At 57.0% G+C, this 57671-nt stretch carries 46 protein-coding genes and 1 tRNA gene (1 of these 47 running past the window's edge); 25 read left to right on the plus strand and 22 right to left on the minus strand.

Going from position 1 to position 57671, the window contains the following annotated elements; genetic code table 11:
• The first annotated feature begins 937 nt into the window (after positions 1-937).
• The 3 genes from RISK_RS14770 to RISK_RS33385 all read left to right on the plus strand — a co-directional run bounded on the left by RISK_RS14770 (position 938) and on the right by RISK_RS33385 (position 4460).
• Positions 938-2875: an autotransporter family protein gene (locus RISK_RS14770; protein WP_047815093.1), complete on the plus strand. Its 1938-nt coding sequence runs from the start codon at positions 938-940 to the stop codon at positions 2873-2875.
• A 609-nt stretch (positions 2876-3484) separates the two neighbouring features.
• Positions 3485-3832 (plus strand): four helix bundle protein, encoded by a 348-nt coding sequence (locus RISK_RS14775; protein WP_047815094.1) that lies wholly within the window; start codon positions 3485-3487, stop codon positions 3830-3832.
• 493 nt (positions 3833-4325) lie between these two features.
• Positions 4326-4460, plus strand: coding sequence for a hypothetical protein (locus RISK_RS33385; RefSeq protein WP_261340223.1), 135 nt, complete (start codon positions 4326-4328; stop codon positions 4458-4460).
• Between the two features lie 526 nt (positions 4461-4986).
• Here the strand turns inward: RISK_RS33385 and RISK_RS14780 are convergent.
• The 5 genes from RISK_RS14780 to RISK_RS14800 form a co-directional block, all read right to left on the minus strand.
• The gene (locus RISK_RS14780) at positions 4987-8328 is read right to left on the minus strand and encodes a DUF6797 domain-containing protein (protein WP_236696327.1); all 3342 of its coding nucleotides are present in this window, start codon (positions 8326-8328) and stop codon (positions 4987-4989) included.
• Positions 8329-8422: 94 nt separating this feature from the next.
• Complete coding sequence (locus RISK_RS14785; RefSeq protein ID WP_236696328.1) at positions 8423-9235, minus strand: TlpA family protein disulfide reductase; 813 nt, start codon at positions 9233-9235, stop codon at positions 8423-8425.
• Positions 9236-9306: 71 nt separating this feature from the next.
• Positions 9307-11799: an ATP-dependent helicase HrpB gene (gene hrpB / locus RISK_RS14790; RefSeq protein WP_047815096.1), complete on the minus strand. Its 2493-nt coding sequence runs from the start codon at positions 11797-11799 to the stop codon at positions 9307-9309.
• Entirely contained in the window at positions 11796-13166 is a 1371-nt protein-coding gene (locus tag RISK_RS14795) for a glucuronyl esterase domain-containing protein (protein WP_236696329.1), read from the minus strand. The genes hrpB and RISK_RS14795 overlap by 4 nt, the downstream gene beginning before the upstream one ends.
• Before the next feature lie 54 nt (positions 13167-13220).
• Complete coding sequence (locus tag RISK_RS14800) at positions 13221-13886, minus strand: family 16 glycoside hydrolase (RefSeq protein WP_047815243.1); 666 nt, start codon at positions 13884-13886, stop codon at positions 13221-13223.
• 425 nt (positions 13887-14311) lie between these two features.
• Here RISK_RS14800 and RISK_RS14805 point away from each other — a divergent pair, with 425 nt between their 5' ends.
• The 4 genes from RISK_RS14805 (at position 14312) to RISK_RS33390 (ending at position 16874) form a co-directional block, all read left to right on the plus strand.
• Complete coding sequence (locus RISK_RS14805; protein ID WP_102017600.1) at positions 14312-15751, plus strand: sulfatase family protein; 1440 nt, start codon at positions 14312-14314, stop codon at positions 15749-15751.
• Positions 15752-16258: 507 nt separating this feature from the next.
• Positions 16259-16453: a hypothetical protein gene (locus RISK_RS14810; RefSeq protein ID WP_236696331.1), complete on the plus strand. Its 195-nt coding sequence runs from the start codon at positions 16259-16261 to the stop codon at positions 16451-16453.
• Positions 16443-16739, plus strand: coding sequence for a type II toxin-antitoxin system RelE/ParE family toxin (locus RISK_RS14815; protein ID WP_047815098.1), 297 nt, complete (start codon positions 16443-16445; stop codon positions 16737-16739). The genes RISK_RS14810 and RISK_RS14815 overlap by 11 nt, the downstream gene beginning before the upstream one ends.
• Positions 16740-16751: 12 nt before the next feature.
• Positions 16752-16874, plus strand: a complete 123-nt coding sequence (locus tag RISK_RS33390; RefSeq protein ID WP_261340224.1) for a hypothetical protein — start codon at positions 16752-16754, stop codon at positions 16872-16874.
• 42 nt (positions 16875-16916) lie between these two features.
• On the opposite strand, the gene RISK_RS14820 is transcribed toward RISK_RS33390, so the two are convergent.
• The 3 genes from RISK_RS14820 to RISK_RS14830 all read right to left on the minus strand — a co-directional run bounded on the left by RISK_RS14820 (position 16917) and on the right by RISK_RS14830 (position 23344).
• On the minus strand, positions 16917-18584 hold the full coding sequence (locus tag RISK_RS14820) for a serine/threonine-protein kinase (protein ID WP_047815245.1): 1668 nt from the start codon (positions 18582-18584) through the stop codon (positions 16917-16919).
• A 145-nt stretch (positions 18585-18729) separates the two neighbouring features.
• Positions 18730-20166, minus strand: coding sequence for a DUF1501 domain-containing protein (locus RISK_RS14825; protein WP_047815099.1), 1437 nt, complete (start codon positions 20164-20166; stop codon positions 18730-18732).
• Positions 20167-20299: 133 nt separating this feature from the next.
• A complete protein-coding gene (locus tag RISK_RS14830; RefSeq protein WP_390173940.1) occupies positions 20300-23344 on the minus strand; it encodes a hypothetical protein in 3045 nt (1014 codons plus the stop codon).
• Positions 23345-23586: 242 nt separating this feature from the next.
• On the opposite strand from RISK_RS14830, the gene RISK_RS14835 reads away from it, so the two are divergent.
• Positions 23587-24573, plus strand: coding sequence for a sugar phosphate isomerase/epimerase family protein (locus RISK_RS14835; protein ID WP_047815100.1), 987 nt, complete (start codon positions 23587-23589; stop codon positions 24571-24573).
• Between the two features lie 272 nt (positions 24574-24845).
• Here RISK_RS14835 and RISK_RS14840 read toward each other — a convergent pair whose 3' ends face one another.
• Positions 24846-26135 (minus strand): GlmU family protein, encoded by a 1290-nt coding sequence (locus tag RISK_RS14840; protein ID WP_047815101.1) that lies wholly within the window; start codon positions 26133-26135, stop codon positions 24846-24848.
• Between the two features lie 228 nt (positions 26136-26363).
• Between RISK_RS14840 and RISK_RS14845 the strand changes: the two genes are divergently transcribed.
• Positions 26364-27617, plus strand: a complete 1254-nt coding sequence (locus RISK_RS14845) for a hypothetical protein (protein WP_236696333.1) — start codon at positions 26364-26366, stop codon at positions 27615-27617.
• 102 nt (positions 27618-27719) lie between these two features.
• On the opposite strand, the gene RISK_RS14850 is transcribed toward RISK_RS14845, so the two are convergent.
• From RISK_RS14850 to RISK_RS14870, 4 genes are all read right to left on the minus strand, one after another.
• Positions 27720-28262 (minus strand): hypothetical protein, encoded by a 543-nt coding sequence (locus RISK_RS14850; protein WP_047815102.1) that lies wholly within the window; start codon positions 28260-28262, stop codon positions 27720-27722.
• Between the two features lie 74 nt (positions 28263-28336).
• Positions 28337-29644, minus strand: coding sequence for a vWA domain-containing protein (locus tag RISK_RS14855; RefSeq protein ID WP_236696334.1), 1308 nt, complete (start codon positions 29642-29644; stop codon positions 28337-28339).
• 72 nt (positions 29645-29716) lie between these two features.
• A complete protein-coding gene (locus tag RISK_RS14860; RefSeq protein ID WP_173442677.1) occupies positions 29717-30229 on the minus strand; it encodes a TadE/TadG family type IV pilus assembly protein in 513 nt (170 codons plus the stop codon).
• Between the two features lie 11 nt (positions 30230-30240).
• Complete coding sequence (locus RISK_RS14870; protein WP_047815105.1) at positions 30241-30726, minus strand: TadE/TadG family type IV pilus assembly protein; 486 nt, start codon at positions 30724-30726, stop codon at positions 30241-30243.
• A 283-nt stretch (positions 30727-31009) separates the two neighbouring features.
• On the opposite strand from RISK_RS14870, the gene RISK_RS14875 reads away from it, so the two are divergent.
• The gene (locus tag RISK_RS14875; protein ID WP_236696335.1) at positions 31010-32443 is read left to right on the plus strand and encodes a prepilin peptidase; all 1434 of its coding nucleotides are present in this window, start codon (positions 31010-31012) and stop codon (positions 32441-32443) included.
• 253 nt (positions 32444-32696) lie between these two features.
• On the opposite strand, the gene RISK_RS14880 is transcribed toward RISK_RS14875, so the two are convergent.
• Positions 32697-32942 carry a hypothetical protein gene (locus tag RISK_RS14880; RefSeq protein WP_047815107.1) on the minus strand — a complete coding sequence of 82 codons (246 nt, stop codon included), beginning with the start codon at positions 32940-32942 and terminating at the stop codon, positions 32697-32699.
• 113 nt (positions 32943-33055) lie between these two features.
• Between RISK_RS14880 and moaA the strand changes: the two genes are divergently transcribed.
• From moaA to RISK_RS29765, 13 genes are all read left to right on the plus strand, one after another.
• Positions 33056-34066, plus strand: coding sequence for a GTP 3',8-cyclase MoaA (gene moaA, locus RISK_RS14885; RefSeq protein ID WP_083434986.1), 1011 nt, complete (start codon positions 33056-33058; stop codon positions 34064-34066).
• 287 nt (positions 34067-34353) lie between these two features.
• Entirely contained in the window at positions 34354-35457 is a 1104-nt protein-coding gene (locus RISK_RS14890; protein WP_047815109.1) for a stage II sporulation protein M, read from the plus strand.
• The gene (locus RISK_RS14895; RefSeq protein WP_047815249.1) at positions 35447-36523 is read left to right on the plus strand and encodes a hypothetical protein; all 1077 of its coding nucleotides are present in this window, start codon (positions 35447-35449) and stop codon (positions 36521-36523) included. Before RISK_RS14890 ends, RISK_RS14895 begins: the two co-directional genes overlap by 11 nt.
• Positions 36520-37404 carry a DUF4129 domain-containing protein gene (locus tag RISK_RS14900; protein WP_083434987.1) on the plus strand — a complete coding sequence of 295 codons (885 nt, stop codon included), beginning with the start codon at positions 36520-36522 and terminating at the stop codon, positions 37402-37404. Before RISK_RS14895 ends, RISK_RS14900 begins: the two co-directional genes overlap by 4 nt.
• The gene (locus RISK_RS14905; RefSeq protein WP_047815111.1) at positions 37401-39083 is read left to right on the plus strand and encodes a hypothetical protein; all 1683 of its coding nucleotides are present in this window, start codon (positions 37401-37403) and stop codon (positions 39081-39083) included. Before RISK_RS14900 ends, RISK_RS14905 begins: the two co-directional genes overlap by 4 nt.
• Positions 39080-40168, plus strand: coding sequence for an AAA family ATPase (locus RISK_RS14910; protein WP_083434988.1), 1089 nt, complete (start codon positions 39080-39082; stop codon positions 40166-40168). Before RISK_RS14905 ends, RISK_RS14910 begins: the two co-directional genes overlap by 4 nt.
• Positions 40169-40265: 97 nt before the next feature.
• A tRNA-Arg gene (locus RISK_RS14915) sits at positions 40266-40339 on the plus strand.
• A gap of 666 nt (positions 40340-41005) precedes the next feature.
• The gene (locus tag RISK_RS14920) at positions 41006-42097 is read left to right on the plus strand and encodes a type I restriction endonuclease (protein ID WP_047815112.1); all 1092 of its coding nucleotides are present in this window, start codon (positions 41006-41008) and stop codon (positions 42095-42097) included.
• Positions 42098-42304, plus strand: coding sequence for a hypothetical protein (locus tag RISK_RS14925; RefSeq protein WP_047815113.1), 207 nt, complete (start codon positions 42098-42100; stop codon positions 42302-42304).
• 554 nt (positions 42305-42858) lie between these two features.
• Positions 42859-43161, plus strand: coding sequence for a hypothetical protein (locus RISK_RS14930; protein ID WP_150122590.1), 303 nt, complete (start codon positions 42859-42861; stop codon positions 43159-43161).
• A 104-nt stretch (positions 43162-43265) separates the two neighbouring features.
• Positions 43266-43523 (plus strand): type II toxin-antitoxin system ParD family antitoxin, encoded by a 258-nt coding sequence (locus tag RISK_RS14935; RefSeq protein ID WP_047815251.1) that lies wholly within the window; start codon positions 43266-43268, stop codon positions 43521-43523.
• Positions 43524-43532: 9 nt separating this feature from the next.
• Positions 43533-43859 (plus strand): type II toxin-antitoxin system RelE/ParE family toxin, encoded by a 327-nt coding sequence (locus RISK_RS14940; RefSeq protein ID WP_047815115.1) that lies wholly within the window; start codon positions 43533-43535, stop codon positions 43857-43859.
• A gap of 256 nt (positions 43860-44115) precedes the next feature.
• Positions 44116-44313, plus strand: coding sequence for a ParA family protein (locus RISK_RS29765; RefSeq protein ID WP_083434990.1), 198 nt, complete (start codon positions 44116-44118; stop codon positions 44311-44313).
• Positions 44314-44654: 341 nt separating this feature from the next.
• Here RISK_RS29765 and pdeM read toward each other — a convergent pair whose 3' ends face one another.
• Together pdeM and RISK_RS14955 are read right to left on the minus strand one after the other, a co-directional pair.
• Positions 44655-45317: a ligase-associated DNA damage response endonuclease PdeM gene (gene pdeM / locus RISK_RS14950; protein ID WP_047815117.1), complete on the minus strand. Its 663-nt coding sequence runs from the start codon at positions 45315-45317 to the stop codon at positions 44655-44657.
• On the minus strand, positions 45314-47917 hold the full coding sequence (locus RISK_RS14955; RefSeq protein ID WP_083434991.1) for a ligase-associated DNA damage response DEXH box helicase: 2604 nt from the start codon (positions 47915-47917) through the stop codon (positions 45314-45316). The genes pdeM and RISK_RS14955 overlap by 4 nt, the downstream gene beginning before the upstream one ends.
• 149 nt (positions 47918-48066) lie before the next feature.
• On the opposite strand from RISK_RS14955, the gene RISK_RS33080 reads away from it, so the two are divergent.
• Positions 48067-48609 (plus strand): transposase, encoded by a 543-nt coding sequence (locus RISK_RS33080; RefSeq protein ID WP_236696336.1) that lies wholly within the window; start codon positions 48067-48069, stop codon positions 48607-48609.
• A 708-nt stretch (positions 48610-49317) separates the two neighbouring features.
• Here the strand turns inward: RISK_RS33080 and RISK_RS14965 are convergent.
• Genes RISK_RS14965 through RISK_RS14980 form a run of 4 tightly spaced genes read right to left on the minus strand, consistent with a single transcriptional unit; the run spans position 49318 to position 54757 of the window.
• Positions 49318-51039, minus strand: a complete 1722-nt coding sequence (locus RISK_RS14965) for an ATP-dependent DNA ligase (protein WP_047815118.1) — start codon at positions 51037-51039, stop codon at positions 49318-49320.
• Complete coding sequence (locus tag RISK_RS14970; RefSeq protein ID WP_047815119.1) at positions 51036-52070, minus strand: ligase-associated DNA damage response exonuclease; 1035 nt, start codon at positions 52068-52070, stop codon at positions 51036-51038. Before RISK_RS14970 ends, RISK_RS14965 begins: the two co-directional genes overlap by 4 nt.
• Entirely contained in the window at positions 52067-53497 is a 1431-nt protein-coding gene (locus tag RISK_RS14975) for a UdgX family uracil-DNA binding protein (RefSeq protein WP_047815120.1), read from the minus strand. Before RISK_RS14975 ends, RISK_RS14970 begins: the two co-directional genes overlap by 4 nt.
• Positions 53498-53503: 6 nt before the next feature.
• Entirely contained in the window at positions 53504-54757 is a 1254-nt protein-coding gene (locus RISK_RS14980; protein WP_047815121.1) for a putative DNA modification/repair radical SAM protein, read from the minus strand.
• A gap of 592 nt (positions 54758-55349) precedes the next feature.
• Here RISK_RS14980 and RISK_RS14995 point away from each other — a divergent pair.
• The gene (locus RISK_RS14995) at positions 55350-56033 is read left to right on the plus strand and encodes an endonuclease III domain-containing protein (protein ID WP_201778952.1); all 684 of its coding nucleotides are present in this window, start codon (positions 55350-55352) and stop codon (positions 56031-56033) included.
• Between the two features lie 70 nt (positions 56034-56103).
• Here the strand turns inward: RISK_RS14995 and RISK_RS15000 are convergent, their stop codons facing one another.
• Entirely contained in the window at positions 56104-57150 is a 1047-nt protein-coding gene (locus RISK_RS15000) for a molybdopterin-dependent oxidoreductase (RefSeq protein ID WP_236696338.1), read from the minus strand.
• Between the two features lie 59 nt (positions 57151-57209).
• On the minus strand, positions 57210-57671 hold the end of the coding sequence (locus RISK_RS15005) for a M56 family metallopeptidase (protein ID WP_047815125.1). 2922 nt of this gene lie beyond the right edge of the window; the window shows 462 of its 3384 coding nt (coding positions 2923-3384); its start codon lies beyond the right edge, outside the window — the gene reads right to left on this strand; it ends in the stop codon at positions 57210-57212.

Here is a 57671-nt window from a genome sequence, read left to right on the forward strand (position 1 = left end):
GGAGCGGAGCATCGCGGAGAATGGGGGGAAGAGGGTGCTGAGCTGGTGGTGATTGAGATGGAATCAAATGAAGTTGACTGATGTGGTCATTGGTGCAGCGATCGAAGTTCATCGCCGGCTTGGTCTCATTTGGGTTTGATGAAATTGGATGTTGGCATGTTCATCAATTTTCACGAAGCAAAGTTGATCGACGGCTTGCATCGCATCGTCAACCGCTACAGCGGACCCAAACCAGATTGATCGGTGCCCTCTCTCCGCGAGGCTCCGCTCCTCCGCCTCTCCGCGTTTAGAATGGCCCGCTGATTTGGAAGGTGGTCATTGCGTGATCGTTAACGGATGACGATTCGGCCCAGTCGCCCCGATGCAAACATTGCCGTCTTTCCAAAGGGTGGGTTGGGATCTTTGACGGCCGATCCATGGGAACGTGGTGTGATTGATTGATGCGAAGATTGAAACGCGGAGTGGCGGAGGAGCGGAGCATCGCGGAGAATGGGGGGAAGAGGGTGCTGAGCTGGTGGTGATTGAGATGGAATCAAATGAAGTTGACTGATGTGGTCATTGGTGCAGCGATCGAAGTTCATCGCCGGCTTGGTCTCATTTGGGTTTGATGAAATTGGATGTTGGCATGTTCATCAATTTTCGCAAAGCCAAAATGATTGACGGCCAGCATCGTCAAACGCCACGGCGGATCCAAACCAGGTTGATCGCTGACCTCTCTCCGCGAAGCTCCGCTCCTCCGCCTCTCCGCGTTTAATATGTTTCACAAGGTCTGGTGCAGAGGCGGCGTCGTAGCTGTGTGGATGAGGTTGAGTTTGCGGGTTGTTTGGGAGGGACTGCCACCACTCTTGAGGCATGTTCAGGTTGAGCGGGTCTTGTTGTCGTCGAAATCAAACTGATGCCGATGAAGCGTGTGACCCCTACGAAAGGAACCACCGGAATGTGCAAAATGACCCGCTCAACCCCTGTCTGTTTGTCAACCTGTTCACGTCGCTTGCGACGAAGCATCCTGCGGGGGTTGGTCGTGGGATGCTTGACGTTCGCGGCGCCGGTGGCGATTCAGGCGGAGGACATTGAGGTCGTGAATCTGAATAACACCGGGACCGGTTCACTTCGCGAAGCGATTTCCAATGCGACCGCTGGCGACCGGATTGTGTTCAACATCCCCGGTGGCGGAACGATCGCGTTGGGAAGCGATCTGCCCGAGATCACGGACAACGTCTCGTTCACCAATCAGAATGTGGCCGCAGTGATCATCGATCGCGCTGGCAACGGGCCCATTTCAGTGACGGGCGGCACCATTGATTTTGGCGAGCTGCAAATTGCCGCGGGCGGATTGTCGCCTGACATCGAGATGTCCGCCGCGGCCACCTTGATCGGAAACGCAGATCAAATCACTGCCAACATCCAAGCGGCAGGGACGATCGCGCCGGGCGACAGCAGTGCCGCGGGCAGCGTCGGGGAGTTGATCATCAATGGGGACTTGGACGCGACGGATGCAACGCTCCAGGTCGATGTGAATGGTGCCGGATCGCCAAACGATTTGGTGCGAGTCATTGGGAACGGGACCGTGACCGATGCGACGTTGACGCCCAACTTTGTTGGTTCCAACTATTCCATCGGAGACACCTTCACAGTGTTCAGTGCGACGGGTGGTTTGGCTGGAGCGTTGACCAATCCAGCGGAGGTGTTTCAGTTGTCTTCGAATCCATTCCTGGAAGCGATCATCAACTCGAACCCAAATGATCTGACGTTGTTGATTCAGGACAATGGGGAATCCTTCACCTCGGTGCTGGACGGCTGCGGGCAGCTGGGGGCCGTGACGGAGATCGATCGCCTGAGGACGGCAGGAACCGTGACTCAGATGTCTGCGATTGGCAACCTGCGCAGCAGTTCCTCGCTGGGAGTCAGTCAAGCGGTGGGGCAATTGGCGGGGGCGATCTACCCGTCATTGGTGGATGCAGAGATCAACGAAGTTCACAACAGCTTGAGCGGGATTCGTGACCGAGTGCTGTTGCAACAAACGGACCTCGATTCGAGCGGTCATTGGTCGCCGTGGGTTCGTGGCTATGGGATGACGCTGGACACCAGCGTCGAGGGTTGCATGGCGGAAGGCTATCGCCGAAAGGTGGGCGGGATTGAGCTGGGGACGGGGTATCTGGCCGCGTCGGGTTTGGGAGCGCATGGCTTTGCACAACTGGGGGCTGCCGACACGGACATGAATACGCTCGGCCAAGGCGCGGACACGGATTCGTATCGCTTTGGTGGAACGGTGCAGTACGTCGGCGAATGGTTGTATGGCTATGGTGCTGGCGGGTATGGGTTCCAAGACCATTCGATCCATCGTGGGATGTCGTCTCTGGAACCCGGGACTTCCGCCGACGGCGAATCGGACGGAACGGCTCAGTTCGGGGCGGTTGAGATTGGAACGGTTCACCGTGGCCAAAATTGGTTGTGGTTGTCGTTTGTTTCGCTGCAGGGTGTGCAAGCGGACGCGGACGGCGAAACGGAAACGGGGGACTCTGAGTTCGTTCTGACATCCAGCGATGTGGATGGTGAATCGCTGCGGAGCATGGTGGGAGTTTCGTTGGCGGGAACCAACCAAACCGGGCTTGGCCCAGCCACCACGCAGCTTCGTTTCGGGTGGTTGCACGAGTTCTTGGATGACCAGCAATCGGGGATCCATGAGGTGCAAGCCGTCGCGCCCACCGAATTCTTGGTGCAAAGTGCCAACACGGGACGCGATTGGTTGTCGATCGGCACGCAACTGGATTGGGGCTTTGTGCTCGGCGGTCAGTTCACGCTGGCTTACCAAGGCAACCTGAACAGTGACTCCACGTTCCAAAGCGGCATGGTTGGAACACGCTGGATTTGGTGAGGTGGCTGGCTGACGCGTCGGGTTTTCATTCGACGGTCTTGGAAGACCATCGTACGGAATTGCGAGCCGGGGATCTCGCGGCGATGGGCGGCAAACAACTGTCGTCGCTCCGCGACTTGGGGACTTGTGCCGTTGGCTGATGACCTTGGGTTGAAAACCCAAGGCTTCCGGCTTCCGTCGCTCCGCGACTTTGTGTGTGTTCGGGTGTCACGCCCCTTGCTCAACCAGCCGCGGAGCGGCGACAGGTGGGGAGGGATGCGATGGGGGATCGATTGAAAAAGTGAAATTGACAATTGTCAATTTCAAAATCTGGGCGGGGGAGGTGTTGGCGGGCCCGGCGTCGGGCATGCCGAATCGGCCTCGCTGACGCGTCGGGTTTACATTCGACGGGCTTGAAAGCTTGGCGTTCTTTGCCCCGGACGGGGCCGTCGTTGGGGGACTAGTGGTCTGTCAGGACTTGTTTTTAGGGTAGTGGACGAGGCCACGAGTCCTGAACCGGCGTCAAATCCAAGGACTCGTGGCCTCGTCCACTACGATCAACCCTAACTTTTAACTTTGACGGACCACTAGGTTGCTCGGTCTTTTGAGACATCACAATCGCTTCGCGGTTTGCACCGTCATGCTCGCGACCAATGGCTGCGTGCCGCCCAATCGATTCCGCTAAACATCGCTGAGGGCAACGGCAAACGAAGCCTGAAGGATCGTGCCCGGTTTCTCGACATCGCACGCGGGTCCGCCTTGGAGTGCGCCGCCATCCAAGACATGCTGCTGAGGACCAACGGAATCAAAGTTCAAGACGATGTCGCGATGAAAGGGATGTTCTATGGGATCGTCGCGATCCTGACCCGAACGGCGATGAAATTCGATGGTGTCGCGGAGTCCGGCGTGGAGTACCATGCTGATATCGATTACGAGCACCGCTTCGCTGAGCACGAGTACGACGGGACCTCGGGTTGAAACCCGAGGCTGACAATTGTCACCGCTCCGCAGTTGTTGGCTCCCACCCCAAAACACACACCCAGTCGCGAAGCGACGACAGTTGTTTGCCGCTCCGTCGCCGGGCAATCCCCCGTTTCCGATCCCCGTGCGATGGTTTTCAAAGCCGATCAACCACACCCGTTTTATCATGACGGCACTCCCATCGGTCCACCCCCAAGCCCCGGCGGGTCGACAGAGCGAGATCGTCTCTGTCACCCCTTCGGGGTTTTGTATTTGTGTGGACATTCTGGTCCGGGGCCTGACGGCCCCGGCAACGGCTGTGTCGACCCTTCGGGCCTTGTTGAGTGGAACCCAAGGTGAGTGCCGCCATGCAGAGTCAGTGGCTCCGTTGCGATCCGGCCTACGAAGCATCGGACGTACGGTGCCGGACGTACGGTGCCATCCACTCAAGGTCCGCGTCGAACTCATTTGGGCCCGGGCGGGCCTTGGATTGGGACGGGCACTGAAAAAGATGGCTGACACCAACAGCGAAGATTGTGTTGCTCCTTCGGGACTGGAGCCGCCAGCCAGTCGTGGGTGCAATGACCGACTGGAAGCCTATCCCACAGACAGCTCACGCGTCTTGCTTCAAATCAATGAGGTATAGCAAGGAATGACAAATCCCTTGAAGAGAGTGATACAAGGTAGCCCCCCGATGCGTCGAGCTGTGCTTGTGTCCATGCTGCTTTCAATGTCTGCCGTCGGAATCCTATTCAGCGAGGACATTTACGCTGCGTATGCCTTCATTCGGTTCTTCCTGGTTCCACCGGTTCCCGTTGCTCCGTAGCGGACTGGTCGAAACATTTCCCAAACCCGGTAAGCGGGTCGGCAGGAATGATCGGGTAGAACCTCACGTAGGCGAGTCTCTCTAAGACTCGCAAATGACAGCGTCTCGGAGAGACTCTGCTACGTGATCAAGCCCAATGACTCCCGCTCACGTGCTTATCGCCCAAACGGCTCACGTGGTGATGCTCGATCATTGCTGCCAACCTGTTTAGCGAGTTGCGAGGTTGGTCCCACATCGGACCCACGAATTGCCGAGTTTCCGAAACCAGGATGAGCAGTGGGATCAGCTTTTAGCTTGTCGTGGATCCAATGACAGGCTGGAAGCCTATCCCACAGAGACAAGGGGGTCATTGCGAATCGCCGGAGGGCACGACGTGGATGGTCCAATACACTTCTTCTTCAAACGCTTCGCCATCTTCGGCCTGGATCCGCAATTGCAGTTGCAATTGATCGACCGGTGTCAGCGTTGCCAGATTCAATCGCAGGCGTGAGGAGCCTGATTCTCCAGGAACGCCGTTCACCTGCACCGATTCGGGTATCAACGTTTCCGTGCCTATCTGCGGGGCTTCCGTTTCCGCCGTGCCGGGGAGGTATTGATCCGATCCGTAAGCCTTGCTCCACAAATAGTCCCACTGGACGATTGAAACGCAGTCTTCTTCCAAAACGGATTCCGCGTCCACCGGGAAGTTCAAATCAAGCTCCAACCCGCCGGCCACCACACGAGCGTCGGTGATCATCTTCGGTGGCGTGCCGGTGTAGCGAAGTCGCTGGACCCCACCGTCCTCCAACCCGAACCGACCGCCCCCGTTCCAGCCTTGCAAACCAGTCGCGTAGACCTGGCCGTCGTGCGGGTTGACGCGACCACGCATGATTCCCGTCGAGAAATCAAACGGCAGCTTCACGATCGCGGCTTGCGAAATTTCACCCACTTCCTGAATCATCATCATCGACATCCAACCTTTGCCGAAACTGGTATGAAGCAGATGGTTCGACAGCGGGCCAAAACGCTCATCGTCCACCCAAATCTCGCCTCCGGAGGAATTGTCAAACGCTTGTGGCATCCACACCAAAGGCTGCTCAAACGTTTCCGGAGCGACCACCTTTTGGATGTCGATCTTGCCACCATCGGGTTCCCATTTGTTCGGTATTGAATAAGTCGGGACCCAACCATGAAAGGTGCCTGGTTTGGCGATGGAAACCTTCGACGCGGGAGTCCACTGGCCTTGGTTGTCGCTGACGGTGATCCGTCCGTCTGGCAACGTGCCCAAACCATTGGGGGTTCGAAAACCGGTGCAAACGACTTCACGCTCTTTGCCATCCTTGGACACTCGCCACACCGCACCGGGCAAAGCAAAGTCGGCGCCGTGCCCGCTTTTGGCGTAGTAGAAGTTTCCCTCAGGATCCGTTTGCAGATCAAAGTTGAAGGCGTGGAAGTTGGTGGAGACATCCGAGTCGGCACTGAAACTCTCGTAGAAATCCGCTTCGGCATTCCCGTCGGAATCGTGCAGACGCACCAAGCGATCTTTGCAGGTCACGAACACGTCGCCATCGACAACCTTCACACCAAACGGTTCATACAGCCCAGCCGCATAGCGTTTCCATCGAAGTTCGTCGAGAGTTTCATCGATGCCCGAAACAATCCAAATGTCGCCACCGTGCATCGCGATCGCCATCCGACCATCCTCGAAGAAGTCGAGGGCCGTGGTGCGGAACCAAGTGTTCCAGGGAGTCGAATCGGGGCGAGTCAGCGTGTCGAGCGCGTACCCCTCTTGTTCCAAACCCAAAGTGCCGACGGTCGTGATTTCCCCCGGCCATTGCTGGGGAGCTGGTCCCGACGACGGACGCTGAATCAGCGACGACAAATCGGCAACAGGTTGATTCCGAGCCTCCTCAGACAAAGTTTGAAATGCCACGAGTTCGCCATCCGTTTCCCCGACTCCAACGGTGACACGCACGCTCCGCGCGGACTGATCCGCCGGGATGGTTAGCTTCAGGCGTTGCTCAGTGGCACGCTCCCACGACACATCACTGTTCTTCCCGGAAACACTGGTCTGCCCGGAAACACTGGCTGCGATGAACGCTTGGTTCGTTGATTCGGAGTTCTGGAGCGAGGCGATGCCAGTCGCCTGGTCCACTTTCCAATCGTTCGCGTCGGCCGGTCCCTTCCCGACCGACAACACAAGTGAGTCCCCCGGCCCGATCCATAGTTCACGCGCAAGCGTTCGCGAATCGATCACCACCGCTCGCTCCAAGATATCTCGCCCATCAATTTGATAGCTCAGCACCACCTCATCGCCGAGCAGGTGATACCCCCGATAGTCCATCCACGTTTGCGGCAACGGACCACGAGGCAAGCAATCTTCGCGAGAATAGTCCAGTTCCCCGTCATGCCCCCACTTCCATCCCGCCAACCCGGCAACCGGATCCCCATCTGGATTCGCAGTTCCTTCGCCGCGGGGACGTTGGTGCTGCGTTTCACTGAGATCCAAAAAGCCGCCCGTCCAAACGTCTGCCAGATCCATGGTGTGCAGGTTGTAAGACACGGTCAGGTCGCCCAGCGGCAAAGTCAGAACGCTGGGGTAATCTCGACGCAGTTGTGAACCAAGTGCCAACCCAAAGTCTCGTTGCTGGATCTCAAAACGCTTGCCATCCTCGGTCCCTTTCGGCAGCGTTTGCAAGTAAGTGTCGCTGATCGGCTCGTAACCCGGGTTTTGATCCTTCATCAACGTTTCGCGGATGTAGTGAACGACCTGATAGCGTTGGTGCGGGGTCAAGTAGGGCATCGGTCCCATCAGACCGTTGCCCTTGGTCAACGTCATGAACATTTTGTAGGGGTCAGCACCAAACTTCAGCTCTTGCGCACTGAAGGCTCGTGCGGTTGGCAGCGCCGCTTGCTGGCCATTGGTTCCATGGCAATTTGCACAATCGCCTTCATACAACAGGCGTCCTTCGTCGATGTCTCGCGACCGCAGCGAACGAAGGATGCCAGCGTGGTCCAGGTTCACGGAGTCATCCTTGACGAGCAACTGCTCAGGCGATGGCCGCAACATCTTTTCCGCCACCTCACCACCGCTCGCGACGGTCATCACGTACTGAAGCAAATCCAAGAAGTCACGCTGTGATTTGATCGACTTCATCAACCCAGCCGGCATCATGGATTGTTCGTCCTTCTTCATCACTTCGATCTCGTCGCGAGCCAAAGTGAAATCCTTCTCCGGTGTTTGCCCCAACCGCATCGTGATCGAATCGTCATCCTGGCCCACCAACATTCCTTTGAACACTTCCCCGTCCATGGTCAGCACCGTGTAGGTCTCGTACCCTTTTCGAATGCGTTTGGAAGGTCGCAGCAACGCATCCACCAGATCGACGCTGGTGAGCTCGATTCCAATACTCGCCAGAGGCGGACCGAGAAGCGAATCGCTGGTCCCGTCGCCATGACAACTCACACAATTGGCGGCGGACTTGAAATACACCAATGCACCCCGCTTGGCGTCGCCACGACGGCGTGCTTGCAGCGCCAAATCAAGCGGATCAGCCTCCTGGAGTTGCGTTTCCAGTGGAACCGCTTGACGCAGCGTCGTTGTCGGTGGTGCAGAGAGTCCCGTCGAAATGCTCAACAAGACACAGAGGATGCCAACGCATCCACGAAACGGGAAACGTTGGCAAGCGACGACGACGGACAGATCCATGAGGTTACCCAACGGTGATTCACCGTTTCAACACGAGTGATTGCAAGTCAACTGGGACGAGAACGATTGCACCGAAGGATAGTCGGAGACGAAATCAGTTCAGCAGTTTCTCAACCAGCGGCACAATGTCGGCTTCATAGGTGAAGCCGGCTGTTTCGCCAACATCGGAGAACTGCTTGGCCAATTTCCCTTCCGCGTCAAACACCAACACAGCGGGAATCGATCCGATGCCGATGGCCTCAAACACTTCGTCGCTGGGTGTTTGGACGATGAAGTTGTCGAATTTCGCCTCGACACTCGTTAGGAACTCCGTGACCTTTGGCTCATAGGATTCTGGCGGCCGACTCTTGCGTCCGTCGAAGTCCACATTGGCACCGATGGCAACCACCTTGTCGCCAAACCGTTTTTGCATGGCCACCAAGTTGGGAAACTCTTTCAAGCAAGGCCCACAGGCCAGCGACCAGACATCCAACACAGTCACCTTGCCGCTTTTTGCTGCCGTTTCGCGAACCTTGTCCCAAGCCGCGTATTCAATCGCGACCTTTTTCGAAGAAGCCACCAAGTTGGTGGAGGTATCGCCGGTTGGCTCGCTGACGCTGGATGATTCAGCGGACGAACCGAGATCCAAATCATCCGGCAAACTCATGCCACCTTCGCCAGGATTGTTTCGCTTGACGGGCGCTTCCGGCAAATCCCCCTCGGGCAACGCAAAACCACCCGGTGTTTTCAAATTGGGTCGAGCCGATTCCCGGGGGGACGCTTCCTCCACCACTTCGACCTCCGTTGTTTCCGTTGAAACCTCTGGGGCTTCAGGAGTCGGCGAAGATGAAGAACCACAACCACCCACCATCATCACGGCAGGCAACAAGGCATAGCGGATAGAACGCGAAAACGACAATCGATCCATCGTTGAACTCGGCAAAGGGAAACGAACGAACAACCAACCTCTACGGTAACAAATTGTCGAAAGCTTGGCACTCAGCGACGTTTCATTCCGTTGAAACTGGCCGTTGCTGACAAGGGGTCCTCTGGCCAATCGTGCTTGGGGTAGCGACGTCGAAGCTCTTTGCGAATTTCGCCATAAGTCGTGGCCCAAAAACTAGCTAGGTCGTTGGTGATCTGTTGCGGACGCCCGTTTGGCCCCAGCAAGTGCAACTGCAACGGCACACGGCCACGCAAAATCCGTGGTGTCTCCGGCCACCCAAAACACAACTGAATTTTGACTTCGATCCACGGCGGTTTGCCTTCCACGTAGTGAACAGGGACCTTCCGTCCGCCCGGCAACTGGACTTCCTCCGGCGTTTCCGCTTGCACCATTTGCCAAGCCGGGTAGCCAATCTTCCCAAGGACGTGATCAGCCCAAGGAGCGGTCTTCAACTCCTTCAAACTTGATCGACTGACGCACAGCTCACGCAACAATTCCAACTGCATCTTCTCGCTGACCGCCGGAACTTGCTCATCGACTTCCGCGACCATCCCAATCCGGTGCAGCAACTTCTGAAATTTCTCGCCAGCAATGGGCAACCGCGTCTTCAGATTCTCAAACAGAATCGACGCGGTTTCCGCATCGCAAGGAACCTTGGCAGGAGTCTCCCGAAGCACCAAGTCCCCGTACCGAACCTGCCGGCGACATTGAACGGCCGATCGGCCTTCGTCCCAGGATTGAACCTCCACCGTTTCCACCTGCTCAGCATCCAACCAGTCTTCTCGAATCGCCACGGCGGCGCGCACGCGAGATTCAGTGCCTCCTCCATCCACGTCGTAACAAAGCACCAATTCTTCGCTGGATATTTCTCCCAGCATTCGCTTCAGACCGACCACGCCGCGACCACCCACCATCCTGCCACGATCCGGTGCGTCCGTACGGCGCAAAACGACTCGATCGGGATAGGCCGCCAGCAACGCACAAGCGACCGCCGTCTCGCGATCACATTCCATCGCGTCGGCACGCGTTTCCGGCGCACCACTTGGCAAGTTCTTCTTGATCGTCTCCGCAATCAAACGAATGGATTTGATCGTGGATGACGGAATCGATCGCGGCACTCGGTTGTTTTCAATCGCATCAACCTTTTCGGCCAACGTCATTGCTGCGATGCCTTCCATCGGATCCCGTTCGCTCATCAACGCGGCCAACACGGCCACGGAAGCCTTCGGCAACACGCCCACTGCCTCCGTTGCCAGCCGAGCGATCCGAGGATGCAGCGGCAAACCCGCCATGACTTTCCCACGCTCAGTGATCCGTCCGCCGCGTCCGATCGCGCCCAGCATCCGCAACAACGCTTGAGCGGAGTCCACCGCGTGCTCTGGAGGCGGGGTCAGACAACGCATTGCAAACAAATCCGTTTCCCCGTGGCTGGCCAACATCAAGACCATGTCACTGAGATCGGCTCTCAAAATTTCAGGCACGTCGTATTCGTCTCGTGATCGTTGGGCAGCTTGGCTCCACAACCGATAGGCATCCCCAGGGGCAGTCCGACCGGCACGTCCCGAACGTTGATCGGCGGATGCCAGCGAGATCGACGTGGTCTCCAACCGAGTCAATCCTCGGCGAGAATCGAAACGGGGGACCTTGGCCAACCCAGAATCCACCACCGCCGTCACGCCATCCACCGTGACAGACGTCTCAGCAATGTTGGTCGACAACACGATCTTTCGAAACTTCGATGGCCGAATCGCTTCGTCTTGTTGTTTAGGCGAAAGCGATCCGTGCAGCACGACAACGCGAGCATCACCGGCTAGGTTCGCTCGTTCCAATTCTGTCTGAACCCGCCGAATTTCACCCACCCCCGGCAAGAACACCAGCACGTGGCCGTCGCTGCTTTGAACCGCGTCCCGTATGGGCTCAACGATCCGTCGTTCGATTCGTTCCCCCGGTTGATCTTTGCCGTGATGAATTGCAACTGGGTAGGCGCGTCCCTCGCAGCGAAGCGACACCGCGTTTTCTGAGTTCTCTTGATTCAGAAAGGCAACGATTGGTTCCGTTTCCATGGTCGCTGACATGACCACCAAACCCAAGTCATCTCGCAACTCAGACCGCAATCGATGCGACATCGCGAGCGCCAGATCCAATTCCAACGTCCGCTCGTGGAATTCATCCAGCACGACGCAGGCAACGTTCTCAAGCAGCGGATCGGATTGCATCCGCCTCAAAAACATCCCCGTGGTCATGAACACGACTCGCGTCGCTGCTGATTCGCGGCGGTCCAAGCGAACGTGATAACCAATCGTTTCCCCTACCGACTCGTTGCGCGAGCGCGCAACCCAGTCCGCAACGGAACGCGCCGCCAATCGTCTGGGCTGGATCACCCAAATTTGACCGGAGATTCCATTGTCTTCCAGGCTCTGCAAAACGGCGGGAGGTACCCCGGTTGTTTTGCCTGCCCCCGGTGGCGCCTTCAGCACCACCGCTTTGCCGCCGCCGACCGCCTGTCGCAGCGACGTGAGTACCTCTTCGATCGGAAGTCGCGTCATGGAGACTTGGATTGCAACGCCCGATCCCCCAAATCCAAGTAACATTCCCAATCGTAATCGGCCAAGTCGTGCTTGCCCTCACGAAGGTGATACTGCATTGGCCCGGCGTTCAGGACGGATTGCTCAGTCAGCATCGACGCGTCCCGAACCACTTTGGCGTCTTCCGCCGGCATCCCTAACAACTCGTACACCGGCGCGGCGGCTTGCCACGCCAGGAACTCGCCTTTGGGGTCCGCCCACTCGTCTTCCGTCGCACTGCCCACTGCGATTGCGCGTGGTGCTGACAAGGCGATCAATTGATGTTGGTCCACTGGCGATGCAGATTCGTTCTCGTTGTACTGAAGGTACGCGTCGCAGAACCAATGGGGAAAAGATGTGTTGATGCGTCCCACGGTTTCCCCGATGGCACGTCGGGAAATCGCCGCCCCGCCACAGCCCGAATCATTGCTGATCACCATCCCAAAACGGGGATCTGTCGCCCCCGCCCACAAGGAAGTCTTGCCGAGCCGGGAATGCCCGAGCACTCCCACTTGAGCGGCGTCGACATTCAGCGATTCAGTCTGTTCAATCGCATCCAAAACGCACGACAGCCCGTACGCCCAACCCGCGATGCTGCCGGGGCGATGCTCTTCCGGCAGCGAAGCGATGAATGCCGGCATCAAGCCGTGCACGCCATTTTTGAAACCATCGTCGAAATCAGGATCAATGTCCCCGTAATAGACCGTGATCATCGCGTAGCCTCGATCCGTGATCATGCTCGATGGCCAACGACTCGACGCCACACCGCGTCCCTTTTCAATCGCCTTGTTCCCATCGGTTGAGCCATCGCGTCGATCGCGAACCCAACTCGTCGGGATGCGGAGCTTCGGATCCTCATCGACGGTGTGGTTGCCTTGGAAATTCAAACCCAAAATCGCCGGCACGGGAGTGGCTGACTGGGGCACATCGGCCAGCACCTGAACCACCAACGGTGCGATTTCGCTGGAGGCTTCCAAGGGAAGAATCGAAACATCCAACTCGTGCCGCGTCACCCCTGGTCGGAAGTCCTTGTCGCTTCGAACCAGCTTCACTTGAATTCGGCGATGGTCCGGCATGATGCCAAACACGTGTTCCTCAAACAAACGCAACGTTTCAGCGCGTCGCTTCCCCCACTCCTCCGCCGTCGTCACGGAATCGCCGTTTTGAAATGCCAGCGCTGGCGGCAACTCGTAGGATGGAATCTTGGACTCATCGTAGTTCGGAACAAACTTCTTGGTTTGAGCCTGTGAGTCACCGGCCGCAGCAATCGTCATCAGGAACAACGTCCCCGCCAAAAAGAAAACGCGTTGAATTCGAGCGTGCATCTTCGCCTCGTCTAAATAGGTCATGAAAGTGATTCACGCTGCTTGTCAGGCCAGCAGCGTTTGCGGCAAAACTCGGATTCAATCCAAGGAATAAATCTGCAGATCATCCACCACCACATTGCGTTTGATCGCCAACCGCAACAAACGCTTGGTAGGATGAGCGATCCCTTCACTGGCGAACGAAGCCACTTCTTCACCGTCAATGGAAACCGTCATCGTGTCGCCCTTCACTTCAGCCGCGATCTGATACCACTTGCCGGTTTCCAGTTGATGAGGAACACGCTTCGTTTTCGTTTTCAGTTTGGCTTGTAGATCACGAGAGGCCTTGCCCGCCTTCCGAATCTCCCTGGTTTCCAAATCCATCACGCCGGTTTTCAGATCGGTAATTTCAACGGACTTGACGCCAACGGTCACACGAAACAAGTGCCCTGCCCAGACCTCTTTGTACTGCAGATCGGCAAAGTTGAGGCCCAAGGAGTCCTTCTCGTTTTCGAGCATGAATTTCATCTCGACTCGGCCATCGCGAAAGTCCATGGGCTGGGTCACGGAGACACCGTGGTCGGCGGTCTCGTGAATGAAGATGCGCATCGCGCCTTCCTTCAAATCCACTTGCTTGTGACCGTTTGCTCTGGATTTGCTGTTCGTCTTCCATCCGTTTCCAACTTCGTCGGTTTGTTCCTGCGACTCGCTGCGTTCAAAGCGGTCCTCGAAAATCAGCTTGCCCGTTTTGGCGTCTTCCGCCAATGCAGAATTGCCGGTGACAACCAACGCCAAGGACGCCCAGCAAATACTCTTCACCGAAGATTCGCGAAGGCGACGGGCCCTGCAACGCGGGATCGATGGCGTCGCAAACGGGGAGTGGAACATAAAACGCTCGTTCAAACGGGTGGGGATAGTGGTGGGCTGGCGTTTGGCACGCGGTGGCGAGTGGGGCATCGGAAACCGTTTCCTCGTTCCTACGCGTTCACCAAAATGCTTCGACGGAGTATAGCTGAGTGATTCGCCGGCTGTGCAATCCACCGTCATGGTTCCAAACCAGCTATCTTTGGCAGGAACCGTCTTTCAAAAGACTTTTGCGGCCTGCCTCCCCACCTGAATCCCCACCACCCCATTTCATGCAACGCATCCCCAAAATTCACTCCGTTTGCCTCACGCTGATCGCCATTTGCATGCTCGGTCGTCCAGCCATCGCCGACGATCGACCGAACGTTGTCTGGATCATTCCCGATGACATGTCGGCCCACTTTTCTTGCTACGGCGAGACCGCCATCGAGACGCCCCACGTCGATTCGTTGGCTCGGACTGGCGTGCAGTTCAACCATGCGTACGTGACCGCACCGGTCTGCTCAACGTGTCGTTCCGCCTTCATCACCGGAATGTACCAAACCTCCATCGGTGCTCATCACCATCGCAGCGGACGCGGTACCGAGAAGATCCATCTTCCGGACGACGTGACGATGGTTCCAAAGCTGTTTCAAGACGCGGGGTACCACACCTCGATCACCGGTTGGCCGCTCAACGGACGCCTCGGCAAGACGGACTACAACTTTGAATGGAACAAATCCATCTACGACTCCGCTGACTGGACGGACCGCAAACCCGACCAACCATTCTTCGCTCAAATCCAAACGCAAGGCGGAAAACTTCGTGGGAAAGACACCAAGGGGTGGAACAAAGTGGCGGCCTCTGCTCGCCAATTGTTCGGTGAGTCGACGCCCATCGAATCAGTGGTGCTGCCGCCGTATTACCCCGATCATCCCGACATCGTTCGTGACTGGGCGGCCTACCTCGATTCCGTTCGCATGACCGATGCGATGGTCGGCGAAGTGGTTGCGAGACTGGAAGAACAGGGCGTTCGCGAAAACACCTTGATCCTGTTCATGACCGACCATGGAATCAGCCACGGCCGAGGCAAGCAGTTTTTGTACGACGAAGGCTTGCACGTGCCGCTGATCCTGAACGGCCCCGGCATCGAACCTGGCACCACGCGAGACGATTTGGTCGAACACATTGACATCGCAGCACTGTCGCTGGCCGCAGCGGGGATCGAGATTCCCGAATCCATGCAAGCTCGCAACATTCTCGGGGCGGACTACCAACCGCGGGATTCTGTCTTCGCCGCTCGTGATCGATGCGACGAAACAGTGGATCACATCCGGTCGGTTCGAACCGATCGATTCAAGTACATCCGCAACTTCTTGCCCAATCGCCCGTATCTGCAACCGTGTGCGTACAAGGACGCCAAGGCGATTTTAATCGCGCTTCGTGAATGCCATGCCGCCGACACGTTGGACGACAATCAATCTCTCATCTTTCGCGACATCCGCCCGGAAGAGGAATTGTACGACCTGTCCAGCGACCCGCACGAACTGCACAACTTGGCCGCCGATCCGAAACACCAAACAACGTTGGTTGCCTTGCGAGAAAAGCTGAACGACTGGATGGCGGAGACAAACGATCAAGGCCGAACGCCGGAGTCAAAGACGCAATACGAAAGCGATATGAAGGTCTACCTCGACACGCTTCGCATTCGCTCAACCCCCGAGCATCTGAACACCGTCCAGCGAAACATCCAGTGGATGAAGACCATGGCCGCCGAAGGCAAATGATTCCACCAGCAACAACGAATGGAAACCCGAAGCGTCAGCGGGGCACCGCACAGCATCCCCACGCCGGCCCCATCCGGGGCGACCTTGTTTGTTCCCGCCACCGGTCTCGGGGCTTCCGCCCCGAGCTAACGACGGCGGCCCCTCCGGGGCGATGCCAGGAATCCCGACGCGTCGCGGCTTGTTGAGTTGGTCGTCAACGACGTTGAAACGCATGTAGAATGGGCACTCTTGCCCGTCCGAGTTGCGGATGTCGGCCAAGAGTGGCCAACCCACGGTAAAACCGAATGGAAACCCGACGCGTCAGCGAGGCTGGCACTGAATCCGACGTGTCGGCGACGACCGCGGGGCATCATCACCGGCACCTCCCAAACCAAACGAACCGGGAGTGCGCATCTTTCCCCATGTGAAATTTGCGCACTTTTTAGGGGAAACCCCCATTTTGAGACTGCACAATGTGACGACAACCGCTAACCTGGGGGGACAAAGGAGACTCCAATGAACGAAACAATGAACACCTCCGCAAAGTTTGCGGCTCGCGACACCATTGACAGTCTGCCCGATGGCGCAAGCTGGGACGAAGTGCTGTATCGCTTGTACATCCGACAAAAGATCGAGTCTGGTCTCGCCACGGCTGAATCCGCCCGATTGGTAGGCACCGAAACTGTCCGCGAACAATGGAATCAAACTCGCAATGCAAGTTAGTTGGACCGAGTACGCGGTTTCGGACTTGATGGCGATTCGCGACTACATCGGTCGAGACTGCGACAAGTTCGCGGACTTGATCTTCGAACGCATCGTCGAGCAAACCGAGCGTCTGTTGGAATCCCCTGACGCAGGGTCCATCGTGCCTGAGTTCGGTCGCGCGGACGTCTCCGAGATCCAAGTCAACTCCTATCGAGTCGTTCACCAAGTGTTCGACGATGAGGTTCGGGTTCTGACGGTGTCGCATGCGACCGCCCCCTGTGCCATGCACGTTGGCGATCTCTAGCCAGTGAACGCCATGCTTCAGCGACTCATCCGCCGAGGCGTGTTGGAATTGGATTCCTGCAATTTGATTGATGGACCAGCAAACGCGAGCAAGGCAACGACGCTGCTTTCCCTGAATGCGACGCTGAGCAGCTAAAACTGGCGGATTCAATACCGTTCAAAACCATCCGCGGCTGTTCTATTCCAAGCGTCGATACCGCTTGGAAAACACCAGCATCGTGACCATCCACCAGCCTCCCAGAAACAAGGGGGCTGCCTCCGGGAACGCGATGGATGCGAACGCCATCCCGATGAAGCCCATCCCCAGAAGCGCGCTGCCGCCCCACATGTGTCCCGCAATGGCGATGAAGGCGAACCCGCTCATGATGCACGCCATCACCATCACGCCGGAGTGATCCAGGTAGCCGCTGATCCACAGCAGATTGATGCTGGACAACGCGACGAGGTAGCCCAGCCACACCGACCAAACCGGGCGTTCCGCCGACACTCGCGGCAACCACAGCCCGTCGCGTGCGCGGCCAATCACCCATGCAATCCCGACCAACATTGCCACCCGCGGGACAAAGTAGCCCCAAAACGCGGGCGCACTCCATGCCGCCAAGTCGTGCGGTGTGTCGAGATAAATCCACTTCATGACCACAAACATCGCGACGTGAGTGGCCAACACCACGTAGCCAATCCGGCGGAGAGCCAATCCCCAATTCTGGAAAGCATGCAGGTGCTGATCCCGTGCCAGCTCTCGCGACATTCGATGCACCAAACCATCTGGCGCAGCAAGCGGTGTGTCACCTTCCAAGATCCGATCCAGATCATCGGCCAAATCGTCAGCGGATCGATAACGTTCGCTCGGGACAAACGCCATCGCTCGTTCGATCACGTGATCCAAGTCCACCAATTCGGACAAACGTGGCATGCCGCCCGGCCAAGCCAGTCGCAGCGAAGGGGGTTCGTCGGACAACACGCGGGAAAGCACTTCCGCTGTCGAATCACCACGATGGGGAGGTGCCCCTGTCAACATCGCGAAAAGAATTCCCCCCAAGGCGTACACATCCACGGCGTCGGTGAGGTCCCCCGACCCGCGAGCCTGTTCGGGACTCATGAAGTGGGGCGTTCCGAGGACCTGCCCGTTGCGAGTCAACTCCGGCGCATCGCGATGAAACTTGGCCAATCCAAAGTCGACAATCTTCGGAACACCCTCGTCCAACAACACATTCTCGGGCTTCAGATCGCGGTGGATGATCCCGCGGGAGTGTGCGTAGGCCACTCCGCGACAGATGTCACGCACCAAAGTGACGGTCTGCATCACGCACGCCTTCAGCTCCGCCTTGGCCAGCCCCTCTGCATTCCAGCAGGCCCGCCTTTCATCGACTTGCATCTGCAACGAATCGCCGTTGACCATTGGCATCACGAAGTAGTCGATCCCTCGCCAACATCCGATGCTGTGAATGGCCAAAATGTTCGGATGGGAAAGCGACGCCGCCGCTTCGCTTTCCACGCGAAAACGCACCCGCATTTCGTCGTTGGCCAGGACACCGTCCCCAATCAGCTTGATCGCGACCACACGCCGGAGTGAATCCTGCTTGGCTTCGTAGACCACCCCCATTCCGCCGCGAGCGACCTCTCGCACGAGTCGAAACTCACCGATCATCTGACCAACCAACGACACGGGTTCAGGCTCTTCACTGCCCAACCAGCGGTGGTTTCGGAAAAAGTCTTTCAGATCGTCAGCGTGTTCTGGATGTCGCTGCAGGTACTCGTGAGGATCCGGTCGTTCGCCTTCCTCTTCGCGCAACAGAATTTCTGCCAACACGGAATCCAGGCTCGAAGGCGAATCGGAATCGTTCACAAGATCTTCAATGCAAGAAAAATGGCCGAAAAACGCCATGCGTTTCCCGGCCATTGTAGCTTGAGTCCACGGCAGTCGCCCAATGCATCCTCACATCGCAGGCAACTTCCAACCGCTGTGTCCTGACGCGTTTCTCGTGGCCCGGTCAGGCAATCAACTCGTGAATCACTTCCCCACCGAACTGCGACAGTTGTTTGTAGCGTCCGCCGTGGAAATACGTGAGTTTGTTGTCATCCAACCCCAACAAGTTCAGCATGGTCACGTGCACGTCACGAATCGGGTGAACACACTCAACTGCTTTGGCACCGATCTCATCGGTCGCCCCCACGACGGCTCCTCGACGGGTGCCACCGCCCGCGAACCACATCGTCATCGCATCGATGTTGTGATCCCGTCCCAACGCGGTCACGCCACCCCGATAATTGTTGTCGGGGGTACGTCCAAACTCACCCGTCCAAACGACCAATGTGTCATCCAACATCCCGCGCTGTTTCAAATCTTTGATCAACGCCGCGATCGGCTTGTCGACACTCTTGATTCGAGCCGCGTGCCCTCGTTCCAAGTAGTCATGGCTGTCCCATCCCCCCGAGAAGATCTGCACGAAGCGAACGCCTTCTTCGACCATTCGGCGAGCCATCAAGCATTGCTTGCCAAACGCGGCGGTTTCCGGATCATCCAGGCCATAGGAATCCAAAACATGTTGTGGTTCAGTTTGCAAATCGATCAAGTTGGGAACCGAGGTTTGCATGCGGAACGCCAGTTCATAACTTTCCATCCGTGCGGCGAGTTCTCCCGCGTTGGGATGCTGCTTCAGCGAACTGGATTGCAAGTGATCTTGGTTGAGTCCAGCCAATTCATCGAGCATTCGTCGCTGGTGCTGGCGGGTGCGGTAGTCACCTGGCTTCAGATCCAGGATCGGCGAGCCTTGGGCACGTAGGGTGGTGCCTTGGTAATAGGCAGGCAAAAAACCATTGGACCAGTTCGCGCTACCAGCCTGTGGCATCGCGAGTTCCGTCATCACGACAAAACCAGGCAAGTTCTGATTCTCGCTGCCCAAACCATAGGTCGCCCACGCTCCGACGGCAGGGTCACCGCCCAGCCGACTGCCAGTGTTCATGTGCAGCAACGCCTCGGGGTGATTCAACGACTCCGCTTGGCAACCGCGATAGACACACAGTTCGTCCGCGACTTCTGGGTCCGCTAAATGGACAAACTGATCACACATGTCCAATCCAGATTGGCCGACTTTGCGTGATTTGAACGGGCTGCCGACGTAGAAACGTTTTCCGGTGGCCAAACCCTCCGTGCGTTTTGATTCGGTCACATGCAACCGATCCAATTCTGGCTTGGGATCAAACGTGTCCATCTGCCCAGGGCCACCCTCCATGAAGAGCATGATGACCGCCTTGGCCTTCGGCGGAATCATCGGCTTCTTCGGAGCCAACGGCGAAGCACCTGCACTGGAGCTGGAAGCGTCCACGTTGTCGGCAGCCAATTGTGACGTCAAGGCAAGCGAACCAAGCGACGCACCAAGGCCACAAAAGAAATTGCGACGCTGCAACATTTGCCACGAAGACTGCATGGGAATTCATCTCGAATGAGGAAGGCGGGGGATTCTGCGGAACACCCTATTCTAGCCGACCCCCTTTCGATTCGTCGAATCTATAGGGGACCTTTCGACCAATCCGGCTCAATTGAGCCGCGTCTTCTATAGATCAGGGTTGCGCGTCAAAGGAATGGTTGATCACTCGATTCCCGTCTTGCTCAATGGCACGCAACCACATTCGTGTGCCCACCAATTGACCGCCCATTGGCCAGTCAATGTTGCGTTCGACGGTCTCACGAGGTGGCAGCACCAACACCCGTCGCTCGTACTGACGCTCTCGGCCGGCAAACAACAGGCAGTCGAAATTGGTCAGCCGATTGGTGTGATTCACCATCTCGATTTTGACTCGCAACCGACCTCCCTGATCGTCATCGATCAAGCGAGTGCTGACCCGGATGTCAAATCCGTCCGGGCCGATGCTCATGGTCCGATGAACTCGAATCAAGGTCGGAGGCAACGTTTCAAAACGAAAGTCCAGTGGCAGTTGGTACGCACCGATCGTGGCATTGTTCTCCAGTGTCACGCCAAAATCGACCTGATTGGATTCCTTGGGAAGCAAGTTCCAGGGTTTCAGACCCGCGTCCAAACGCCAAGAATCCGGAGCCACCATGGCCAGCTCGCCAGACAACGACTGCTTGATCGGATTCCGGAACCGGACGCCCAGAGGTTGCTGAAGTCCCAGCAATGAATCAATCCGAGTTCGATCGAGACGGACGGACATTCGAAAGTCGGCAAGTGATTGATCGATCCCGACGTAGAATTTGGGCACGCGATCGACGACCAAACGGTGCACGCGGCGTCCCTCATGTTGAATCACTTCAACTGGTTTGCGACGTCCCCAGACATCCACTTCATAAACGTTTTCCCCCAAGTACAGATGCTCGAGGTTTGGCGAGTCCGACCACACCATCAGCACCGATTCTGTCTCACCTCGAAACACAATGTTGTCGCTATGGTTTTGCAATCGCAGTGATCCTGCATTGGTGCGATGCCCCAGCAGCAGACTGGTCGTTCGAAACGGGAGGAGCAGTTCATCCGGACGCCCGTCGCGGGTCAGGACCGCAGCGTCCTCCTCCATGGGTGCGCTCAAGAATGCCGCCCCCACCCTGTGGCCTCGTGTTGCGGCCATCCGAAGCACCAAGTCGCTGATCCGAGAATCGAGGTCGTATTTCCTTCGTGAGATGGGATTGATCGTCAACCAAGTGGCCGGAAGACGTGCCGCCGTCGCCCCACCCGCCATCACCGCCTCCTCGCGTGCTTTCACTTCGCGATCCAACATCGCGTCCATCTCCGCCGCCGTCAGTGGCGACGGTGAGTGAAGATGCAACCCTCGCCAACTGTCGCCCACGGATTCAGGTCGGGTATCAACCCAGGACCACGCGATCATGGTCTGAATCGGCTGCCCGAACCCTTGCAAGCCCGTGGAGATTCGTTCCAACGTTTCAAGTATGTTGGATTGCCCCATGAAGCTCTGATCTTCATCGGCGCCCAATTGCCACAACCGAATTCGCGTCGTCATTCGATTCATAAGCGGTTCCAACTCGGGCCGCCACGCGGATTCATCTCGCAGCAGATTGGCCACCCGAGTGTCCGATTGCTCCCGCAGTTGGTAAGCCGGCAGACGCTCCTCCGGCGGTTGATCCAGCAATCCGATGGGTTGAATTCCAAGGTCACGCAAACGAAACGCAAGCATCGCTGCCGCATCGGCATGATCACTTTCGTCGGGACCAAACCAGACCGGCAGCTTCGCCCATCCGATGCCTACCAGTTGCATCCACTTCGCCAATTCCCGTTCACGCAACTTGCCTTTTCGGTGCCGTTCCATGATCTCTTGGGGAACCGTCCATCCAAACGGGGTCGGATCGATGACGTCCGATTCCGATTGAAACGTCGCCAGAGACGGCAATCCAAGAATCGACTCTTGCGAGCGAGATGGATCGCCAAATTCGGCGGGATCATTCGTGATTCGCCCCAACACCACAAAGGAGGTTTCGTTTGCCAGGGACGCACCGCGTTCGTTTTCCATCGAAGCCGCGATGCGATAGAAGCCAGGCTTGAGGTCACTCAGATCCCATCGGTACCGCAGGGAACTCGACCCATCCAGTTCCACGCCTGCTTGGCTGGGCGAAGCACCGTCCGCCACCGATGAATCCTCATCGTCCTCCCCTTCACCAGGCCGTTCGGATTGCAGGCTCTCCTCCGCCTCGGCTTCTTCTGCAAGCAACCGCGCCGCTTCTTCGACCGGATCGATCGCTCGCGAGAACGTTCCGAGCGTTTTGCGTTCGTGATTGTACAACCTCAGTCGCAATCGAGTGTGCTCATTGGACAATCCCAACATCTCACTCATCACGACCACCGTCTGACCCGGCAAGTACACACCCAGGTCATGATCCGTCGCGATTTTCAACTGAGGGAATTGTCGAAACATCACGTTGTCAAAACCGACTTTTCCGGTGATGTCTTCCAGCCCATCCTCCCCGCCACCCACCATCAATCGAACGTACATGCGATCCGATTTTCGCGGCGGCAACAGGTCCTTCAGCACCAACGTGGTCCAGTCCGTTGTTTTCGTGACGTGTTCCGTTTCACGAACTCCCAGTTCATTGCCTTCCGCATCTTGAAACACGACTTGTGCGAAGACGTGATCGTGAACCAGTCCCTCCGTCCGAACATCCACGCTGAACTGATATTGAAAGGTTGGGTTGGCTGGCAACGAAGGCGACTCGACTCGGGCCAGTCCACCATCCAGCCGAATCGTCAAGCAGCGGTCCACCAGCAAATCGGCCATCGACGGTGGCAACGGTGACAACTCGGGATAGAGTCGCCGCAGTTTTTGCCAAGGCCGAAGGGCCGCCGTGTCCAGAGGCAAGACAGCCTTCTCAAGTTCCCGATCACGGGCCTCGATCTGAATGCTGACGTAGTTGGGATACCCAGACCCGTCATAACGCAGCCAGTTGTCCGGCCAGCCGCCGAAATCCTTGTCGGAAGCTCGCGAAAAATCCCATCGGAATCGCCTCAGTCCGGCTGGTCCGCGAGTCGATTCCACGCTGCTCCGCTCGATCAACGCTTCCCGCGGAATGCGTTCCCGTCTCTGCCGCTCATAGCGGGACAGGTTCTGGGCATCCGCCTGGGGAAGTGCATTCCCCACCAACATCCAAACCAGAATGACACTCGCCAAGATCGTACGTGGCCAAGCGTCCCGGCAGACGGCCCCATTCGGCCCCCCAAGAAGCCATCCACTTGCGTCCTGCCCCCGTGCTATCCGCAAACCCACAACAAATCTGTGAAACACGCGACCCCGGCTCGATGTTTGCGACCGGAAGGCGTATTGTGAAGGGTCGAGTTGGATCAAGCGGTCCACCATGACCTGGTTGCCTGCATCGGAGAACGAATCGATTGGCTGAATTGAAACTTGCCGTCCGGATGGACGCCATCCCGGGTACCGGCGCCTCTGCCACCGCACTGCGTAAGTCATTGACCATCGCAGCCTCGATGGGCGTTCGAAGTGTCGAACTGTGTGGTCGCACCCACGTGCCCGTATCTGATTTGTCGGACACTGGCGTACGGACCTTGCGGAAAATCCTGGACGATTTGAATTTGCGGATTGCATCCATCCGGTTTCCAACCCGGTTTGGGTACGATGTGACGGACCATTTGGATGAGCGAGTCGACGCCACCAAATCGGCGATGAAAACGGCTTACCGCTTGGGAGCACCGTTGATCGTCAATCAAATCGGAACCGTTCCGCCGCGACCTCAAAACATTGACCAAGCTGTCAAAAAAGCAGGCAGCGCGCTGCTCCTCGATCCGTCCGCGAAAGCAGGCGAATCCGATTGGAGCAACGATTTGCCAGCCGACTTGGCGGCAGAACTCGCCAATTCAATCGCGGCCTCCCGAATCGGCAAAGCAATCGCCGGCCAAGGTGTGGCGGGCAGCGACGCATCCCGGTGGGAAACATTGCGTGAAGTCATGGATGATCTGGGCCGCTATGGCGCCAAAGTGGGCTGTTTCTTGGCCGCTGAAACCGGAACCGAATCTGGCACCGACTTGGCTGCCCTGCTGGATGCGATCCCGGACAGCTTCATTCCAGTGGCCTTGAACCCGGGCCAGTTGATCATCAACCGATTCCGAGTGGACGAGGCCATCAACGCACTCGGTTCACGGATTTCAATCGTGCATGCCGTGGACGGTGTCTTGGACCTGGCCGCCGGTCGCGGGATGGCGGTCCCGGTCGGCGAAGGCACCGCGGACTTCCCTGCCTTGTTGGGGCAACTGGAAGACATTCCATTCCGCGGACCGATTGTCGTCGGCCGACCAGAAATGCGTCCAGAGACCGCCATCATGGAATTGCAGCAGAGCCTGGAATACTTGCGGAACCTCTAAGCAGGTCGGAAGGAATGATCGGGCATGATCATGTGAGCCGTTTGGGCGTTCGCCCCGGTTGTACGTGGAAGCAACGACGCTTGCCGAAACAGTCCCAATGCCGAAAGACTCCTGCCGACCTGCTTAGAGCGGTTTCCCATAACGCGAAATTGAACATCGGCCGGCCGATTGGCCGATCAAGCACCGCCTCGTGCTCCCGCGGCGGCTTGCCTGAGCCACTGCCGCGTCGCCAAGTCGTCTCATTCGGATGGAGCCCCCCTCCCATGGCGGGCTTAGAACCCGAGTTGCTCGGAAGATTCGCGTTCGATTTCGGTGCGGTCGTACATCGCTTGAATCAGATCCATGTCGCACTGCCGCTGTTCCACCTTCCGACGGGCGAACATCCGAGCTTGTGTGTTGATCATCACCTCCGGCGGCAACAGCGATGTCTGACCAAACAGCCGCGCGTAGTTGACGTAACTGGGCACGTTGCTGGTCACAAACCCGTACAACATGCTGCAGACACCGATCACCTTGCCGGTGAAAATCCCGGTGTTGATGGCTGATTTGGAATAGTCGCCCATGATGCAGCCCAGAAATTGCATTCCAGAGGCCATCTTTCGATCGCCATACTCGATGTTGATTTTGCCGTAGGTGTTTTTCAGGTCACTGTTGCAGGTCCCCGCACCGAGGTTGATCCAACTGCCCAAGTAACTGTGCCCGAGGAATCCGTGGTGCTGCTTGTTCGTGTAGGCTTCGATCACGGACGCTTCGACTTCGCCGCCGATCTTGACCGTGTGTCCAAGTGCGACGCCGTCTTTGATCGCCGAGTGTTCCAGCACCCGTGTGCTGTGTCCTGCGTGCAGCGGGCCTTCTAAGAAACAGAACGGACCGACCTGAACGTTTTCATCGAGAACAATCGGACCACCCGACGTATGAATCGATGCGAATTCTCCGATCTTCACTCCGGGGCGAACAAACACACCGTCCTCACGCTGCGTGTAGTCACCATGTTCGATGCGGTAGTTGACCGAATCGTTCATCGCTGCCATGTGACCGGCAACCACTTCATGAGGCCACTGAAACGCTTTCAATGACGATCGCGAACTCACGTTTTGATGGGCGATCTGTTGCAGCCTCTCCAACGGACTGAGTCCGACTTCCGACTTGGACGACTTCGCAATGTCACCCGCCGTGATGAATGCAGCCAACAACTCAAACTCGTTTCCATTGTCGGTGCCAATCACGGCCGCGGTCTGGCCGGCTTGGATCAACTGCTTCAGCGTTTCATAGGTCTGCACCGAGGGAATCAATCGAGCGTTGACGAGCAACACCTCTTCGTCCGCAGCAATTTCCTTGGCGGGTGATTGAAGCCCGTGATCCGCCTCTTGAATGGGCAACAAGTACTCACGAATCAACCCTTGAATCTCACAAGCCTTGCCGCCGCTTGAATTTTCTTTCGCAAGTGTCTTCAGCCAATCGATCAATCGAAAACTTGCACAGGTGATCGCGTAGGCGGGGCGAGCGTGAACAATCGGGCAGAGCTGTTCCACGCGAGTATCTTCGAAGCAGAGAATTTGCATGAGCGGGACAAGGCGTGCGGAAAGCGGAAGATCAGACGAGCGTTTGGTTCCGAGTCCGAAACCGGTTGCAACGATTAGGGAGTTTACCGGGCTTCAGGATCGAGGTCGCGGGGACAACTCGTGGCAAATCTATTGGTCGCGTGGGGTGGACGAAACTAAAGTGAAGTGAAGCACATCGCGATGCCCACCGTCGGACCCAAACAGGAAAATTCCCAAGTTTGTTTTCCAATGCAAGCATCCCTCACACGCCAAGGCCATCGTTTGCCCCATTCGCCAAAGCTCTCTCGACGACGCAAACTGCGACGAACGATCTTGGCGTCCGCTTGGATGGCATTGAACACCTCCTCTTCCACCACAGCGGCCGCTGAACCCGCCGATGTTGACCACAGTGCGAACGTCGACTGGATGCAGACAGACTGGGCTGCCGACGCAGAACTGAGTTCACGCCCCTCGGCGGAAGAGATTGCAAAGATTGATCGGCGTCTGGCACAGCTCGAATCCGATTCAGCGGTGATCCGCCGAATGACGTCGGACCGGCTGTTCTCGCAAGCGATCCACGGCGGCGATGAAGTTCGCCGCGCGGTGCTGTCGCGTCTGCGTAGCCTGCGTGTCTCGCTGTCATTGGACGTTCGCCAAGCCGCTGATCAATTGAACCAACGCATCCGTTTGGCGGCTCATCAGCGAGCCATTGAATCATTGGCTCGTTCGCCCTGGGAAGACCTGGCAACCAACCCTGCACATGAACTGAATCGCGAACTCGACCAGTGGTGGCAGCATTTTTCCGAGCGTGCCGGTGACGACACCGATTCGATCCGGCAATTTCAACAGGTCGCCAAATCGGCGGGGCCGGATTGGCAATGGCATCCGGCACTCCACCGTTCGACACCGCTCATTCAGTCCGCCTGCGATCAATGGGCCTGTCTGTTGGGGATCTGCGTTCCCGATTGTGGAATCCGGTACGTTCCCGCATCCAACACACTGAAACGCCACCTGCTGAAAGATTGTTCTCGCATCTGCCGCGGGCAAACGGCAGGCGATCGCGTTGTCGGGCGACTGATTGAATCCACTTTGCAACGCAATCCCTATGGCTGGTCGCTGGAAACTCGATTGTCCATCGGTTTGACTCATCAACGCACTGAATTGGTCCAAGGATTGTGCGAGCAAATTTGGAACTCGCCCAATGCAAGACCTCGTGACATTGCCTTGTCACTGCTGGCCGCCGATCTCGTGCACCACCCATCACGACAGGATCACCTGAATTCGCTCTTGGACGATCGTCGCGTGATCACCGTCCTTCCGGGACAAGCTCACTTTGGCGTTGGAGAAACCAACTGGCCTCGGTCGATCGTTGTGCCCCGAGTTTGTGACGTGGCTCAATACTTGCTTTGGAAGGACCAAGGCATCGACGCACGCCAGCAGGGCATGACCGCGATCCAAGCCGACCCCATTTGGGGAACTCGGTTGGAATCCATCGGTCGCTGATCCGAAACTCGCGACCCGACCAAACAACATCGTGAGAGCCAGCGATCCAACAGCCCGTGAACGCCTAACGGCTCACGTCCCCGAAGACTCCTGCATGCCTGCTCAATAGCTCGGCGGCGCGTCAGCGCGAAGCTCTTCGAGCCGCTGTTGTTGATGCCAAAGAATACTGTCAACAAGCACGCTACCGTCTTCGTTGTAAGAATCTTCTTGCTTGCTCATTTCAGCGACCTTGGCCTCCAACCGTTCGACTTGCGTTTTCCATTGAGCAAACGCGTCGCGGTGGTCCGGTTTCAAGCGAGTTTGCTCGATCCAAAGACGGCGTTGCCGGTCCGCAATGAAGGCTGCATCCTCTTGCTTGGCGGCCGCCAGATACGCTTCGTTGCGTTGCTTTCGCATTCGAAAGTCCTCGTCGGTCGGAGCCGAATGCGAGGTGCTGGTCACAGGGACCACGGCGTTGCGGGCCGGCGAAGCGCTGACCCAAGAGACGGTGCTCCGAACCAGCACAATGCAGCCTGCGATCGATCCGATCGACAGGACTGCGAAGATAGCCAACTTGCCAATCCAACTCGACTTGGCAGGTTTCTTGAGTGCTTTCCGAAGAGGTTCTTCGGGAAGCGGACGTTGATCGGGAGATGAGGAGTTCATGTCATACTCTAGGTCACAAGTTGTGACGATGATCTCAATTTCCCTCGCGAAGGAACTTTTCCTTGCGACGAGTCTCAATCGGTCAAAATTGTCGGCAGGTTATTGGCGATTTCTTCAAACGCCTCCACCAGTTCGTCACCGGAATCGGCATGGTAGTGCTTCCCCAGTCCCGTCACGGCAACCTCTTGCATCGTCGCTTGGTTCGCTCCACTTCCGAACGTGACCGTTTGAATGTTGAGATTCTCTGAACTCATCAAGTTGCGGGCGATCGTGTTGGGAGCCGTCCCGTAGTTGTGAATGCCATCGGTCATCACCACCATTGTCTTCGAAGCGTAGGGACGAGCGTTCTGGTGCGTGAAAGATGTTGCACCTGAGGTCATGCCGTTGCCGATCCCGGTAGAACCACTGGGCCCGAGCCGGGCAACGGTCGCACGAACCGCATCAAAGTCATCCAACAACCAACAATCCAAACTGCCGTGACTGTTGTAGCTGGCAATCGAAACCTGTTCGTTCTGAGGTGTTTGATCGAGGACTTGCAAGAAGGCGTCAACGGCCATCACCAAATCTTCCCAAGGCGTGTTGGGGGCAGGTCCCAGACCAAAGAATTCTTCCCATGCATAATCGTACAGGTCTTCTTCGTCATACCCGCGGTTGTAACTCACCCGGCGAATGTAGTCCGGTTGTCCGTTGCGATAACGCCACTCCAAATCAACGATGCCTTCGTCTTCGGCCGCAATCAAACTGTCTTCTGCCCACGGATCTGATCCGTCAGGCCAGTCATAGGTCTTCCAATCCATCGAACCACTGCGGTCGAGCACCAAGCTGATGTCCCGGTCAACTTGCATTGCGACGGCGGAAGTCACCGGGCGAAAGTCACTGATTGAAAAGGTGTTTGGGAAAATGAACGGCACAGGTCCCATCAACGATTCCCCAGTCCGCTTGCCGGTCACGCGGACGGAGCTGACGGCCACCATGTTGGCGGACACATCACCGGTCGGAACCTTTGTGAACTGGAACCGACCCGTGCGGCCATCGGCTTGTGCCGACACGCCAAATTCAAATTCATTGGCTCCGTCGTTTGTGTTCAGCTGATAGGGTTCGCCGGCCACTTCATTCATTGCAGCGGTCAAACGAGCAGCCTCTTTTGCCGCCTCAACCGTTTGCTCTTCACTGAAGGCACGTCCGCCTGCCCGAGCGGCGGCGTCGGTCGCAATCGCCAATTCCGTCTTCACCAACTGCATCTGTGCCAAGTTGATACAGAAGGCAGCCAGCAGAGCCAGCATCGGCAACACGAAGGCCATCAAAACAGTGATGCCGCCGCGACGTGTTGCGTCGCCTCGCGTCATCGTGAATCGCATGGGAACGGGGGAAACGGACATCATTGAAACTCCAAAACGAAACGTTGGATTGGTTAATCGAAAAAGGATCCCCCCGGACCGTTCTTCATTCTTGAATCAGTTGACTTGAAAAAAGCCGTTGTATCGTTCGGTCTGCATCGTGGCCGAAGATGTCAATCGAAGATTGCCCAAGAACATGGGAGTGAACAATGCCACGTCATCCAAGTCGATGCTGACTGTCACTGTGACCTCTTCGGTGTCGTCATCGATTTCGGTGCAATCGACCTCATACCCGCCGCTGAACAAAGACTGCATGATCAACTCGGCTTCATTGACGGCTTCGTCCGCGGTTGCTCCGGGCACAATCGCCGTGCGAGCCGCGTAGTAGGCCGCGTCTTGGGCGAGGTTCCGTGCCATGTTCATGCGAGCCAGTTCCATGCACATGAAGATGGTCAGCAACAGCAAATTGCTGACGATGGCAAACTCCACCAACGTGGCGCCGACTCGCTTGACCGACCGAGCAGCCGGACGACGACAAGGCCGAACGGATGGACGCGGAACGATTCCGTTGCGACGACGTCTGCGAACGCTCTGGGCTTGGTTTGAAATGGACTTCGATGGATAGATCATGGTGGCGATGCCTAGTCTTGATTCCTGAATTCTTTTCGCATCGTGATTCGATGCGTGATATCCAGGTCGTTGTACAAACCAGCCGGAGCATACAAGTTGCCGGCAGCGGGAACGGTGACCACAATCGTGACGTGTTCCAACGTGTCAGCCGTGCTGAACGTGCTGTTTTCCAGAGTGACTGCGTTGCCTTCATAGCTGACCCCTCGTTCGTCCAAGATTTCATGCACACGGGCAATCGCAGCTTGATCCGTTCCGCCCCGGTTGATTCCACGCCGAGCGCCTTCATAAGCAGCAATGGCAACGGTTTCCTTCAAAAAGAAGATGGAGCACAAGTCCACCGTCGCGAACGTGAACGTCAACAAGACCGGCAGGCAAAAAGCGATCTCAGCCGTCGCGGTTCCGCGACGTGGTTGATTCAGGTTGCCTCCGGAACGCGCCCGGCCGGCTGTGAAAAAGCCGGGTCGCGTTCGCTTGGAGGCGTGATTGACAGGATTCATGATGCGGGGACCAAAGGCGTTGGCGGCCAGTGAAAAGTCGGGTGACGAATCTTGTTGCTCTGGAAAGTTGAGCTTTGGGAAGACAGTCGGGCCGAAAAGGTTGATCAGGTCAGGGAAGACAGTCAGGTTGGTAGCTTCGTAGGGAATGGTTCTCGAGAAGAACCTCTAACGAAAACCTAGCTCTGAAAATTCACCTGGGCGTGAAAAATCTTTCAAAACCTTCTAACCTCTGCGCCAGGCCGCGTTTTGTGTGCCGCTTCCTGCAACCGACAGCAAAGTCCGCATGATTGATCTGACCTTTCCCGCACCTGTCATTGATTCGATGGCAACCACGCTGATTGAAACGCAGGCCCTGGTTCAAATTGCGCCATCGATCGGCATGCTGGCAGAGATCACGCCGATTTGGTTGGCGGGTTGGCTCACGGCGTGGTTGGCACTTTCTCCCACGACCCAGACGGCGATTCTGGCGTTGCTTGGGATCCTCGGCGGTGCCTTGGCCAACCACATCATTCCAACTTGGTGCTGGTACCCCCGTCCGATTTCGCCATGGGTTGATCGAGGCCGCTGGCCGTTGCTGCCCGAATTCGAATCCATTTCGCGAACCCTTCCCGCTCGAACCTGGGCGGATCGCATCCCCGTCTTGGGTTGGTTCCGCTTGCGGCGAGAAGCCGAGATGTTTGGACGCTGGTTCTGGGTCCGGCCGATTCTGATCGAACTTTCACTCGCGGCCACCCTGCCGTTCATGCATCGCGCCTACTTGGCGGGGCAACTGCTGCCGACCGGAGTCACACCCGCCACGGTGGCTGCCTGCACGGACTGGATGGCATTGCTGTTTTTCTTGCACGCAGCGTTCTTGGTTTGGTTGGTCGCAGCGACATTCATCGACTTCGACGAACGCACCATTCCCGATCTGCTGACGATCCCGGGCACGATCGTGGCCATCGGCTTGGGAACCCTCACACCGTTCGCTTTTTTGCCCGGCTTGGTGGTCAACAATTCCGTGGAAGGCATCGCGCCCGTCTTGGCCAACCATCCGTTTGGGCTCTCACCGTTCTGGACCAGCCCTCGTGGATTGATGACCGGTTTGGCGATTTGGGCAGTCTGGTGCTTCGCTTTGGCTGACCGACGCTTTTATCTACGCCGCGGATGGTCCAAGGCGTGGGGTTACTTTTGGTTTGGACTGACCCGCCACAACTCGTGGAAATTTTTGGTTGCCATGTGGCTGGTGGGTTCTGCCCTGATCGTCGTGACTTACTCCACCAGCCCGATCGGTTGGATGGGCATGATGACCTCGCTGACCGGATTGGCGGTGGGCGGCGGGATCGTCTGGATCGTGCGATTGGTCTGCGGTTGGGCCATTCAAATGGAAGCGATGGGTTTCGGCGACGTCACGTTGATGGCGATGATCGGTGCGTTGATCGGTTGGCAAGGCAGCATCCTCGCATTCTTTCTGTCCCCCATCGCCGCCTTGGTGATCGTGTTGGTGGTGTTTGTTCTGACTCGTGATCCGCGAACGCCGTTTGGCCCCTACTTGTGTCTGGGAACCCTGTTGGTCGTTTGGTACTGGGACGACGTCTACAACGCTCGGTTCCGGACCACGTTGCTGCTGATGGGCGACGTCTTGCTTTGGATGGCGGTCGCCATGCCGCCGATCCTCGCATCCATGATGTGGATCACCCGCAAGATACGCTTGCAAGTGTTACCGGATGCGGACTGAGACAAGGCGTTTGGACTCATTCACCTCCTTCGCGGGCGTGGTCGGTTGATTGAATGCGTTTCGCAGATTTCGCGATCAGCCGATGGGCGATCGCCCACGACCGCCCACGGTCACCGGAGACGAACCGGACGCGATCGCGTTCCGGATGATCAACTCAACAGCCTGCTACGGGGGGCTTCCACTCGCTGCTGAATCGGCACTTCCAACCCGCACGACCTCTTGATTGAGTGGAAATGAGTTCGGGCCAGTCCAGTCAAAACAGCAGCATCAAGAAACCACCGACGAAGGCCGCCAACACCACCCACACGGTGATGTGCCAAAGTGGTCTTCCCCCAGCCCAAACGTTTCGGCTGGTCGAATCGGGGAACTCGCGAGCCAGAAAGTCTTCGTAGTCGTCCTCGTCCCACTCGTCGGAGTGCTCTTCCCCTTCGCTGGCGTCATCGTCGAATTCATCGTCGTCGCTCGATTGCCAGGAATCATTGTCCCAATGGTTCGTCATGGAAGGTCGGTGTTGGGGGGGCGAATTCACGTTCATCAGCGTTGGCGGCACCGGTCGCCGCTTCGCTCGTCTGTCGCATCGCATCATGGAGGCGGGGCGGTTACCCTACCAACATGACTGATCCCATTGCATTGGTCGATCGCTTTGGTCGACGCCACGATAGCCTTCGCATCAGTATCACGGATCGTTGCAACATCCGCTGTTTTTACTGCATGCCCGAACACGACGCGGCGTTTCTGCCTCGCAGCGGCGTGTTGACGTTCGAAGAAATCGAGCGATTGGCTGGGCTGATGGTTCATCGCTGCGGCGTGCGGGACATCCGGATCACGGGCGGAGAACCTCTGGTCCGACGCGACTGTGTCGAATTGACTGCGATGCTGGCCCAAATCGAAGGCTTGGAAGACCTGTCGATGACCACCAACGGCATGTTGCTTCGCGAGCATGCGGCTGATTTGCGTGCGGCAGGATTGCAGCGACTGAACATTTCGCTGGACACACTCGACGAAGCCACCTTTGCCAAAATCACTCGTCGCCCTGGCGTCGACCGAGTCATCGAAGGAATCGATGCCGCCATCGAGGCCGGGTTTGAATCGATCAAACTCAACGCGTTGGCCATCCGTGGGATCAGCGAATCGGAACTGGTTGGCTTGGTCCGTTTTGCGATCGGAAGAGGGGTCACCTTGCGTTTCATCGAGTTCATGCCGCTCGACAGCGACCGGGCTTGGCAATCCGCCGACGTGCTGTCCGGAGACGCCTGCCTGCGATTGCTGAGCGAAGCGTTTGGCGAAGTCACTCCCACGGGCCGTCAAAATCAGTCGGCCCCCGCAGAAACGTTCCACCTTGCTTGTGATGGCCGCGAAGGCACGATCGGAATCATCCGCTCCGTGACCCAGCCGTTTTGTGGCGATTGCAACCGTTTGCGATTGACCGCCGACGGTGGGCTGAGAAATTGTTTGTTCGCTCAAAACGAGACACCGCTGCGAGATGCCATGCGAAGCGGGTGCGACGACGACGCGCTGATACAAAAGCTCCAACAGTGTGTGGGCGAGAAACGCGCCGCTCACGGCATCGACTCGGACAATTTCCGCCCTCCCGATCGTCCCATGCATGCGATTGGTGGCTAGTGGTCTATTACTGCTAAAAGTTAGGGTTGACCGCAGTGGACGAGGCCACGAGTCCTTGGATTTGACGCCAGTTCAGGACTCGTGGCCTCGTCCACTACCCTAAAAACAAGTCCTGACAGACCACTAGCCGCACGCGGCGGATGTCATGAAAACGAACGAGCCCGTGACACGTTGAACACGGGTGTTGGGCGAGCGCTGAAACAATCCGCCCGACAATCATCGCTCAACGTACAAACAGGACGCCGTTGGCCCCCCGCGTTCCGAATTCGTTCGCTATAATCGCTCGCATGAACATCGCCAATCTGCTCGACAAACGACGATCGAACTGGGGCGAATTGGAACGTCTTTGCGAGGCCATGGAAGTTCGAGGACGAACAGACAAGGCTGGGCCTCAATACAAAGGTGCCGCTGGCATCGTTCGTTTTGCAACGCTGTATCGCGGCGCATGTGCGGACTTGGCTTTGGCCGATGCGTACCAATTGCCTCCCGCTACGGTGACCTACCTGCACCGGCTCGTCGCGCGCTCACACAACCAGCTTTATCGAGCCGGCAAATTTGAACCCACCGGTTGGTTCGACATGATTTTTCGCGTCGCGCCACGCGAGATCTATGGCGATGCCTGCGTCCGCGTCGCCACCATCGTGTTCTTCGGTTTGTTCGCGCTGTCGATGTACTTGGGCTACCAACAAACCCTGTTCCCCGATTTTGCCAACGTCGTAGTTGGCGAAGCAGGCCTGGAACAGATGGAAGAGATGTACGAAATGGAACTGGTCGGCAGCCTCGACCACTACATCAGCATGTCCAGCTTCTACATCATGCACAACACTGGGATTGGGCTGAAATGTTTCGCCTATGGAATCCTGATCGTGCCGTGCCTTTACATCTTGTCGAGCAACGCCGTGACGCTGGGCACCGTGTTTGGCTACATGGCTCGTGAGGACGTCGCCAGTCGCGACAATTTCTTTGAGTTCGTCACTGCACACGGTCCATTTGAGTTGACAGCGATCGCCTTGTCCGCCGCCGCGGGACTGCGTCTGGGGATGGGACTGTTCGCCACCGGAGGCTTGAGCCGAATCGACTCGGTTCGTCGATCAGCAGTGCGAGCCGTTCCAGTCATTTCCGCCGCAGCCGTCTTGTTCGTGCTCGCCGCCTTCACCGAAGGTTTTATCTCCCCCAGCCCACTGGCATACACCTTCAAGGCGGGATGGTCGGTGATGTCTTCCAGCATGATCAGCTTCTACTTCGTCGTCCTCGGCTTCCCTGGAAATCGCCAACATCGAACCGGCGGACGCCCCATCGATACTATCTGGAATGACGAGTCCACTGAAACTTCCGAGTCCAACACGCTAGCCAACCTCAGTGGCGGGAGCTCGAGCGTCCGTGCAGCTTGATCGCACCCACATCGCTATCCGAGTCCGGTCGCTGTCGGAAATCGGTGACCTGGCCCTGTTGATGCTTCGCCGCTATCCGGTTGCGGTCACGCGAGCCTTTTTTGCAGGCGCGGCGCCGTGGATCGTGATCAACGCGATCCTGCTGTCTTTCTTGCCGATGCGCATCGCGGCGGACGAATTTTTCACCGATGACTCGCTGTCGGATTTGATTCGCTACGCCAGTTGGATGAGCGTTCTGGTTGTCCTTCAAACTCCCTTGGCCGGCGCCTTTTCGACGTTCTATCTAGGCCAGGCCGTCTTTGAACAAAAACCGACTTTGCGACACACGTTCGCGGAAGTCTGGAAACTTCGCTGGCCCCTGCTTTGGATTCTTGGTGTCAAACGGCTCGCGATCCCCACCACGTTGCTGCTGGCGTTCCGAATTGGCACCGACTCAGACATCTTCCTCGACTTTGTCTTGCCTTGGCTGATCGTCATCTTGGCGGCCATCATCCGCTCCAATCGCCCCTTTGTTCCCGAAATGATCGTCCTGGAACGCTGCCCGCTTCGTTCGCGATCGTCCAACGTCATCACGCTGGCGCGACGATCCAAGGGATTGCACGGACCGATGTCCAGCGAACTGGGAGGCCGATTCCTCACCGTTGCCGGCACCTCGCTCGTTTTGACTTGCTCGGTTTACTATTCCATGATCTGGGTGCGCGGCATCGCCACCTCCAACTGGTCGACGGATTTCATTGCGATGGTCGTCTTCCTTCCGTTGGCATTGTGGATCATCGCGGCCTTCACCGTCGTCGTTCGCTTGCTCGGCTACCTGGACGCTCGCATCCGATTGGAAGGCTGGGAAGTGGAACTGGCGATCCGAGCCGAAGCCATTCGTCAATTCGGTGAAGATGCCATGACCGGACAATCTGGCTCGTCGCGACCACGCCTTGCCCGGGCGGGATCGCGACTCAGGCGTCCCACTGTCACGCCCCCACCCAACCAGGCAACCGAAGAAGCCATCCTGGTCGAAGAGTCTGATTCGGACGTGCAAACGACTCCGGTTGAGATCGAGGTCCGCCCATGAACGACCTCTGCCCTGCCGCGGCGACTCCCAGACCGCTTGGCCAACACAGCCGTTCGCGTCTGGGGCCGTTTGGTTCCGTGCGAGCCCTTTGGTTCAGCTGCGTGTTGCCCTGCATTTGCTTCAGCGTTTGCACGCCAGCCTTGTCAGCAGAATCGACCACCGAATCCGCGCGGGTCTCGCCCGTCAGTGACTCGGTTTGGTACGACGACGACACTGGCGAACTGGTTCCCGTCGAAGTTCAAGACCAACAAACCGACACGGAGAATCGCGGCAGTCGTTGGACCGCCGTGACGTCCAACAAGTCCACTGCGGCGACTCCCGCTCCTGCGACCACCACCAGTTTTCCGTTTGCTCAACTGTTTGGTTGGTTGATGTTGGGTGGTCTGCTGGTCGGATTGGTCTCGATGTTGGCGTGGGTGTTCGCCAACAGTGACTTTGACTTCCACCACGGAAGCGTCGAGCAATCGCTTCTGGAAGGAGACCGCGTTGATCGCCAAACCCGTCAACGCATGGAACATTTGCCCGAGGCGTTGCGAGACACGACGGTCAACCCACGTTCCGAAGCCGAACGGTTGATGCGCGAGGGCCAGTTCAACGAAGCCATCATCTACCTTTACGGGCATCAACTGTTGTTGCTCGATCGAGTCCACTGGTTGCGATTGGCTCGAGGGAAAACGAACAGCCGCTACGTGCGTGAAGCCAAACGCTCTCAACCCGACACGGGAAGTCGATTGCAGCATACCGTTGCCGCTTTTGAACGTGCCTACTTTGGCCGGCATGAATTGTCGCAATCCGAATTCGAACGCCTCTGGCAAACCAACGCGGCGCTGGAACAAGCGATCCAATCCGCCGACTCCGCTCGACAACCGGGGGCAGCATGAACATCGCCCTCCTGACCGCACGTCAGAACCATCTTGAGTTCCCGTTCAACGTTGGCCCCAGGTCGACTCGTCGGCTTGCTGTCTCATGGCTGGTCCTGTGCACCCTGCTGTTGTCCGGGTGCAGCCGCCTGGACACGACCTACGGAAAATCCGACGGGGCGAAGGGCAAACAAAGTCTCAACGGCTTCGGTGCCCTGCGAGAATCACTCACACGGGAGCTGGACCCAACCGAACGCTCAAAATTGGGGGACGCCTGGCAAGACGCGGAACTGCGGGCTCGCAACCTGACTCGACTGTCTTCTCGCGCCAATCAACACGACGCCATCGTTTGGATCCCGACCGCTTGGCCACCCGCCAACCCTGCCGAAGTGACGGACTGGATGACGAAGTGGCTTCGAAACGGCAACCGCACGATTGTCTATGTCGTCCCCGACGAAGGCAGCACGGAAGCCTACTGGCGAGAAGCCTCGCAGGTGGCCCCTCCCGCACAACGCCTGGAATACCGTCGCCGCTTGGCACAACAGATCAATTTGCGTTTGCTCCAGGATGCGCGACGCGAGGACGTGACGGTCGGAAAACTGTTCACCGCTCGTGGCCTCCCGGCACGGCAAACCATTGATGATCGCCGGATCGCCTCCTACGATCTGCATCCCTTTGATCCCGCACGCAAACCGGTCGTGACCACCTTGACTCCAATCGGCCAACCGACCGCGACAGTCGCGGACGACGATGCCAACGAAGAGGAATCGGCTGGCGTCCCAGCAGAACTCATCGAAACGGAACCAAGCGAATCAGAACTCGACCAACTCTTCTCGGACGAAGACTCCGCCGACGGGGACGAAGCGACCGACGCGCCGCAGGCCCCCGATAAGCAGGCCGCTGATCAGCAGTTCACAGTGCAGCAGGCGGAGGAGGATGATCCGACGGATTCAACCGAGAACGACCGTCCGTCGCTCTTGTTCGAACCGCTCGACAAGGCCGAGGACGTCACGATCTTGGCCCGAATCACACACCCGAAATGGAAAGATTCGCGAATCCTGGTTGTCGCAGGCGGAGGCTTGCTCACGAATTTCGCGATGACGGATCAGCCCGCTTTGGAAATGGCCGATCGTCTTCGCAACGAAATCCTGGCGACCGCCAAGGTCGGGCCGGACGAACGAGTCAGCTTGGGTTTCTTGTCCACCGATGACATGTGGGTCCCCATTTCAGACGCGGAACCAGGCGCCCCTTCTCAAACCGGGATGGAATTGCTGACGACTTGGCCGATCAGTCTGATCACGATTCACGCGTTGTTCCTGGGTGTGGTGATGTGCCTGATGCTGTTGCCCACCTTCGGCCGAGCCCGGCAAGTTGTCTATCACCGTTCCACCCACTTCGGAAACCACCTCACGGCCATGGCCGTTTTGATGCGTCGCGCCGGTGGGATGGACTTTGCCAAGGAAAAGATCAACCATTACATGCGAGTCGTTCGCGGTGAACCGGATTTGTTTGTGGTTGCGAGCCCGCCGCCCGCCGCCGTTCCCGAGACACCCTCGCCTGATCCCCCGAAATCGACCGATCAGTCCCCACCGGACACGTCCCCGGAATCTGATTTGACCGAGGCTGAAGCCCTCGCAACCCCTGTTGCACCGTCACCTGACCCGCCAAGTCCTCACGAGCCCGTTGAGAAGTCGCCTTGAACGATCCTTCCTTGCCGCCCATCTTGCCCGAAGACAACTCCGGTCCCGACAACCCCGGCGGCGCCCACTCCGCGTCGCCCCAACCCGGTTCTGCTGCATTGGCTTCGGAAGCTCCGCCGGTCTCCCCCGAATTCGCCAAGATCAAGGAGCTCTTTGAGTTGATCCAGGCCGAAGTCGGCAAGCTGTACGTTGGACAAGACGAGCTGGTGCTGGGCACGTTGACCGCGCTGTTCTCCGGGGGGCACGTGTTGATTGAATCGGTTCCCGGCCTCGGCAAAACGCTGTTTGTCCGGACGCTGGGCCGCATCCTCGGATGCGAATTTGGACGCATCCAATTCACCGCCGACTTGATGCCCTCGGACATCACCGGTGCTCCCATCTTCGACATGCAGAAGAGCGAGTTTCGTTTTCGCGCCGGCCCTGTGTTCACCCAGTTGCTGTTGGCCGATGAAATCAACCGGTCGCCAGCCAAGACTCACGCGGCGCTGCTCGAGATCATGCAGGAGTACCGGGTCACGATTGATGGGACCAGCCACCCGGTGCCGAAACCGTTTCTCGTTTTAGCGACCCAAAACCCACTGGAAAGCGAAGGCACGTACAACCTGCCCGAGGCCCAACTCGACCGCTTCATGTTCAAACTGATGGTCGACTACCCATCCGCCGCCGAAGAAGCCGAAATTTTGAAAATGCATTCGCTGCAAGTCGACTTTGGGCAGCGATTGGAAGCGGAAATCCAACCGATCACCAACCCGGAGATCGTCCAAAAGGTGATCGCGACGTGCAGTCAAGTTCGGGTCGAAGATCGCTTGGTCGAGTACATCAACTCGCTGATTCGATCGACGCGGACCTGGCCCGCATTCCACATCGGTGCGTCCCCACGAGCCGGAATTGCACTGATGCAATCTGCACGGACGATCGCCGCCTTCGCCGGCCGCGATTTCGCGGTGCCAGACGACGTGATTGAGATCATTCTGCCCGTTTTGCGGCACCGAGTCTCGTTGACCGCGGAGGCCGAAATTGAGGGTCGCAGCGTTGATGAGGAATTGCGGGCCATGATTCGGGGAATCGAAGTCCCACGGAACTGAAAGTTGGCCATTCCCCCTTGCGAGAAATCCAACCAGCCGATATTTTCACGCCCACGCGAGCGACGCGAAAGCGATTCGCCGCTCAACAATTCAAGACGCACCCCTAGCTCAATTGGATAGAGCATCGGTCTACGAAACCGAAGGTTACTGGTTCGAACCCAGTGGGGTGTACTCAAGAAGCCGTGTTCAGCCATCCGCTGACACGGCTTTTTTTGTGCGCCTGCAAAGCAACTTTGCGGCCTCCAAGTTTCCCCACCGGGATCCCATGGAAGGTTCTTCCCAAACACGTCCCTTCAATGCATCCTGCGCCACCCGGCGAGCAAGAACCGCGAAGCGGTGACATCTCTCAGCCTTGGGTTTCAACCCAAGGTTGGCCAGATCAACAACGCAAACAAGCCGCGGAGCGGCGGCAGAGAAGCCTCGAAAAGATGTTGTTGCTCAATAGCTTCCACCCCAGCTGTCGTCGCTCCGCGACTGGGTGGTTTGTTTCGACTCCTGGGGACCTTGGGTTAAAACCCAAGGCTCATCGGCTGCCGTCACTCCGTGACTGTTGAACGTGCACCTTGCTCGGTCGAACGCCGAGGTATTGAGAGCGGTCACCATGGTGGCTGGCACCATCCCGCGCCGCGATCAATAACACAATCAAGCCGCGGAGCGGCGACAGAGAAGCATGAAGAATCTGCGGCAGATCCCCAACCGCGACTAGGCAAACGAAATAGCCACGTTCACTGTTTAGCCACGTCTCTACCTGGTGGCTGGTAGGACACCCACGCTTGAGTTGCTAGACTGTGATTTGCGCACAACCGCATATCAGTCATTCACACAGGAGCGAACGGCATGGAACTCTTCGACACTTTGACCAGACTTGCTTCCCGACTCGAATCACAACGAGAACTGTTGGGGACCGAAGAGGCAACGAAGAATGCAGTTATCATGCCCATCATCAATGCATTGGGCTACAACGTATTCGACCCGACTGAAGTCATCCCTGAGTTCACCGCTGATGTCGGCGTCAAGAAGGGCGAGAAGGTCGACTATGCGATCGTCCTGAATGGGGCGCCGACGATTTTGATTGAATGCAAAGGGATCAACACCAAACTTGACTTCAAGCACGCATCCCAACTCTACCGCTACTTCGGTGTGACCGCGGCTCGGTTTGCAGTACTCACCAACGGACAGCATCTCTGGTTCTATACCGACCTTGATTCTCCAAACCAAATGGATTCGAAGGCATTTTTCAAGTTTGATTTGAACGACTTTGATTCACGCGATGTCGCGGAATTGAGTAAGTTTGGCAAGTCCGTCTTTAACCTGGAAAACATCCTTGCAAACGCTACCGAGCTTAAATTCACTCAGCAACTCGGCGCTGTCTTGGCCACCGAGGTGGAATCGCCCAGTGATGAATTGGTGAAACATCTGACCTCCAAAATCTACGACGGTCGATTCACCTCAACAGTTTGCGACCAATTCCGTCCCCTGGTGAAGTCCGCTTTTCGAGACTTCATTAACGATCGACTCAGTAGTCGACTCAAATCGGCATTGCAGGGGGTCGACTCTGAGGTCGAAGTCGGAACATCTGAAGTTGATGCAGAACAGCGAGATGACGGTATCATCACAACAGCGGAAGAAATTGAGGGATTTCATATCGTCCGCGCAATACTCGCAAAGCATATCCCGATCAAACGAGTGGTAATGCGAGATACGAAAAGCTACTGCGGGGTGTTGCTGGATGACAACAACAGGAAGCCCATATGCCGGCTGCATTTTAACGGTGGACAAAAGTACCTTGGGACATTCGACGTAGAGAAAAAGGAAAATCGAAATCCAATTGATCACTTGGAATCAATTTATTCCTTCGAGCAGCAACTCATTGATTCCGTGAACGCATACGATGGCAACCTGGAAGCCGGTGAACCTGTCTCAGAATGAATGGATTGCCTGCAATCCAAGCCGCACTTCAGCGGCGGAAGGTTCGTTTCACAGTTCGATGATTTCATTGTCGGCGACCAACCAGGTTCGGTCCCCGTTCTGGGGCTGGACGACATGGGTTCCGGTGAACTCGCCGATGGCTGGAAAGACGAGACATCCAGACGATTACCAGAAACACGGCAACTTCCCAAACGAATCCCGTCCTGAGCCAATTCGGATCGCGGGATGCAATTGACCGCACAACCACAGGTCGCCGCGATCAATAGCACAATCAAGCCGCGGAGCGGCGACAGAGAATCATGAAAAATCTGCGGCAGATCCCCAACCGCGACAAGGTGAACGAAATAGCCACATTCACTGTTTAGCCACGTCTCTACATGGTGGCCTGTAGGACACCCACGCTTAAGTTGCTCGACACTAATTTGCGAACAAACGCATCTCAGTCATTCACACCGGAGCGAACGGCACGGAACTCTTCGACACTTTGACCAGACTTGCTTCCCGACTCGAATCACAAAGAGAACTGTTGGGGACCGAAGAGGCAACGAAGAATGCAGTCATCATGCCCATCATCAATGCGTTGGGCTACGACGTATTCGAACCACAGCGTTTTTCGCTTCATAACGACCGGCGAGTGGAGACACTCACCTGCAGTTGGTTCCGTATCACGTTTGTCGGGAATTGTCGAAGGCTCGCACTTTTTTCAGTCACAAATGATGCAACATGATCAGAACAGTGAAAACAAACTTGTGAGGATCAACATGACTGAAACGAAAAAGAAGCAGATTCTGAAACCAGAACACGTCGTCCGAAACGGAGCCGTTGCCGCTTCGATTTGGAAACGACAAGCCCCGAGCGGATTCGAGTACTTTGACTATTCGATTAGCCGAAGCTGGAAGTCGAAGGGCACCGGACGAGAAGCCTATTCGCCGAACTTTTTTGCTCGTTGCAAAGACGATTTGCTGAACACGATTGAAGCGGCAACGCAGTGGATTGATGAGCAATCGGATGAGCCGAGCAAGGTAGACGCGAAGAGCGCTGAGGCAAATCACCAGCTTTACTAGGTTTTCGGTACGGCCAGCGACTCGAAGAATTGCTGGCGGCTTGCCTCTCACCTGTGTTACAATGTAACACAGCCCGCAAAAAGGAAGAAATGATGCGAGAAACCATGTCCCTATCACTGACGCCCGAACAATCATCGTTTGTCGAGTCGTGTGTTGGTACTGGCCGATTTCAGTCGGCGAGTGAAGTCGTTCGTGCTGGTCTAAGGCTACTCGCGGATCAAGAAGCGATCAGGCTTGCCGAGCTTGAAGCGGTTAAAAATCTGGTTCAAGCCGGAGCCGATTCCATTGATCGTGGTGAACTGCTTGACTCGACTGAATTCTTCTCGTCTCTTCGCGAAAAGTACTCGGCTTCGGGCGGCTAAGCCATCGGCATGAAAATTCAACTTTCAAAGGCTGCCGCAAACGACATTCATGAAATTGAAACGTACACGCTGTCGAATTTTGGCACGTCGCAAACGCTCGACTTTCTAGGAAAGCTCGAAGACGCTCTGACGCTAATCTCGACGCAGTCGGCAATGGGAACGCTTCGTCCAGAATTTGATCCGCCAAATCACCAGTTTCGATACCAAGCGATTTTGAGAAGCTTTATCGTGGTTTACGAGGAGCATGAAGAGAGTCTTCTTGTCGCTCAAATCATCCACGGATCTCGAAATCTACTTTCGGAGCTTCTGCGCGAAAGCGGTGATGAGACTGAATGAGTTTTGGCACTTACTTTTACAGTGAGGGCAACGCGCCGTTGCTTCCAAACCACCGCTTATGCTCGTCATCTGTTAGTCGAGTGAAGTGGTCGATCAGAACAATCATCCGGTACTTTTCAAAAAGCCTCGATCCTTCATTCTTTGCCAGTCGGTATTGGCGGACGGTCAATGGGGGTGAGCTTCCAATCGCCTCGTTCTCAAACGCTTCTTGACCCCTGAAATCGAGACGCTCCCAGGCCGCGAGAGATGCTGACACATGATAATTGCACTTGTAAATTCAAAAGGTGGCGTCGGAAAATCGACGTTGGCCGGAAATCTCGCCGGATGGCTCCACAGCCACGGTCACCGAGTTGTTCTCGCCGACTGCGAACGTCCCGATCGATCAGCACCAGCCAGTCCACCGATGGTCGATAACTCAGCAGACGACACACCAACGATCGACTGCGCCGGATGATCTGAACCGGGACCATCAGCACCCGATCACGGAACGTGGTGAAGTCCATGCCGATCAGTTTGCTTTTGATCGCCGCTTGCTCCTCCTTCTGTTTCGCTGTTCCGCTCGGCTTGATCATCAGGCCCGACCAGACCTTCAGCAACCTATCGCGACTCGTCGGCCTTTCATCACTTACGTCACTTGATTTGGACCGCAGCAAAGTGACCGAGGAAGGATTGAAGCTCGTCGCAAAGCTGAGAAACCTGGAGTCACTCTCGCCAGACGCATGTTCCATTACAGACTCGGGCCTTGTCGCGTTGACGGGACTAAAGCCTATGCCACTTGAATCAGGGCCTTCTTGTTCACACTTCGATGATTTCGTTGTCGGCAACCAACCAAGTCCGATCGTCTTTCTCGGGCTGGACGACGTGGGTTCCGGTGAACTCGCCGATGGCCGGAAAGACGAGACATCCAGACGAGTACCAGAAACACGGCAGCTTCCCAAACGAATCGCGTCCTGAGCCGATTCGGATCGCGGGATGCAAATGACCGCACAACCACAGGTCGGCTCCATCTGGCACCGGACCAGGATGGTGCCCCAACGCAAGTTGCCCCATCCGCTCTCCTTCCTCGACGGTTCGAATCGGCCAGGTGCCGGGTAGATTCCCGACGTGTGCATCGTGATTGCCTCGGACCAGCAGGAACTCCACGGATGGGTGCTCGGCAAAAAACGATTCGACGGCGGCGACGGTTTCGGTCGTGAGCGATGATCTCGCGTGGAACAAGTCCCCAAGAATCACGAGGCGAGAAGCACTCGTGTCCGCCAGCAAACGCGAGATGGTTTGCAAGGTTTCAACACTGCTTCCCAGTGGCACCGGAAGTCCATGACGACGAAACGTTGCGTCCTTTCCCAGATGCGGATCGGCGACAAACAGCGTGTCATGTTCTGGGCAAAACGCGGCCCGCGACGCGAAAAGTTGCCACTCGGTGCCGGCCAAATTCGTGATGATTGATCCCGACGTCATGGCTTGCCCGCCGCCAGTTCCAAGTCAGCTTGCATTCTTCGAATTCGATCTGCCAAAGTTTCGCTGCTGACCCGTTCCCGCAATTTGTCGACCAACAGCCCGAACGCCAACGGAGTCACACGTTTCGGTTCGTTGAGAAGGATGCGGCTCGCCTGAATGCGTTGCAACGCCAACCGCATCCGCGAAGATTCCAGTTGCTGTTCCAGCACTTCCCGGCGACTCTGTTCCAAAAGCATGTTGTTCGGATCGTACTGACAGAAAACATCAAAGAACAAATTGCTGCTGGCTTGCAAATGCCCGGCACTTTTTCGCCGACCGGGCAGACCAGGGTGAATCAAACCGGCAACGCGTGCGATCTGACGAAACTGACGCTTTGCCATCTCGGTCGAGTTCATGCTTTTCAAAATCTCTTCGACCAAGTCACCGGTGGCGAACACCCCAGCGGTCACCGCCTGTTCGACCTCGATTGGCGTGGGTGACTGCAACACGATGCCGTGGTCATTGCAGCCAATGGAAAACGTCTGCGTCCGTCGTTGCGACATGCGATACGCAAACAGCGCCGCCAAGCCTTCGTGAACGAGACGGCCTTCAAACGGATACAAAAACACGTGATGCCCGCCGCGAGTCTTGACCTTTTCCATCAACAGTTCATCGCTGCGAGGCAGCGTGCTCCACTCAGCCTGCAATTCCAGCAACGGTTTGAGCGACTTCATTTCTCGACCGACGAAGGTCCCCTCGGAAGCCTGCTCGATTCGTCTCCGGAGTCCGTCGCTCAGTTCACTCGAGAGCGGCATGCGTGCGCCCATCCAACGCGGCACCGTGTCTGGTTTTCCCTTGGCCCGACGCACGTACGCTGCGTTGTCTTTGACACGCACCAATTCCACCAAGCGGCCCGCGAACAGAAACTTGTTGCCGGGTTTCAGTTTTGAAAGGAAACTCTCCTCCGCGCTTCCAAGCGTCTTTCCTTTCAGATACTTCACCTGCATCGATGCATCGGCGACGATCGTGCCGATGTTCATGCGGTGATTGGTGATCGTCCGTCGCTGAGTCACTTGGAATCGCTCGTCGACGACTTCGACGCGGTGGTAGTCCGGGTAGGCTTCCAGTGACTCGCCCCCGCGAACGACGAAGTCCAAAACCCATTGCCACTCCGGATCGGTCAGTGATTGATACGCGTGAGCCATGCGAACCTCTTCTAGCAGAGCGTCCTGGGTGAAGCCTCCGCCGATCGCGATCGTCACGACATGTTGAGCGAGCACATCGAGCGGTTTGTCCAACATTGGCCGAGCCTCCAAGCGACCACTGCGAATGGCGTCTTGGGCAGCCGCCAACTCGATCAGTTCAATCGCATTGGTGGGAACAAACACCAGCCTGCTCGTCGCGTCAGGCTGATGCCCACTTCGGCCCGCCCGTTGCAACAATCTCGCGGCCCCTTTGGGACTGCCGATTTGAACCACTAAATCCACGGCGGTGAAATCCACCCCCAGGTCCAAACTGCTGGTGCAAACCACCGCACGCAGCTTCCCTGCACGCAAGCCGTCCTCGACCCATCGGCGGACGGACATGTCGAGCGAACCATGATGGATCGCGATCTGCCCCGCCCACTCGGGTTTCTGCTTCAACAGATGCTGATACCAGATCTCGGTTTGCGAACGAGTGTTGGTGAAAACCAACGCACTTTGGACGGACTCCAACAACTGCACGACCTGTGGAACCATTTTGGTGCCGAGATGCCCTGACCAGGGAAATCGATCCATTTTTTCCGGAATGATGGACTCCACTTTGATCTTCTTGTTTTTGTGCCCTTCCACCACTTTGACTCGGTCGGCCGGAGTGTCTCCCATCAAGGCCTGACACGCCTGAGCCAAATTGCCGAGGGTCGCCGACACACCCCAGATCCGCAGATCGGGATTGAGCGAACGAAGCCGCGACAGTGCTAACTCGGTTTGAATGCCACGCTTCGTGCCCAGCAACTCGTGCCATTCGTCGACGATCACACATTCCAATTGCGACAACTGAGCCAGAAGTTTCTCATGCGTCAGCATCAACGAAAGACTTTCCGGCGTCGTGACGAGTGCCGTTGGAAGCTTCTTCAGTTGCCGCTGCTTCGCACTCTGTTTGCTGTCGCCCGTTCTGGATTCAAGGGTCCACGGCAGCCCCAGCGCATCAAGCGGTGCGCGGAGTGACTTCTCAGTGTCACCGGCCAGCGCACGCAGCGGCGTGATCCACAGGACACGAACCGGCGGACTTCGCTTCGGATTCCATTTCGACCTGTCAGGGTTCTCCTGCAGCCATTTCAGGATCGGCCCCATCCAAACGCCCAGTGTCTTTCCCGTCCCCGTCGCGGAGTGCAACAACCCGCTGTAGCCATCGCGATAACTCCGCCAAACTGTTCGTTGAAACGCGAATGGTTTCCAACCAATTGACGCGAAGTAGCGGTCAATTGTCTGAGTGGGTGTCTCGGGCACGAGCTTAAGAGAGTTGTTCAAAGGATCCGATTGGCGGCTTGGGTTGTTCGTCAGCGATTTGCGGCCCCAGCAAAATGAACCGCAGCGGTCGTCCGTCGACAACGCAATCTGTGTGCCACAGAGCGAAGTCATCCTCCCAACCCGACGCGTCAGCGAGGGACTCACCACCGAGCAGCACGGTCCCTCGCTCACACGTCGGGTTGGGAATGCCAGCGAGCTCCCCTCATCCGCCGTGAAATGCAGCCGTCGAAATGAGTGGCTGATTGCCTTGGTACAATTGCATGCGTCTCATCATCACAACCCGACGCGTCAGCGAGGGACTCCTCGAGATGGTTCACAATGTGTCCATGCAAGATCCGTTTGCATTCTTCATCACTTGGCCAACCTATGGCACCTGGCTTCCGGGCAACGATCGCGGATGGGTCGAGTATCACCATGGGTGGCAATTGCCCAATCGAAATCTCGAGTCAATGTGCACGACACAGATGAAGGAGAAGCAGTGCCTGCTCAATCCAGGTGATCGAGAAATTGTTGTCGCTCAAGTGACAGAAACTTGCCAAATGCGAGACTGGACGATGCACGCGGTTGATTGCCGATCCAATCATGCACACATCGTGGTCAGCGCAACCAAGACAGCCCCCAAAAAGATTCGCAAGGATATCAAAGCATGGTGTACACGAAGGCTGAAAGAAAGGTCGAATCCACATCGCACCAACTGGTGGGCCGAGAGAGGAAGTATCCGATACATCTGGAACGAAGACTCACTCGCGAGAGTCGTGATGTACGTCACTGAAGCACAGGATCGAAAGGGACTGGAACGATAGCTACTCGACGCGTGAGGGACTCACCACCGAGCCGCATGGTCCCTCGCTCAAGCGTCGGGTTGCGAATGTCACCAAGCTCACGTCATCCGCCGTGAAATGCAGCCGTCGAAATGAGTGGCCGATTGCCTTGGTACAATTGCATGCGTCTCATCATCACATCCCGACGCGTCAGCGAGGGACTCACCACCGAGCAGCACGGTCCCTCGCTCACGCGTCGGGTTAGGAATGCCAGCGAGCTCCCCTCATCCGCCGTGAAATGCAACCGTCGAAATGAGTGGCCGATTGCCTTGGTACAATTGCATGCGTCTCATCATCACATCCCGACGCGTCAGCGAGGGACTCACCACCGAGCCGTCGCATGGTCCCTCGCTCACGCGTCGGGAATGTCAGCGAGCTCCCCTCATACGCCGTGAAATGCAACCGTCGAAATGAGTGGCCGATTGCCTTGGTACAATTGCATGCGTCTCATCATCACAACCCGACGCGTCAGCGAGGGACTCACCACCGAGCCGCATGGTCCCTCGCTCACGCGTCGGGATTGCCAGCGAGCTCCCCTCATCCGCCGTGAAATGCAGCCGTCGAAATGAGTGGCCGATTGCCTTGGTACAATTGCATGCGTCTCATCATCACAACCCGACGCGTCAGCGAGGGACTCACCACCGAGCAGCACGGTCCCTCGCTCACGCGTCGGGTTGGGATATACATTCGTCAGCGGAGCAATTCGAGTAGCTCGCTCAGATGGTTCGCATCAGCCGCCTGTTTGTCGTGACGCCAACGTTGGATCCGTGGAAACCGAGTCGCGATGCCGCTTTTGTGTCGTGAACTGCGCTGCAGCCCCTCGAACGCGAGCTCCATCACCAGTTCCGGCGACACACTGCGAACCGGACCAAAGGATTCGTTGGTGTGAGTGCGAACGAAGCGATCGACCTTCCGAATCTCCGCATCAGTCAATCCGCTGTAAGCCTTTGCGAACGGCACCAACTTCTCATCGTCCCACAACGCAAACGTGTAGTCCGTGTACAGACTCGCACGCCTGCCGTGTCCCTTTTGTGCATAAATCAAAACGGCATCGATCGTGTACGGTTGGACCTTCCACTTCCACCAGGTTCCACGAACACGTCCGGTGTCGTAGACCGATTGCTTGTGCTTCAGCATCAACCCTTCCGCGTTCTGCTGGCGACTGGATTCGCGGATTGTTCGCCAGGTGTCCCACGATGATCCATCGATCAACTTCGTCGCACAGAGGTGCGGGTGCTCGATCGATCGCAACAGGGACTCGAGTCGCTCGCGACGATCGCTGAACGGGAGTGAGCGTAGATCGCGACCGCTTTCTTCCAGCAGATCAAAGGCATGAAAGACAACCGGAACTTCCGTCAAGAGTTTCTTGCCAACGGTTTTCCGCCCGATCCGTCGTTGCAGTGCAGCAAACGGAAGCACTTCCCCGTCGCCTTTCGCCGCGAGAATCTCTCCGTCCAACACCGTCCCGTTTGGCAAACATGCGGCAGCAGCTTCAATCTCCGGCCAACGATTCTCCATCAAGTCTTCTCCGCGTGACCAAACGAAGGTTTCGCCCTCTCGTCGGATCACCTGACCGCGAATACCGTCCCACTTCCATTCCGCAACGTAGTCCGAGGCGTCGCCCAGCGGTTCCGGCCCCTGCTCATTGTCGAGTGCATGAGCCAAACAAAACGGGTACGGCTGGCTGAGTCGCGTGTCGTTCGTGTCAGGGTCGATCAGTTGTTGAAAGAACTCAACCGACGGTTTCCAATTTCCCATCAGACGGTGTGCAATCACATCAGCGGGAATGTCAAAGCGATCCGCGATCGCGCGTGTCACCAAACGCTTGCTGACTCCCACGCGAAATGCCCCGGTGATCAACTTCATGACCACAAAGCGAACTTGAACGGGCGTCTGCCGCCAAATCGCCAGAATCTCTGTCCTCTGTTCGTCCTCTTCCATGTTGCGAAGCGGCAACAGCCGCTGCGTGACCCAGGTCGCGAGACTTTGCTCGAGAGGAGCCTCACCACCACCGCTTTCGAGGACAATGGACGCAGATGAAACCGTCATGGACAGAGCGGATTCATTTTGCTCGCTTTCTCTCGAATCGCCGAACGGATGATCGTCGCTGGATCCCGCACGTTCGCGTTCCGTATTCACCGGAACCACCAATGCAAGGGTCTCTGCCAAGTCCCCAACCGCGTGATACGACTCCTCGAACAACCAGCTCGGAATGCCAGCTTGTTCCGCAGCCCAAACTCGCAACAGCTTCGTTGGCACGAGTTGCCGAAGCTTGTTCCCGGAAAGGAAATGGATCGCCCAGGCGGCATCCAACCCATCCACGTCACCCAAGTAGGCAGACATGGCCGCGATCTTTTCGTTGGTCTTCGTCGTTGAATCCAACGTGTTGTAGAGCTGTGCGAAACGGATCATGCTTCCGTCTCCGATTCAGCTGGACGCTCGGGAGTCTCTGCGTCTTCCTCGTTGTCGGAACGAGTGGACGACTCCAGAACCTCCGCCTGACGGCCTTGCTCGTTGAGGTATCGAGCCACCACGGCGCTGTACCCGTGCGTGACCCAGACGTTTTCTGGATCGCAAGCCTCGATCGCTTGCATCAACGACGGCCAATCGACGTGGTCGCTGACGATGAACCCACGGTCCACGCTGCGACGTCGCCGGGCTCCGCGAACCGCCATCCAGCCGCTGGCCATCGCCGTGCTGACGCGTCCAAACTTTCGCATCCACGGTGTCCCATGCGCACTTGGAACCGCGACCACCATCCCGCCCGACCAATCATGCTTTCCATCGATCGAGCCCACGTGAGTGGTTTCCGGCATCGCGACGCCTGAATCCCGGTATGCCTGTGTCCCTTTTTCAACGGCCCCGTGCGTGTAGATCGGCCCAATGGAGGTGTCCAATCCGGCCAGCAGTCTTTGACTCTTGCCGACCGCGTAGCCATACAGCACACAACACTTGCCAGCGTCGCGACTCTCTCGCCACCACTGGTTGATCGCAGCCGTTGTCACCTCATCCGGCTGCCAGCGGTAGACCGGCAAACCGAATGTCGACTCGGTGACCATCAGGTGACATCGGATCGGTTGCCAGCTTTCGCAGGTTGGATCGTCACCGAGTTTGTAATCGCCAGTGACCACTTCGACACGCCCTCGATATTCCAAGCGAACTTGGGCCGAACCCAGGATGTGTCCGGCAGGATGAAAACTGATGTTGACTCCGGCAATCGAAATGGACTCGCCGTAGTTCAAAAATTCGAACTCGGCATCATCGTTCATCCGCATGCGCAACAGATGCTCGCTCGGCTTGGCCGACAAATACCGACGGCAGCCCCATCGAGCGTGGTCCGTGTGGGCGTGACTGACGACGGCACGGTCGACTGGGCGGTTGGGGTCAATGTAAAAGCCACCGCGTGCGCAATACAAACCGGTGGGAGTCGATTGCAGAATCATGAATGGCTCACCGCAACTCGCAGATCAGCGACCAGTTGTTCTTGCATCTGGGCTCGCCGTGATTCATCAGGCATGCGCAGAACGGCTGCCGGATGCCACGTCGCAAACGTCTGGTCGCACCACTCCGTTTGCAGCCTCACTCCGCGTGATTTGGTAATTCTAAAATCGCGGCCGAACAACGCTTGAGATGGCGTCGCTCCCAAGCACACAATCACCTTGGGCGAGACCACCGACAGTTCCGCTTCCAGCCAAGGCCGGCAAGCGTAGATTTCACGCGAGTTTGGCTTCTGATGCAGTCTCCGCTTGCCGCGCTGGGTGAACTTGAAGTGCTTGACCGTGTTGGTCACGTACACTTCGTCGCGATCGATGCCTGCCTGCGACAAGCATTCGTTGAGAAGTTGCCCAGCGGGACCGACGAACGGTTTGCCTTGAACGTCCTCCTGGTCACCGGGCTGCTCACCGATCACGACAATCCGGGCATCGGGATTGCCCTCACCAAAGACGGCTTGCGTTGCATCCTGACAGAGATCGCAAGCGGAACACTGGCTCACAGCAGCAGCAAGACTCGGCAGATTGATCTTGGCTGGCATGAAATGCGTTGCCGTCTGGCCGAATCCCTCATGAGTTTCGATCATCTTTTCGACGCGAGTCGGTGCTTGCTCAAGCAATTCCGGAATCAGCTCCGCTTCGGGCAGCGTCGCCCAATGTCGCACTGGCATCTCACGCTTCATCATCGCGACCTTGACGCGAGCCGGATTGAAGATCGATGCGTAGTAGGTCTTCCACAATTCTTCCAGCGAATCGTCACTGTCCACTTCGCTGGCGGGCACACCACGACCATATTGCAGAGAGGTTTGATCCCAAGACGCGGACTCATCCGGCGTGAAGATCGACCAACGCATGCCTTTGAAACGTCGTGCAAAAAACGGAGCCGCCAAACGCATGATCCGATGATCAGGTCGATGCCAAGCCACAAAGGTCTCGGGATCATTCACGACTTTGCGAAACCGCACGAACGCTTTCATCTTGTGAACGTCGCGCGTGACCGCCTTCTGCATTTGAGTCAGTTCGTAAACGTCGTCGTCAGTCGTGATCTTCAGCAGTTCCCGTTGCTCATGGAGGATTCGCCACAGCGTTCGGTAGAGCAACGCCCAACGTCCGGCGTCGCGGTGACAGGCGACGTTCTCGGCGAGTCCTAGAAAGGAACGAGGTACGGTCATCGCGGAACTGGCAGAATCCGATTGCTGGTCCGTCGTCTTGCTAGGTGGCGTGCCGGAGTCTGAACCGCTGGGGACCTCCTCAAACAAACTCAATTGGTCCGGATCGGTTTGCCAGTGAACATCGACAGGGCGCGCGCCCATTGCGATCAGCCGCCTGGCTTCGTTCCGCCACTGTTTAAAAGTCTCAACGCAATTTGTTGGCAGCATTCGAAGTCAAACCTCGCCTGAGATCGCCGACGCCGAGGCATCGAACAACAGCAACTGCGTCGTCGGCGGTTTGGCGCGTTCGCCGAGATCGAGCTTGTCCAAGCTGGCCAGACCAGGGTTGTGATCTGCCGTTTCAACGAACCATTTGGTTCGCTTCCATGCGACTCGCAACTTTCGCAGGTCAGCGATTCGCAAGCTTTGGAACTTTCGAATCTTCAAGATGCGATCCACACTGCGGACACCAATGCCGGGAATGCGGAGCAGCTCCTCGCGACTGGCCCGATTCACGTCCACGGGAAAGAAGTGGCGATTTGCGATCGCCCACGCCAGTTTGGGGTCCATCTCCAGCGACAAGTTCGAGTCACCATCCGCAACGATTTCGCTGGCGTCGAAACCGTAAAAGCGCATCAGCCAATCGGCTTGGTACAAACGGTGTTCGCGAACCAGCGGCGGCGATTGACCAGGAAGTCGAGCATCGGCGTGCGGGATGGGACTGTAGGCCGAATAGTACACGCGGCGAAGTCGCTGGCCGGCGTAGAGCTCGGAAGCCGTCTTGAGAATCTCAAGATCGGGAGTCGGCGTCGCCCCGACGATCATTTGGGTGCTTTGACCGGCCGGCGCAAACCGTGGCGGTTTGAAACCCGACTTCTTTTCCTCTTTGTTCTCGTCGATCTTTTCGCGAATGCCACTCATCGTGTCGACAATCTGCGGCTTCTTCTTTTCCGGTGCCAATTGCACCAAATCGCTTTCGGTTGGCAACTCGATGTTGACGCTCAAACGATCGGCCCACGCGCCTGCCTGATCGATCAATCCCTGCGAAGCGTTGGGGATGGTCTTCAGATGGATGTAGCCGCCGAAATGTTGGTCGGTCCGAAGTCGACGAGCGACCTCGATCAATTGCTCCATTGTGTAGTCCGAGTTTTGGATGATGCCCGAACTCAGGAACAAACCCTCGATGTAGTTGCGTTTGTAAAATTCCATCGTCAACGAGACGACTTCGTCGACAGTGAACCGAGCACGAGGCGTATCGCTGGAAATTCGGTTCACACAGTACTGACAATCGTAGATGCAGTAATTCGTGAGCAGAATTTTCAGCAGCGAAACGCACCGACCGTCCGGCGTGTAGCTGTGGCAAATCCCCATCCCTTCCGTGCTGCCGATCTGACTGCCAGCGCGAGTCCCCTTGGATCCGCTGCTGGCGCACGACGCATCGTATTTCGCCGCGTCAGCAAGGATTTCTAATTTGTCACGAACTTCCATCAACGACCGTTTGATTGCGGGAGAGACCAGAATTTGGATTGGTGGACCGCGCTTCAAAGACGAGTGGGAGCACAGGCGACTCCCACGAACGCGATACCTCAGTGTCCGCGGTTGCAAAGCCCATGCCGTTTCGAACATCGACCGCGGAAGGCAACTCCCGGCAACGGACAGAGGTCAACCAAGCGAACTGCTCGGAGCTGACGAGTGAACCCTCATTGATCATCAATGCGAAGAACCATGCACCGTTGGAAACTGACGATTTCCTCCAAAGCCGTGCCGCATGGCATCATCCTGCCGAGCGAAAGCGATGATCGACTCCACGCAACCTGACACCTGGAAACAATTGAACCGAATTACACGAGGAAGAATTAACAGCAATTCTCGAAATAGGATGAGCAACAAAGAAGGAGTGAAAATTGAGCAACCGAGACGGACACACGCCGTCCCATCCAGGTTCACAACCAACCACGGCAACGATCGATCGATGAGAACTGCAGATGCTCGAGAGATCGCCCGCCGGACGCAGTCGCGGTTGACGACGCGCACAATGTCCTGATGCCCGAAAGCGAACTCGAGTGCGATCAATCCATCCGTGACACAGACGCCCAAACAACCACTGCCGCCGGAACAGATCGAGCAGGTATTTCAGATCCTCGCTCGCGAGATGCCGGGTCGTGCCCCAGGGTCCATGGGACCGAAGGGCCAACCCAATCCGTTTCGCACCTGCATCTCTTGCATGCTGTCGGCCCAATCACGCGATGCCAACACGGCCGCCGCAACGAAGGCCTTGTTCCAATTGGCGCGAACGCCCAAGACAATGTTGAGACTCGACGACGAGCAGATCTCTGCCGCCATCAAGCCGTGCGGGCTGTACAATGTCAAAACCAAAAACGTTCGCAAATTCTGCACAGCGTTGCTGGATGAATTCGGCGGAGTGGTTCCCAGCACCCGTCCGGAGCTGATGCAACTCCCCGGCATCGGTCGAAAGTGTGCCGACATCGTGCTGCAGTTCGCTTTCGGGATCGACACGATCGCGGTCGACACACACGTTCATCGCGTTTGCAATCGGACCGGTATCGCGATTGGCAACAATGCCGAAAAGACTGCCGAAGCACTGAACGACGTGGCTCCCCCATGGGCTTTCGCGGAAGGGCACTTTTGGCTGATTCAGTTTGGCAAGCGAGTTTGCCTGTCACGGGCTCCCAAATGTGACACCTGCCCAATCAATGAATTCTGCCTGAAGCGGGCTGAAGATCGGCGAAGCGAACCCGAGTGAGCCAAGCACCTCCGACAGTTTCCAATTGCTTGGCCGCAGTCGCTGAACATCGAGCAGACGTCCACGCCTATCAATCCGACCCCGACGACTCGATCGCTTTCAAAACAAACGCCTTCTGATCCTCGACCAATGCGTCCAAGGAGGCCACATCGAGTTGAGTCTTCGAATCAAACTTGGCAGTCAGCCTGGGCGTCGCACCGGAATCGAATTGGCAGAAGGTGGCACCGAAGAGTGAAGCCCCACGCAAATCGCACCCACGCAGGTCTGCCCCGGACAAGTCCGCGCCTTCGAGATCCGCGTCTGCCAGACAAGCCTCCCGAAGGTCGGCCCCCTGAAGATTCGCGTTGGAGAGGTTGGCATCTCGCAACTCAGCCCGCTGAAGATTGCAGGACTGGAAATCCGCGTCCCGAAGCAACGCGTCAGTTGCTTTCAAACCCGACAAATCCCGGTGAGCCGCATGAATGCCGCGAAGGTCTTTCTCGCGGAAATCTCGCGACTCGATCACTCGCAATGCTTCTTGCTTGGTCAACGTCGATGCCATGTAGCGTTCCTCACGCCACGGGTCCGCACCGTTGTGATATCCAGCCTCGGATTCCCAGTACCCCAGACGCTCTTCTTTCAAGAACTCAATCCGGCGGATCCACTTCACGCTCTTGTAGAAGTACTTGCCCGGAACCACCATTCGCATCGGACCGCCGTTCTCCGTCGCCAGCGGTTTGCCTTCGGCTTGCAACGCGATGATCGGATCGAGTTCCAGCATTTCGCTGAGCGGTAGCGAGGTCGAATGATTGCGTTCACTCCGTGCGACAAACGAAACGAAGTTCGCCTCGTCGGTCCAGATCGGGGTTTCCGAATCGTGCAGCAAATCTCGCAGACGAACGCCGGTGAACGACATCGCCGGTTTCGACCAACGCGTCACGCAGTGAACATCGATTTGCCGAGTCTCCTGCGGCATCGCTCGAATCTCGTCGAGCGAAAACGTCGGCGAACTCGCGACGCAGCCACAAAACTCGAGCGACCAAGGCGAATCGATCTCGCCCGGATGTCGTTCCCCCACAATGGGCCAACGATCACCACGAACAAGCTGTTGATTGGGAGGAAGTGCGCTGTCAGTCATGATCGCATCGTACACCCACGCCTGCTTTCGAGCGAGATCGACAAGGTCGTTTGACTCGATCAATCCCGATACAGAACATGATTTCTCATGATCCAAAGTAGGTCTCTTCCTCGATTGATCCGTTCGATGAACTGTCCATCTGCTCCGTACAGCAGGACACTGCCGTTTGAATCGACTCCATACCGAGAAAATATCTTGGCGTTGCCGTCATCGACCGCAATTGGGATTTGAAGCTCTCCCGCCCATGCGGCTCTGCTTTCAGGTCCTGAGATTCTGTTCCCGACGACGCCAACGACTTGAACCCCTTGATCACCATAAAACTGGTGCACCAGATTCGCTTCTTCGAAACTGTGTTTCGATCGTCCGAACACAATCAGACGAAAGTCCGCTTCTCCTGAAACAACATCGACCGGATCGCCGTTCAACCAATTCGTTGCGTTCAGTGGCTGGATCGTTCCCGGAGCCTGTTGATACCGGGCTAGTTCATTGAGCTCAGTTTCCAACGCGGAGTGGACTTTGAG

Origin of the sequence: Rhodopirellula islandica (assembly GCF_001027925.1) — a bacterium.
Classification (GTDB): domain Bacteria; phylum Planctomycetota; class Planctomycetia; order Pirellulales; family Pirellulaceae; genus Rhodopirellula; species Rhodopirellula islandica.

What these genes read in the sequence shown, in the direction of transcription:
- RISK_RS14770 (WP_047815093.1), top strand. Translation starts at nt 938, where the DNA reads ATGTGCAAAATGACCCGCTCAACCCCTGTCTGTTTGTCAACCTGTTCA.
- RISK_RS33385 (WP_261340223.1), top strand. Translation starts at nt 4,326, where the DNA reads ATGGCTGACACCAACAGCGAAGATTGTGTTGCTCCTTCGGGACTGGAG.
- RISK_RS14780 (WP_236696327.1), bottom strand. Translation starts at nt 8,328, where the DNA reads ATGGATCTGTCCGTCGTCGTCGCTTGCCAACGTTTCCCGTTTCGTGGA.
- RISK_RS14785 (WP_236696328.1), bottom strand. Translation starts at nt 9,235, where the DNA reads ATGGATCGATTGTCGTTTTCGCGTTCTATCCGCTATGCCTTGTTGCCT.
- hrpB (WP_047815096.1), bottom strand. Translation starts at nt 11,799, where the DNA reads ATGACGCGACTTCCGATCGAAGAGGTACTCACGTCGCTGCGACAGGCG.
- RISK_RS14795 (WP_236696329.1), bottom strand. Translation starts at nt 13,166, where the DNA reads ATGACCTATTTAGACGAGGCGAAGATGCACGCTCGAATTCAACGCGTT.
- RISK_RS14805 (WP_102017600.1), top strand. Translation starts at nt 14,312, where the DNA reads ATGCTCGGTCGTCCAGCCATCGCCGACGATCGACCGAACGTTGTCTGG.
- RISK_RS14810 (WP_236696331.1), top strand. Translation starts at nt 16,259, where the DNA reads ATGAACACCTCCGCAAAGTTTGCGGCTCGCGACACCATTGACAGTCTG.
- RISK_RS14815 (WP_047815098.1), top strand. Translation starts at nt 16,443, where the DNA reads ATGCAAGTTAGTTGGACCGAGTACGCGGTTTCGGACTTGATGGCGATT.
- RISK_RS33390 (WP_261340224.1), top strand. Translation starts at nt 16,752, where the DNA reads ATGCTTCAGCGACTCATCCGCCGAGGCGTGTTGGAATTGGATTCCTGC.
- RISK_RS14825 (WP_047815099.1), bottom strand. Translation starts at nt 20,166, where the DNA reads ATGCAGTCTTCGTGGCAAATGTTGCAGCGTCGCAATTTCTTTTGTGGC.
- RISK_RS14830 (WP_390173940.1), bottom strand. Translation starts at nt 23,344, where the DNA reads ATGTTGGTGGGGAATGCACTTCCCCAGGCGGATGCCCAGAACCTGTCC.
- RISK_RS14840 (WP_047815101.1), bottom strand. Translation starts at nt 26,135, where the DNA reads ATGCAAATTCTCTGCTTCGAAGATACTCGCGTGGAACAGCTCTGCCCG.
- RISK_RS14845 (WP_236696333.1), top strand. Translation starts at nt 26,364, where the DNA reads ATGCAAGCATCCCTCACACGCCAAGGCCATCGTTTGCCCCATTCGCCA.
- RISK_RS14850 (WP_047815102.1), bottom strand. Translation starts at nt 28,262, where the DNA reads ATGAACTCCTCATCTCCCGATCAACGTCCGCTTCCCGAAGAACCTCTT.
- RISK_RS14855 (WP_236696334.1), bottom strand. Translation starts at nt 29,644, where the DNA reads ATGATGTCCGTTTCCCCCGTTCCCATGCGATTCACGATGACGCGAGGC.
- RISK_RS14860 (WP_173442677.1), bottom strand. Translation starts at nt 30,229, where the DNA reads ATGATCTATCCATCGAAGTCCATTTCAAACCAAGCCCAGAGCGTTCGC.
- RISK_RS14870 (WP_047815105.1), bottom strand. Translation starts at nt 30,726, where the DNA reads ATGAATCCTGTCAATCACGCCTCCAAGCGAACGCGACCCGGCTTTTTC.
- RISK_RS14875 (WP_236696335.1), top strand. Translation starts at nt 31,010, where the DNA reads ATGATTGATCTGACCTTTCCCGCACCTGTCATTGATTCGATGGCAACC.
- RISK_RS14880 (WP_047815107.1), bottom strand. Translation starts at nt 32,942, where the DNA reads ATGACGAACCATTGGGACAATGATTCCTGGCAATCGAGCGACGACGAT.
- moaA (WP_083434986.1), top strand. Translation starts at nt 33,056, where the DNA reads ATGACTGATCCCATTGCATTGGTCGATCGCTTTGGTCGACGCCACGAT.
- RISK_RS14890 (WP_047815109.1), top strand. Translation starts at nt 34,354, where the DNA reads ATGAACATCGCCAATCTGCTCGACAAACGACGATCGAACTGGGGCGAA.
- RISK_RS14900 (WP_083434987.1), top strand. Translation starts at nt 36,520, where the DNA reads ATGAACGACCTCTGCCCTGCCGCGGCGACTCCCAGACCGCTTGGCCAA.
- RISK_RS14905 (WP_047815111.1), top strand. Translation starts at nt 37,401, where the DNA reads ATGAACATCGCCCTCCTGACCGCACGTCAGAACCATCTTGAGTTCCCG.
- RISK_RS14920 (WP_047815112.1), top strand. Translation starts at nt 41,006, where the DNA reads ATGGAACTCTTCGACACTTTGACCAGACTTGCTTCCCGACTCGAATCA.
- RISK_RS14925 (WP_047815113.1), top strand. Translation starts at nt 42,098, where the DNA reads ATGGATTGCCTGCAATCCAAGCCGCACTTCAGCGGCGGAAGGTTCGTT.
- RISK_RS14930 (WP_150122590.1), top strand. Translation starts at nt 42,859, where the DNA reads ATGACTGAAACGAAAAAGAAGCAGATTCTGAAACCAGAACACGTCGTC.
- RISK_RS14935 (WP_047815251.1), top strand. Translation starts at nt 43,266, where the DNA reads ATGTCCCTATCACTGACGCCCGAACAATCATCGTTTGTCGAGTCGTGT.
- RISK_RS14940 (WP_047815115.1), top strand. Translation starts at nt 43,533, where the DNA reads ATGAAAATTCAACTTTCAAAGGCTGCCGCAAACGACATTCATGAAATT.
- RISK_RS29765 (WP_083434990.1), top strand. Translation starts at nt 44,116, where the DNA reads ATGATAATTGCACTTGTAAATTCAAAAGGTGGCGTCGGAAAATCGACG.
- pdeM (WP_047815117.1), bottom strand. Translation starts at nt 45,317, where the DNA reads ATGACGTCGGGATCAATCATCACGAATTTGGCCGGCACCGAGTGGCAA.
- RISK_RS14955 (WP_083434991.1), bottom strand. Translation starts at nt 47,917, where the DNA reads ATGACTTCGCTCTGTGGCACACAGATTGCGTTGTCGACGGACGACCGC.
- RISK_RS33080 (WP_236696336.1), top strand. Translation starts at nt 48,067, where the DNA reads ATGCGTCTCATCATCACAACCCGACGCGTCAGCGAGGGACTCCTCGAG.
- RISK_RS14965 (WP_047815118.1), bottom strand. Translation starts at nt 51,039, where the DNA reads ATGATCCGTTTCGCACAGCTCTACAACACGTTGGATTCAACGACGAAG.
- RISK_RS14970 (WP_047815119.1), bottom strand. Translation starts at nt 52,070, where the DNA reads ATGATTCTGCAATCGACTCCCACCGGTTTGTATTGCGCACGCGGTGGC.
- RISK_RS14975 (WP_047815120.1), bottom strand. Translation starts at nt 53,497, where the DNA reads ATGCTGCCAACAAATTGCGTTGAGACTTTTAAACAGTGGCGGAACGAA.
- RISK_RS14980 (WP_047815121.1), bottom strand. Translation starts at nt 54,757, where the DNA reads ATGGAAGTTCGTGACAAATTAGAAATCCTTGCTGACGCGGCGAAATAC.
- RISK_RS15000 (WP_236696338.1), bottom strand. Translation starts at nt 57,150, where the DNA reads ATGACTGACAGCGCACTTCCTCCCAATCAACAGCTTGTTCGTGGTGAT.